58 protein-coding genes (2 of these 58 running past the window's edge) are annotated in these 57671 nt (G+C 44.3%); 4 read left to right on the forward strand and 54 right to left on the reverse strand.

The genetic code is table 11. The features are described 5' to 3' along the window. The 31 genes from fliI to smc all read right to left on the reverse strand — a co-directional run. Window positions 1-1040: the 5' portion of a flagellar protein export ATPase FliI gene (fliI, locus tag ACFODW_RS17430; protein WP_390308112.1), read on the reverse strand. 277 nt of this gene lie to the left of the window's left edge; 1040 of the gene's 1317 nt are visible here — the first part of the coding sequence; it begins with the start codon at window positions 1038-1040; its stop codon lies off the left edge, out of view. Then, complete coding sequence (fliH, locus tag ACFODW_RS17435) at window positions 1037-1783, reverse strand: flagellar assembly protein FliH (protein ID WP_390308114.1); 747 nt, start codon at window positions 1781-1783, stop codon at window positions 1037-1039. The genes fliI and fliH overlap by 4 nt, the downstream gene beginning before the upstream one ends. Then, window positions 1776-2783 carry a flagellar motor switch protein FliG gene (gene fliG / locus ACFODW_RS17440; RefSeq protein ID WP_390308116.1) on the reverse strand — a complete coding sequence of 336 codons (1008 nt, stop codon included), beginning with the start codon at window positions 2781-2783 and terminating at the stop codon, window positions 1776-1778. Before fliG ends, fliH begins: the two co-directional genes overlap by 8 nt. A gap of 12 nt (window positions 2784-2795) precedes the next feature. Continuing rightward, window positions 2796-4391 (reverse strand): flagellar basal-body MS-ring/collar protein FliF, encoded by a 1596-nt coding sequence (gene fliF / locus ACFODW_RS17445; protein WP_390308118.1) that lies wholly within the window; start codon window positions 4389-4391, stop codon window positions 2796-2798. Window positions 4392-4456: 65 nt separating this feature from the next. Next, window positions 4457-4759: a flagellar hook-basal body complex protein FliE gene (gene fliE / locus ACFODW_RS17450; RefSeq protein ID WP_390308119.1), complete on the reverse strand. Its 303-nt coding sequence runs from the start codon at window positions 4757-4759 to the stop codon at window positions 4457-4459. 22 nt (window positions 4760-4781) lie between these two features. Then, the gene (gene flgC / locus ACFODW_RS17455) at window positions 4782-5234 is read right to left on the reverse strand and encodes a flagellar basal body rod protein FlgC (RefSeq protein WP_390308120.1); all 453 of its coding nucleotides are present in this window, start codon (window positions 5232-5234) and stop codon (window positions 4782-4784) included. 1 nt (window position 5235) lies between these two features. Next, complete coding sequence (gene flgB, locus ACFODW_RS17460; protein ID WP_390308121.1) at window positions 5236-5631, reverse strand: flagellar basal body rod protein FlgB; 396 nt, start codon at window positions 5629-5631, stop codon at window positions 5236-5238. 557 nt (window positions 5632-6188) lie between these two features. Then, the gene (codY, locus tag ACFODW_RS17465; protein ID WP_390308122.1) at window positions 6189-6968 is read right to left on the reverse strand and encodes a GTP-sensing pleiotropic transcriptional regulator CodY; all 780 of its coding nucleotides are present in this window, start codon (window positions 6966-6968) and stop codon (window positions 6189-6191) included. A gap of 26 nt (window positions 6969-6994) precedes the next feature. Next, window positions 6995-8389 carry an HslU--HslV peptidase ATPase subunit gene (gene hslU, locus ACFODW_RS17470; protein WP_390308123.1) on the reverse strand — a complete coding sequence of 465 codons (1395 nt, stop codon included), beginning with the start codon at window positions 8387-8389 and terminating at the stop codon, window positions 6995-6997. Window positions 8390-8409: 20 nt separating this feature from the next. Continuing rightward, on the reverse strand, window positions 8410-8955 hold the full coding sequence (gene hslV, locus ACFODW_RS17475) for an ATP-dependent protease subunit HslV (protein WP_390308125.1): 546 nt from the start codon (window positions 8953-8955) through the stop codon (window positions 8410-8412). A gap of 30 nt (window positions 8956-8985) precedes the next feature. After that, on the reverse strand, window positions 8986-9918 hold the full coding sequence (gene xerC / locus ACFODW_RS17480; protein WP_390308126.1) for a tyrosine recombinase XerC: 933 nt from the start codon (window positions 9916-9918) through the stop codon (window positions 8986-8988). A gap of 298 nt (window positions 9919-10216) precedes the next feature. Beyond that, on the reverse strand, window positions 10217-10531 hold the full coding sequence (locus ACFODW_RS17485) for a hypothetical protein (RefSeq protein ID WP_390308128.1): 315 nt from the start codon (window positions 10529-10531) through the stop codon (window positions 10217-10219). A gap of 105 nt (window positions 10532-10636) precedes the next feature. After that, window positions 10637-12715 carry a type I DNA topoisomerase gene (topA, locus tag ACFODW_RS17490; RefSeq protein ID WP_390308129.1) on the reverse strand — a complete coding sequence of 693 codons (2079 nt, stop codon included), beginning with the start codon at window positions 12713-12715 and terminating at the stop codon, window positions 10637-10639. Between the two features lie 125 nt (window positions 12716-12840). Beyond that, a complete protein-coding gene (gene dprA / locus ACFODW_RS17495; RefSeq protein ID WP_390308131.1) occupies window positions 12841-13737 on the reverse strand; it encodes a DNA-processing protein DprA in 897 nt (298 codons plus the stop codon). Between the two features lie 75 nt (window positions 13738-13812). Then, window positions 13813-14715, reverse strand: coding sequence for a succinate--CoA ligase subunit alpha (sucD, locus tag ACFODW_RS17500; RefSeq protein WP_390308133.1), 903 nt, complete (start codon window positions 14713-14715; stop codon window positions 13813-13815). A gap of 61 nt (window positions 14716-14776) precedes the next feature. Further along, complete coding sequence (sucC, locus tag ACFODW_RS17505) at window positions 14777-15937, reverse strand: ADP-forming succinate--CoA ligase subunit beta (protein WP_390308134.1); 1161 nt, start codon at window positions 15935-15937, stop codon at window positions 14777-14779. A 93-nt stretch (window positions 15938-16030) separates the two neighbouring features. After that, window positions 16031-16312 carry an EscU/YscU/HrcU family type III secretion system export apparatus switch protein gene (locus ACFODW_RS17510; protein ID WP_390308136.1) on the reverse strand — a complete coding sequence of 94 codons (282 nt, stop codon included), beginning with the start codon at window positions 16310-16312 and terminating at the stop codon, window positions 16031-16033. Continuing rightward, the gene (locus ACFODW_RS17515) at window positions 16309-17631 is read right to left on the reverse strand and encodes a hypothetical protein (RefSeq protein WP_390308138.1); all 1323 of its coding nucleotides are present in this window, start codon (window positions 17629-17631) and stop codon (window positions 16309-16311) included. Before ACFODW_RS17515 ends, ACFODW_RS17510 begins: the two co-directional genes overlap by 4 nt. An 18-nt stretch (window positions 17632-17649) precedes the next feature. Then, window positions 17650-18420 (reverse strand): ribonuclease HII, encoded by a 771-nt coding sequence (locus ACFODW_RS17520; RefSeq protein WP_390308139.1) that lies wholly within the window; start codon window positions 18418-18420, stop codon window positions 17650-17652. Window positions 18421-18510: 90 nt separating this feature from the next. Continuing rightward, complete coding sequence (gene ylqF, locus ACFODW_RS17525) at window positions 18511-19353, reverse strand: ribosome biogenesis GTPase YlqF (protein ID WP_390308140.1); 843 nt, start codon at window positions 19351-19353, stop codon at window positions 18511-18513. A gap of 8 nt (window positions 19354-19361) precedes the next feature. After that, window positions 19362-19919: a signal peptidase I gene (gene lepB / locus ACFODW_RS17530; RefSeq protein WP_390308142.1), complete on the reverse strand. Its 558-nt coding sequence runs from the start codon at window positions 19917-19919 to the stop codon at window positions 19362-19364. 162 nt (window positions 19920-20081) lie between these two features. After that, window positions 20082-20426, reverse strand: coding sequence for a 50S ribosomal protein L19 (gene rplS / locus ACFODW_RS17535; RefSeq protein WP_390308144.1), 345 nt, complete (start codon window positions 20424-20426; stop codon window positions 20082-20084). A gap of 157 nt (window positions 20427-20583) precedes the next feature. After that, a complete protein-coding gene (trmD, locus tag ACFODW_RS17540; RefSeq protein ID WP_390308146.1) occupies window positions 20584-21321 on the reverse strand; it encodes a tRNA (guanosine(37)-N1)-methyltransferase TrmD in 738 nt (245 codons plus the stop codon). Next, the gene (rimM, locus tag ACFODW_RS17545; protein WP_390308148.1) at window positions 21321-21836 is read right to left on the reverse strand and encodes a ribosome maturation factor RimM; all 516 of its coding nucleotides are present in this window, start codon (window positions 21834-21836) and stop codon (window positions 21321-21323) included. The genes trmD and rimM overlap by 1 nt, the downstream gene beginning before the upstream one ends. A gap of 11 nt (window positions 21837-21847) precedes the next feature. Next, a complete protein-coding gene (locus tag ACFODW_RS17550) occupies window positions 21848-22237 on the reverse strand; it encodes a YlqD family protein (protein WP_390308149.1) in 390 nt (129 codons plus the stop codon). 84 nt (window positions 22238-22321) lie between these two features. Continuing rightward, window positions 22322-22549 carry a KH domain-containing protein gene (locus tag ACFODW_RS17555; RefSeq protein WP_390308150.1) on the reverse strand — a complete coding sequence of 76 codons (228 nt, stop codon included), beginning with the start codon at window positions 22547-22549 and terminating at the stop codon, window positions 22322-22324. A 17-nt stretch (window positions 22550-22566) separates the two neighbouring features. After that, complete coding sequence (rpsP, locus tag ACFODW_RS17560) at window positions 22567-22836, reverse strand: 30S ribosomal protein S16 (protein WP_390308151.1); 270 nt, start codon at window positions 22834-22836, stop codon at window positions 22567-22569. 77 nt (window positions 22837-22913) lie between these two features. Next, window positions 22914-24257: a signal recognition particle protein gene (gene ffh, locus ACFODW_RS17565; RefSeq protein WP_390308153.1), complete on the reverse strand. Its 1344-nt coding sequence runs from the start codon at window positions 24255-24257 to the stop codon at window positions 22914-22916. A gap of 13 nt (window positions 24258-24270) precedes the next feature. Next, a complete protein-coding gene (locus tag ACFODW_RS17570) occupies window positions 24271-24588 on the reverse strand; it encodes a putative DNA-binding protein (protein ID WP_390308154.1) in 318 nt (105 codons plus the stop codon). A gap of 81 nt (window positions 24589-24669) precedes the next feature. Then, on the reverse strand, window positions 24670-25668 hold the full coding sequence (gene ftsY / locus ACFODW_RS17575; RefSeq protein WP_390308155.1) for a signal recognition particle-docking protein FtsY: 999 nt from the start codon (window positions 25666-25668) through the stop codon (window positions 24670-24672). 12 nt (window positions 25669-25680) lie between these two features. Beyond that, on the reverse strand, window positions 25681-29247 hold the full coding sequence (gene smc, locus ACFODW_RS17580; protein WP_390308157.1) for a chromosome segregation protein SMC: 3567 nt from the start codon (window positions 29245-29247) through the stop codon (window positions 25681-25683). Window positions 29248-29388: 141 nt separating this feature from the next. On the opposite strand from smc, the gene ACFODW_RS17585 reads away from it, so the two are divergent. Next, entirely contained in the window at window positions 29389-29613 is a 225-nt protein-coding gene (locus ACFODW_RS17585; protein ID WP_390308159.1) for a DUF1128 domain-containing protein, read from the forward strand. A gap of 90 nt (window positions 29614-29703) precedes the next feature. On the opposite strand, the gene rnc is transcribed toward ACFODW_RS17585, so the two are convergent. From rnc to recG, 7 genes are all read right to left on the reverse strand, one after another. Further along, entirely contained in the window at window positions 29704-30387 is a 684-nt protein-coding gene (gene rnc, locus ACFODW_RS17590; RefSeq protein WP_390308160.1) for a ribonuclease III, read from the reverse strand. A 77-nt stretch (window positions 30388-30464) separates the two neighbouring features. Continuing rightward, a complete protein-coding gene (acpP, locus tag ACFODW_RS17595) occupies window positions 30465-30698 on the reverse strand; it encodes an acyl carrier protein (RefSeq protein ID WP_390308161.1) in 234 nt (77 codons plus the stop codon). Between the two features lie 37 nt (window positions 30699-30735). Then, the gene (gene fabG, locus ACFODW_RS17600; protein WP_390308162.1) at window positions 30736-31476 is read right to left on the reverse strand and encodes a 3-oxoacyl-[acyl-carrier-protein] reductase; all 741 of its coding nucleotides are present in this window, start codon (window positions 31474-31476) and stop codon (window positions 30736-30738) included. Continuing rightward, on the reverse strand, window positions 31476-32411 hold the full coding sequence (gene fabD, locus ACFODW_RS17605; protein WP_390308165.1) for an ACP S-malonyltransferase: 936 nt from the start codon (window positions 32409-32411) through the stop codon (window positions 31476-31478). The genes fabG and fabD overlap by 1 nt, the downstream gene beginning before the upstream one ends. Continuing rightward, window positions 32408-33418, reverse strand: a complete 1011-nt coding sequence (gene plsX, locus ACFODW_RS17610) for a phosphate acyltransferase PlsX (protein WP_390308167.1) — start codon at window positions 33416-33418, stop codon at window positions 32408-32410. Before plsX ends, fabD begins: the two co-directional genes overlap by 4 nt. Window positions 33419-33422: 4 nt before the next feature. Continuing rightward, complete coding sequence (gene fapR / locus ACFODW_RS17615; protein WP_390308168.1) at window positions 33423-33995, reverse strand: transcription factor FapR; 573 nt, start codon at window positions 33993-33995, stop codon at window positions 33423-33425. A gap of 216 nt (window positions 33996-34211) precedes the next feature. Further along, window positions 34212-36245, reverse strand: a complete 2034-nt coding sequence (gene recG, locus ACFODW_RS17620; RefSeq protein WP_390308425.1) for an ATP-dependent DNA helicase RecG — start codon at window positions 36243-36245, stop codon at window positions 34212-34214. A gap of 204 nt (window positions 36246-36449) precedes the next feature. Here recG and ACFODW_RS17625 point away from each other — a divergent pair, with 204 nt between their 5' ends. Further along, window positions 36450-37736: an NCS2 family permease gene (locus tag ACFODW_RS17625; protein ID WP_390308169.1), complete on the forward strand. Its 1287-nt coding sequence runs from the start codon at window positions 36450-36452 to the stop codon at window positions 37734-37736. Window positions 37737-38053: 317 nt separating this feature from the next. Here the strand turns inward: ACFODW_RS17625 and ACFODW_RS17630 are convergent, their stop codons facing one another. Beyond that, window positions 38054-39715 carry a DAK2 domain-containing protein gene (locus tag ACFODW_RS17630; RefSeq protein WP_390308171.1) on the reverse strand — a complete coding sequence of 554 codons (1662 nt, stop codon included), beginning with the start codon at window positions 39713-39715 and terminating at the stop codon, window positions 38054-38056. Between the two features lie 188 nt (window positions 39716-39903). Then, window positions 39904-40266: an Asp23/Gls24 family envelope stress response protein gene (locus ACFODW_RS17635; RefSeq protein ID WP_390308173.1), complete on the reverse strand. Its 363-nt coding sequence runs from the start codon at window positions 40264-40266 to the stop codon at window positions 39904-39906. 233 nt (window positions 40267-40499) lie between these two features. Between ACFODW_RS17635 and rpmB the strand changes: the two genes are divergently transcribed. After that, window positions 40500-40688 carry a 50S ribosomal protein L28 gene (gene rpmB, locus ACFODW_RS17640; protein WP_072886868.1) on the forward strand — a complete coding sequence of 63 codons (189 nt, stop codon included), beginning with the start codon at window positions 40500-40502 and terminating at the stop codon, window positions 40686-40688. Between the two features lie 129 nt (window positions 40689-40817). Here the strand turns inward: rpmB and spoVM are convergent, their stop codons facing one another. From spoVM to ACFODW_RS17710, 14 genes are all read right to left on the reverse strand, one after another. After that, window positions 40818-40901: a stage V sporulation protein SpoVM gene (spoVM, locus tag ACFODW_RS17645; RefSeq protein ID WP_390308426.1), complete on the reverse strand. Its 84-nt coding sequence runs from the start codon at window positions 40899-40901 to the stop codon at window positions 40818-40820. 31 nt (window positions 40902-40932) lie between these two features. Next, entirely contained in the window at window positions 40933-41637 is a 705-nt protein-coding gene (locus tag ACFODW_RS17650; RefSeq protein WP_390308174.1) for a thiamine diphosphokinase, read from the reverse strand. After that, a complete protein-coding gene (rpe, locus tag ACFODW_RS17655) occupies window positions 41594-42253 on the reverse strand; it encodes a ribulose-phosphate 3-epimerase (protein ID WP_390308176.1) in 660 nt (219 codons plus the stop codon). Before rpe ends, ACFODW_RS17650 begins: the two co-directional genes overlap by 44 nt. Window positions 42254-42255: 2 nt before the next feature. Then, window positions 42256-43137, reverse strand: coding sequence for a ribosome small subunit-dependent GTPase A (gene rsgA, locus ACFODW_RS17660; RefSeq protein WP_390308178.1), 882 nt, complete (start codon window positions 43135-43137; stop codon window positions 42256-42258). Then, window positions 43138-45153 carry a Stk1 family PASTA domain-containing Ser/Thr kinase gene (gene pknB / locus ACFODW_RS17665; RefSeq protein ID WP_390308180.1) on the reverse strand — a complete coding sequence of 672 codons (2016 nt, stop codon included), beginning with the start codon at window positions 45151-45153 and terminating at the stop codon, window positions 43138-43140. It lies immediately after the preceding gene. Continuing rightward, window positions 45153-45908 carry a Stp1/IreP family PP2C-type Ser/Thr phosphatase gene (locus tag ACFODW_RS17670; RefSeq protein WP_390308182.1) on the reverse strand — a complete coding sequence of 252 codons (756 nt, stop codon included), beginning with the start codon at window positions 45906-45908 and terminating at the stop codon, window positions 45153-45155. Before ACFODW_RS17670 ends, pknB begins: the two co-directional genes overlap by 1 nt. A 52-nt stretch (window positions 45909-45960) precedes the next feature. Continuing rightward, window positions 45961-47310, reverse strand: coding sequence for a 16S rRNA (cytosine(967)-C(5))-methyltransferase RsmB (gene rsmB / locus ACFODW_RS17675; protein ID WP_390308185.1), 1350 nt, complete (start codon window positions 47308-47310; stop codon window positions 45961-45963). Further along, complete coding sequence (gene fmt / locus ACFODW_RS17680; RefSeq protein WP_390308187.1) at window positions 47303-48250, reverse strand: methionyl-tRNA formyltransferase; 948 nt, start codon at window positions 48248-48250, stop codon at window positions 47303-47305. The genes rsmB and fmt overlap by 8 nt, the downstream gene beginning before the upstream one ends. Before the next feature lie 36 nt (window positions 48251-48286). Further along, on the reverse strand, window positions 48287-50695 hold the full coding sequence (gene priA / locus ACFODW_RS17685; RefSeq protein WP_390308190.1) for a primosomal protein N': 2409 nt from the start codon (window positions 50693-50695) through the stop codon (window positions 48287-48289). Then, window positions 50692-51900, reverse strand: coding sequence for a bifunctional phosphopantothenoylcysteine decarboxylase/phosphopantothenate--cysteine ligase CoaBC (coaBC, locus tag ACFODW_RS17690; protein ID WP_390308193.1), 1209 nt, complete (start codon window positions 51898-51900; stop codon window positions 50692-50694). Before coaBC ends, priA begins: the two co-directional genes overlap by 4 nt. A gap of 133 nt (window positions 51901-52033) precedes the next feature. Further along, window positions 52034-52231, reverse strand: a complete 198-nt coding sequence (gene rpoZ / locus ACFODW_RS17695; protein WP_390308195.1) for a DNA-directed RNA polymerase subunit omega — start codon at window positions 52229-52231, stop codon at window positions 52034-52036. Continuing rightward, complete coding sequence (gene gmk, locus ACFODW_RS17700) at window positions 52231-52848, reverse strand: guanylate kinase (protein WP_390308198.1); 618 nt, start codon at window positions 52846-52848, stop codon at window positions 52231-52233. Before gmk ends, rpoZ begins: the two co-directional genes overlap by 1 nt. A 26-nt stretch (window positions 52849-52874) precedes the next feature. After that, on the reverse strand, window positions 52875-53135 hold the full coding sequence (remA, locus tag ACFODW_RS17705; protein ID WP_390308200.1) for an extracellular matrix/biofilm regulator RemA: 261 nt from the start codon (window positions 53133-53135) through the stop codon (window positions 52875-52877). A 359-nt stretch (window positions 53136-53494) separates the two neighbouring features. Then, window positions 53495-56155, reverse strand: a complete 2661-nt coding sequence (locus ACFODW_RS17710; RefSeq protein ID WP_390308202.1) for a calcium-translocating P-type ATPase, SERCA-type — start codon at window positions 56153-56155, stop codon at window positions 53495-53497. Window positions 56156-56275: 120 nt separating this feature from the next. On the opposite strand from ACFODW_RS17710, the gene ACFODW_RS17715 reads away from it, so the two are divergent. After that, window positions 56276-57671: the 5' portion of an Rqc2 family fibronectin-binding protein gene (locus tag ACFODW_RS17715; protein ID WP_390308204.1), read on the forward strand. Its footprint extends 317 nt past the window's final position; the window shows 1396 of its 1713 coding nt (coding positions 1-1396); it begins with the start codon at window positions 56276-56278; the stop codon falls past the right edge of the window.

A 57671-nucleotide genomic window follows, 5' to 3' on the forward strand; every position in this document is an offset into this window, starting at 1 on the left:
TTTACTGCAGGAAATTGCCCTTGTTCTGCGAGTTTCCGGTCAAGAACAAAATGTCCGTCCAATATCCCCCTGACTGTATCGGCAATTGGTTCGTTTAGGTCATCCCCGTCGACCAATACGGTATAGAAAGCCGTTATGGTTCCTTGCTGGTCTGTCCCCGTTCGCTCCAGTAGTTTGGGCAGGGTGGCGAATACAGAAGGAGTATAACCTTTGGTGGTTGGCGGTTCTCCAGTGGCTAGGCCGATTTCCCTTTGAGCCATTGCCACCCTGGTTACCGAATCCATCATTAGATTGACCTCATAACCTAGTCCGCGAAAATATTCACTTACTGCAGTTGCTGTATAAGCCCCTTTTATCCGCATAAGTGCAGGCTGATCAGAAGTGGCTACAACTACAATAGATTTTCTCAATCCTTCTTCTCCGAGATCTTTCTCTATAAACTCACGCACTTCACGTCCTCGCTCACCGATCAGCGCTATTACATTAATATCTGCCCTGCTGTTTCTTGCGATCATACCGAGAAGCGTGCTTTTCCCTACTCCACTGCCCGCAAAAATGCCGACACGCTGGCCTTTGCCGACCGTGAGCAACGAATCTATGACCTTTACACCTACCTGAATGGGTTCCCGGATAGGAGGGCGTTTCATCGGGTTGGGTGGCGACTGGTCAGCGGGATAACTGGACATCCCTTTGGCAATATATGATCCATCCAAGGTTTTTCCCATAGGATCTATTGCCTTTCCGATCAATCCCTGGCCCACCTTTATCGTTAAAGGTTTTCCCGTGGATTCCACTAGACACCCGGGACCTATTGCCGCCACTTCTGAATAAGGCATGAGGATGATTTTTTCGTTATTAAAACCCACTACTTCAGCCAGAATGGAACTTTTATGGGTGGATGTATGGATATAGCAGACCTCTCCTATATTCGCCTCCGGACCTTGTGATTCTATCATCAGGCCAACAACCCTCAAAACCTTGCCATAACGCTTATACGTATCTGCCTGTTCTATCGCCTCTAGTAATTTACTTTTGTTCATTCTTTACTCTCCAAAGCTACTTCATTTAGTACCGCCCGTATCTCTTGCAGCTGGGTATCGACTCCTGCATCAATCTGGCCGAAAGGATATTTAATCAGACAGTCATTTTCCTTAAGATCTTCCTTCATATAAATTGACAGCTGGGTATCCTCGATCAGTATGGCTTCCAGTTCATGTTTCTGCTTAAGAACAGATTCATAGTTAACTGGGTGAAGATATAAAGATACAGATGGCTGTTCTTTCAATTCTTTTATTGCTTCTTTTACAATTGGTATAAAGGCTTGGGGCTCTTCTTGGAGTGTGGAGTTCACTATTTTCTCAGCGACCTGAACGGCCAATTCGAGTATCGACATATCACTTTTTTCAATAGTAGTGTGATATTGCTTTAGAGCCTCTTCTTCCATGGAATTTATCTGATCGATCATGGCCTGATACTGCTTAAACCCTGCTTCTTTTCCATCCAGGAAGCCGGATTGGAACCCCTCTTCTTTTGCCTGTTCTGTCCATTGCTTTTTTTCAGTTTTCCAACTTTCTCGGTCCATTTCAATCTCTGCCCTGACCGACCGTATTATTTCCTCTTTTTTCTTAAGCAAGTTGTCCAGTTCACTTCTGGCCTCTTGCAGCTTTTTCTCCAGCCCCCCTAATTCCTGACTGTGTTCTTCATCCGTAACTGACTGTTCTGCCCATGTATTAATTGGCTTCAGCTTGATAACTTTCTTCCCCGCAAACTCGTGATCAGACAATAATATCGTCCCCTCCACCACGGGCTATTACAATTTCTCCCACATCTTCCAGACGGCGAATGGTGCCTACAATGCGTGTTTGTGCCTCTTCTACATCTTTGAGGCGAACAGGGCCCATAAATTCCATCTCCTCCTGGAATGTATCAGCCATGCGCTGAGACATATTCTTGAAGACGACATCTTTCACTTCATCACTGGACACTTTAAGAGACAGCCGCAAATCTTCATTTTCCACTTCCCTGATCACACGCTGAATCGCTCTGTTATCAAGAATGACAATATCCTCAAATACGAACATACGCTTCTTGATTTCATCAGCAAGTTCAGGATCCTGTATGGCCAACGCATCCAATATGGTACGTTCTGTGCTTCTGTCCACTCCGTTCAGCACTTCTACTACAGCCTGTATACCGCCAGTCTGGGTGAAATCCTCCGTTAAGGATGCAGAAATATTCCGTTCAAGAACCTGTTCCACTTGGCTGATGATTTCCGGTGAGGTGGAATCCATTGTTGCTATCCGCTTGGCAATATCGGCTTGATCTTCATGAGGCAGCGCTGAAAGAATCTGAGCTGCCTGCTCTGCATCCAAATAGGATAAGATAAGTGCAATTGTCTGAGGATGCTCATTCTGTATGAAATTCAACAGTTGATGAGGGTCGGCTTTTCTTGCAAAGTCAAAGGGCCTTACTTGGAGCGTCGATGTCAGCCGCCCCATAATATCAGAGGCTTCTTCTGTACCAAAAGCCTTCTCAAGTACTGTCTTTGCATAACCAATTCCGCCCTGTGTAATATAATCCTGAGCTAGTGCTATTTGATGAAATTGATCCAGCACCTCCTCCTTCAGTTGAGAATCCACTTTCTTCACGGAAGAAATCTCCAAACTCAGCTTCTCAATTTCCTCTGCTGTCAGGTGTTTATAGATCTGTGCAGAAACATCGGGCCCCAGAGAGATTAATAGAATCGCTGCTTTCTGCCTGCCTGTCAATTTACTCTTTGCCATCCTTGCTTCCTCCTATTCTTCACCAATCCAGCTTCGTAGCAGCTTCGCAAAGTCTTCCGGTTTATCCTCGGCCATTTTTTCAAGCTGCTTCAACCGGGCAACTGCTTCAGAATCCTGCTTTATAGGAATATCAGGAATCTGCTCTTCTCTTTCTTCAGTAAATACTTCTTCTATATACTCATCATCTTCTTTAGGCCTGCGAAGAAGTAATATCGCCATTACAATAAGGATGATGAGCAGTACAGCACCCGTCACATAAACCCAGCCAGGAATTACAGGCGTGCCGGAAGCAGGATCCGCTGGGTTTTCCGAGAATTCCTGGAAAACAATAGAGAATTTCTCTTCCGGAACCACCTCGCCATAGCCTGCGTCAACCGATGTGGTTATGATGGAGTCCAGGATAGAAGAAATGCCGTCTTCCACTGCATTCTGTTCCTGTTGCGATAAGTATTCCATATTATTGCCGGCTGTTTCTTTTGTACTGTCTACAGCCACTTGAATGCCAAGGTCTCTTATTTTATAGGGGCTTTCTACAATCTCTTTCCTAATGCGGTTGAACTCGTTGTTAATAGTTTCCTTGTCCAATTCATACTCACCGTCACCGCCGTGTTCTTCGGCCGGGTAATTGGCAATATCTTCTTCCCCACTCCCGGCTATACCGCCTGCTGGAGGGTTACCCGTATAAGATTCTTGGATGGTCTCAATGCTGACTGGAAGTCCTTCCATGTTTTCAAGATCCACCGGTTCGACAAGTTCCTCTGTACGATTTTCTTGAGTGAAATCAATATCAGAGGTGACAGAAACTATCACATTTTCCGTTCCAACCATGCCGCCGAGCATCTGCTGGAGCCTTCGTTGGATATCCCTCTCTATATCCTGCTTCACGGTTTGTTGATAGGAATGGACGTCCTGGGATCCATTGGCTTGTGCTGTCTGGTTCCGGTCAAAATACTCGAAGTACTGATTCATGATTGCGATATTATCCGGTGGAAGGTTTGGAACAGCCTTGGATACCAAATGGTACAGCGATTCAATCTGATTGCCTTGAAATTGATAGCCCGGTTGGGTGTTCAATACAATAGATGCGCTTGCTTCCTCTGCAGTTTCACTGACAAACACCTGTTCCTCTGGCATATTAATCATTACTTCAGCACTGTTAATCCCCTCTATGCCAGCCATCAAATTTGCCAATTCCGTCTGCATTGCATCAAGCTTCATAATATTAAATTCGTTGTCTGTGATTCCCCAAGAAGTATTTTCACTGAAGAAAGAGTAATCAATACTCCCCGTATTCGGAATGCCCTGTCCCGCAAGATCCACCAGCAGACTGTCGACCCTTTCTTCAGGAACAGTAATACTTGTTCCCCCATTTTCAAGTTCATAAGGGATCCCTCGGGCATCCAATTCCGTCTTTATCTGTGCGACTTCCTGTATGGATAAGTCATTATATAAAGGAACAAGACGAGAATCGGTAGTAAAGAAGGCTATGGTTGCTATTAGTAGGATAAGGATAGCTGCCGACCCAATAAAAACCGATTTTTGGCTTTTTGTCCGGCTAGTCCAATATTGTTGAACCGAATCTTTCCATTTTGTCATTTTCTCTTTCATTTTTTCCCCGCCAAACTGAAAAATTTGTCGCTGCTGTCCCTGCTAGGAATAGATGTCACTCTCCCTTAGATGGACATACGCATAATTTCGTTATACGCATCTATTACTTTCTTCTGGACCTGGACAGTGGTTTCTAAAGCGATACTGGATTTTTGAGATGCTATCATTACATCGTGAAGGTTATTTACTTCACCCCGAGCAAGCGCTTCTGTTTTCTTGTCGGACTCCATCTGCAATTCATTTACACCTTCTATTGCTGACTTCAAAGTGTCAGCAAATTTGTTCTGCGCTTCTCCGGGTGAAACAGGGGTTCTATTTATCGGAGAATTGGATAGAGGCTGAGGTGTTGAACCAATTCTTATATCCATTCTTTGAAAACTCCTTATTTAGTTATTTGCCAATTTCCAATGCTTTCATCATCATGCTCTTAGTTGCATTCAATGAGGTAATATTCGCTTCATATGATCTTGTAGCACTCATCATATCTACCATTTCCTGTAACGGATCTACATTCGGCATTGCTACATAACCATCTTCATTGGCGTCAGGATGACTAGGGTTGTATTGAAGCTTGAATGGCTGCTCATCTTCCACGATAGCACTTACCTCTACTCCTCCGCCCTTATTGCTGTTCCCTGCCGCCTTTTGTAAAAATGAATCGAATCCTCCCTGCTGAGGCCTTACATTTACCATCTTTCTTCTGTAGGGTTCATATTCTCCTGCCTCATTCACCGTCGCCCGGGTGCTTTGTGCATTGGCAATATTACTGGAGACCACATCCATGCGGAGGCGCTGGGCGGTTAATGCGCTGGCGCTAATATTCATTCCATTGAATAATGACAATTTAATTACCTCCTCTTATAACCTTTTGCAGGCTGCTGAACTTGCCGTTGATCCGGTCGGTCAACCCTTGATAATATATCTGGTTCTTAGCGAGTTCCGCCATCTCTTTATCTAAATCTACATTATTTCCATTATGATTAAATAGAGTGCTCCGGTCAGTAAGAACCCGGTAAGATGAAGCTTCTCCCTCAGAAAATTGAAAGTGTTTGGGATGCGTCCGTTTGGCTCCATGAGAAGCCGCCAGTTCCGTCTCCAACATATCACTGAATACTGTCTTTTTCGCCTTATAATTGGGTGTATCGGCATTTGCGATGTTGCTGGCAATGGTTCGATTTTTTGTTGCAGCGTAATCAAGTGAACCTTCGAGTGTACGGATGGTCCCACCAAATAAGTCCATTAAAATCCCTCCTTAAAGCTTTTTGAAACAACCGTCATATACTGCTCTATGGCTACGAATATTGTAAGTTATTTCCTTTTTAAAGTCTATCTTTTTTCGACATTTTCCATTCTTGGAAAATTTTTCAGTTAAAATTACCTAGGTACTTTATACCGTAAAATTAAATTTTTTCAATAAAAACATCGCTAAAATTCAACAATGTCTACATCCTTTCCATTTTCCAATATAAAAAATGCATTTTCTATGAAAGAGACGCTGGTTAACTATACATGAACTGTATTCATCTGGTGACGGATATCTATGCACATAACTGGCTATTAACAACAACAGAAGACAGCTGAACCATGAACCTTAGAAGGGAGGGATAGTCCGAAACTTTATTCCTTAGCCAGGGGCATTTCGGGTTGCCAAAAAACATCTGAAACGATGGTGAATTATGGCAGGAAATCTGGCTGCATAAGGCCTCTTCTGCTAACCAAGCAGGTATTGCATTTTCTCTACATAAAAAAAGGCCAGAGATAGGACTCTGGCCTTTTTCAAGAAGTAAAATTATGCACTTATCTGGAGCGGAGTTTCTCGAGCTCTACTAGGAATTTATTGTTAAGGACCTTGATATATGTTCCCTTCATACCTAATGAACGGGATTCAATAACACCGGCACTTTCCAGTTTTCTCAAAGCATTCACAATGACGGATCTAGTAATTCCAACGCGGTCCGCGATCTTGCTTGCAACCAATAGCCCTTCGTTGCCATTAAGCTCTTCAAAGATATGGTCAATTGCTTCCAATTCACTGTAAGAAAGTGAACTGATAGCCATTTGCACTACCGCTTTGCTCCGTGCTTCCATTTCTATTTCTTCAGTTTTTTCATGCAGAATCTCCATACCTACTACAGTAGCACCGTATTCAGCGAGCAGCAGATCATCATCATTGAAACTTTCATTAATACGTCCGATGACCAGAGTCCCTAAACGTTCACCGCCACCGATGATTGGTACGATCGTCGTTAAGCCATTTTGGAAAAGCTCACGGTTTTCTTCAGGGAAAACGGTATGTGGGCTATCAATATCCAAATTGGCAGTAGTTTCATGGATATTGGATAGTCCTTGAATGTACTCCTCAGGAAAACGTCTTTCTTCCAGCATGTTTTTCATCCGCTCATTTTCAATCTCCTGATTGATAGCGTAACCTAGCAATTTACCTCTTCTGCTGACAATATAAACATTTCCTCTTATTACATCTCTCAGTGAACCTGACATATCATTGAAGTTCACCGACTTTCCTGTGGCTCCTTGTAGCATTGCATTGATTTTCCTAGCGCGTTGTAATAAATCCATTTTTATCCTCCATTCATTTCATTGAATTATAGTATAAATTGACTTAAGTCCTTATTTTTTACAATGTTGCTCAATTTTTCGTCTACATAAGCTGGGGTGATTTTTATTTCTTCCATATTAATGTCCGGAGCCTCAAACGATAGATCTTCCAATAATTTTTCCAAAATGGTATGAAGCCTTCGGGCACCAATATTATCGGTCTCTTGATTCACCTCGTAGGCAACCTCTGCTAATCTCTCTATAGCTTCGTCGGTAAAAATGACATTTATACCTTCCGTTTTCAGAAGACCCTGATATTGTTTCAGCAGCGCATTGGATGGTTCCTTTAAGATTCTCTGAAAATCTTCCACCGCTAATTTTTCAAGTTCGACACGGATGGGGAATCTACCCTGCAATTCCGGTATAAGGTCAGATGGTTTTGCCATATGGAAGGCACCGGCTGCAATAAAGAGCATATGATCTGTTTTTACAGGTCCATGTTTTGTTACAACTGTCGATCCCTCGACAATCGGGAGGATATCCCGTTGTACACCTTCCCTAGAAACACTCGCTGAACTTTCCTGCTTTACCGCAACTTTATCAATTTCGTCGATAAACAGGATGCCGGACTGTTCGGCCCGCTGAATTGCCTCTTGGGAAACCTCTTCCATATCGACCAATCTTCCAGCTTCCTGCTGTGTGAGAACCTTTCTCGCTTCAGAAACAGGAAGCTTTCGGCTCTTTTTCTTTTTAGGCATGAACTGACCGAATACATCCTGCATGTTCATGCCCATTTGTTCCATACCCGAGCCCTGTAGCATATCAAACATGGATGGCGGAACATCCTCGATTTCGACGGTGACCATATGGTCCTCCAGTTCGCCCAATGCAAGCTGGTGCTCCACCCGTTTCCGTTTATTGCGGATCTCGTCATCTTTTCCATCTGCCGTCCGGCCGTCCTCTTCTCCATCCTGGGCGGAGAACAGCATTTCAAAAGGGTTTTTAACGTTATGTTGTTTTTTTGCCTGCGGGACCAGCAACTCAACAAGCTTCTTATTCGCAGCTTCTTCCGCCTTCCCTTTGACCTCTTCCATCTTTTCTTCCTTCACCATCCGGACAGACATCTCGACGAGGTCCCGAACCATGGATTCCACATCACGGCCTACGTAACCGACTTCCGTAAATTTGGTCGCTTCCACTTTTACAAAAGGTGCACCTGCCATTTTCGCAAGCCTTCTCGCAATTTCTGTTTTCCCCACTCCGGTGGGACCGATCATCAGAATGTTTTTCGGAACGATTTCCTCTTTAATCGACTCTTCCAGCTGCATTCTGCGATATCGATTGCGTAGAGCTACTGCAACAGACTTCTTTGCCTTGTTCTGGCCGATAATATATTTATCCAATTGCTCCACTATTTGTTTCGGAGTATAGTTGATTCCCATACCTGAATCAGGCCTCCTTATCAATCAAGCACCTCTAGGGTTATATGGTCATTTGTAAACACACAGATCTCACCTGCTGTTTCCAATGCAGCACGCGCAATCTCCTTGGCGGAAAGTTCACTTGAATACCTCGTCAGAGCCCTTCCCGCACTTAAGGCAAAGTTCCCACCGGAGCCGATGGCAAGAATACCATCATCAGGCTCAATGACTTCTCCTGTACCTGACAGAAGAAACATCTTCTCTTTATTGAGAACAATCAGCATTGCCTCCAACTTACGGAGAACTTTATCGCTTCTCCATTCCTTGGCCAGCTCGACAGAGGCCCTGGTCAGCTTTCCGTTGTATGTCTCGAGCTTCGCTTCGAACTTCTCAAAAAGAGTGAACGCATCAGCCACCGAACCCGCAAATCCTGCAAGAACCTGACCATTGTACAGAGTCCTTACTTTCTTCGCTTTATGTTTCATTACCACGGAATTGCCCAATGTCACCTGTCCGTCTCCACTCATCGCACATTGACCTTTATGCCTGATAGCAAAAATAGTGGTTGCATGCATCTCATTTGCCAATCACATCACCCCTTCAACTCTTATTACCTTCTATGCACGAGGATGGCTGTTTAGATATACATCCCGCAAATGATTTTTAGATACGTGTGTATAAATCTGTGTAGATGACAGATTCTCATGCCCTAACAGCTCCTGGACAGTTCTCAGGTCTGCACCTTCATTCAGCATATGTGTTGCGAAGGTATGTCGGAGTTTATGCGGATGGACATGTATCGTTAAAGCTGCCTGGTCCACCAGCTTATTCAGTATCAGCCGTATTCCCCGATCGGTCAGCGGCCTTCCTCGGGCATTAAGAAAAACAGAATCGGATGTGCTTCCGGCCTTCTTCAGCAACTTTTCCCTTCCATCCCTTATGTAAGTATCCAAGGCAGCTGAAGCAAAACTGCCAAATGGAACATAGCGTTCCTTTCTGCCTTTTCCCTTAACAAACATGGTCCCAATTGTGAAATCCACATAGGAAAGTAGAAGGTCGCGACACTCGCTCACCCGCATCCCTGTGGCATAAAGCACTTCCAATATGGCCTGGTTTCTTTGACCCAACGGATCCTCCAAGTCACTGACCTCAAACAACTTCTCCAATTCCTCAAGGTAAAGGAAACCCGGAATTGGCTTATCTTGTTTCGGAAGACTTACATACTTGAACGGATTGCTGGCAACCAGATCTTCCCGCTGCAGAAAATCATAAAACCCTCTCAAAGAGGATATTTTCCTAGACACGGACCTCCTGCTTAACCGGCGATCATATAGTCTAGTAAGAAACAGCCGAACTACCCGGTAGTCCACCATCTTCAGATCATCTATTACCTCTTCAGCCAAAAACTTAAAGAACGTTTCCAGATCATTCTGATAATATTTCACAGTATAAGGCGAGGCATTTTTCTCTATTTGCAGGTACTCAACAAATAGATCGGATGCCTCCATGTAATTTTCCAAACGTTCCACCTCAATTAGCCAATAAATCATATCACACTAGTTATACTGGCGCAACAGATTTAACAAAATTGCAATAAAATTCTGAAACAACTTCAACCTTTTTAATTATACCATATAACTCCGCAAGTTGAACAAACTTTTCTAAATTTTCCTATAAATCATGAAAGAGTCAGAAAATCTTCTCAAGGTGTCAAGTAGGTTGCCTTACCAATGCGTAATTATATCTGTTTCAAAATGAATAGTCAACAAACTGCAATTCTACATGTTTGAAAAATTGATGTCTGTGAAAAATTTGTGAAAAGATACTAATAACGTTATTGCCAAGTAGTTAGTTTATTATTCCTAATTCATTAATTTTTTCTTTTGTCCTTGCTGTTCCCAACTCATATACTTTCCGGTATATTTCTACCATGTATTTGTCATAAGAGGCCCTTTCCTCATCTGCCCCCCATTCATCAAATGGCTTATGGACATAATTGGATGCATCCACCGCCCGCTTATTCCTTTTTATAAAAAGCTGCCTTAATTCTTCAACTTGACCTTCTGTTGCATAGATCTCAAATTCTATTCCGCTGTCAGGAACGGACACCTCGCGAACTTCTTCTGTATCCACTGTTACATAATAGTACTTTTTTTCAGCCAACATTATCCCCTCCTTTATCTAACTTGTTCCCCAATATCTATTAATAAAACCAAGTACATACGCTAAGGGAAAATAGAAAAGCCGCCCGGCATAGCGGGCAGCTTTTTAGCTTTGTGCACTTTCTTCATAATCACAATTAGTACATTGAATCTGTGTCTCTTTCTTCTTCCTTTTTTCTACAAGCAGAGAATCACATTTCGGGCATGGACGAGAAATAGGTTTATCCCACGAAACAAAGTCACAATCAGGAAACTGATCACAACCATAGAACGTACGGCGTTTCTTGGATTTCCGTTCTACAATGTTTCCTTCCTTGCACTTGGGGCATTTAACACCTATTTCTTTAAGAATAGGCTTGGTGTTTCTGCAGTCTGGGAAGTTCGAACATGCAAGAAACTTGCCATAACGGCCCATTTTATAGACCATTTCATGCCCGCATTCTTCACAATCTATTCCGGCAGGCTCGTCTTTGATTTCTACCTTTTCCATTTCCTTCTCTGCGGTCTCTAGACGTTTGCTGAAGCCTTGGTAAAAATTGTCAATAACCTTTATCCACTGACTCTTACCTTCTTCGATTGAATCCAGATCCTCTTCCATTTTCGCTGTGAACTCCACACTGATAATTTCTGGAAAGAACTCTTCAACCAGTCCGCTCACGATGGTTCCTAATTCTGTAGGAAGAAAACGCTTATTATCAATACTTACATATCCTCTGCGCTGGATAGTGTCCAATGTAGGAGCATAAGTGGAAGGGCGGCCAATTCCCAGTTCTTCCAAGGTTCGAACCAGCCTTGCTTCTGTATACCTTGGAGGTGGCTGGGTAAAATGCTGATTCGGCTTGATTTCCTCCGCTTTTACCGTCATCCCTTCTTCCAGTTCAGGAAGCAGCTTATCTTCTTCTTTTTTATTGTCATCGTTACCTTCTACGTAGACTTTCATAAACCCTTTGAATTTTATCTTGGAACCGGTAGCTCGGAATTCTACTCCGTTATTTGTCAAATGCACCGTCATGGTATCCATTACTGCAGGAGCCATTTGACTTGCTAAAAACCGTTCCCAAATCAACTTGTATAATCGGTATTGATCTCTGGAAAGATTGTCTTTTAATGATTTAGGATCCCTTAACGCTGACGTGGGGCGGATAGCCTCATGGGCATCCTGGGCGCCCTCGCTATTTTTAACTGCTTTATTTCCGCCAAGAAATTCTTTACCGTATTTCTCTTCAATATATGTTTTAGCTTCTTCTTTGGCGGTTTCAGAAATCCGGGTGGAGTCGGTACGCATATAAGTTATAAGACCAGTGGTTCCGCCTGCTTTCTTTCCTAAGTCTATTCCTTCATATAATTGCTGGGCAACCATCATGGTTTTTTTCGCCCGGAAATTCAACTTTCTTGCTGCTTCCTGCTGCAAGGAAGAGGTGATAAACGGCTGTGCCGGATTCCTCTTTCTCTCCCGCTTTTTGACTTTGTCCACCAAAAATCCATTTGAGTCCAACTGGCTGGTTATTTCCTTGACATCAGCCTCTGTTTTCAGTTCCTTTTTCTTCCCATTCACACCGTAGAATGTACCTTTGAACGGTTCTTTGTCTTTAAGGAAGTCGGCATCGATGGACCAGTATTCTTCCGGCTTAAAGTTTTCAATTTCCTTTTCCCGGTCAATAATCATTTTCAGGGCTACCGATTGTACACGTCCGGCACTTAATCCCTTTTTCACTTTCTTCCATAATAGTGGGCTGATATTATATCCCACCAGCCGATCAAGAATTCTTCTGGCCTGCTGTGCATCAACAAGTCCTTCATCTATCGAGCGGGGATGTTTAAATGATTCCTTGACGGCATCCTTTGTAATTTCATTGAAAACGACCCGGCATTTAGAATTCTCATCAATATTAAGTATATGGGCCAGATGCCATGCAATTGCTTCCCCTTCTCTATCGGGGTCGGCAGCAAGGTAGATTTTTTTAGCTTTTTTTGCCGCGGATCGGAGTTCCTTCAGGATATCTCCCTTCCCGCGGATTGTTATATATTTTGGTTTATATTCATTTTCAACATCAACAGCCATTTGGCTTTTCGGCAGGTCCCGAATATGCCCCATCGATGCTTTTACTTTATATTTTTTTCCTAAATATCGTTCAATCGTTTTCGCCTTTGCCGGCGACTCAACGATTACCAGATAATCTGACATGATCTTTCCTCCCAAAATGAGGTTGCAATAAAAAATTATAAATCGTCACTAATACTAAATAGATACGAAGCTTTTGTCAAACATATGTGAAAAAATGCCCAACTATGATAGCGCTTTCCATATACTTATAGATTGGAAAGATTCTTTCCAAGAGTTTCCCAATCTTCCAGTATGTCATTCGGCTCCATCACCAATTTAGCTCCATCTTGGATCATTCTATTACATCCACTGGATTGAGGATGCAATGGGGACCCTGGCATCGCGTATACTTCCCTGCCCTGATCTAAAGCCTGTCCCACGGTGATCAATGTTCCGCTTCTCTCCGTTGCTTCTATTACCAATGTTCCATAACTTAAACCGCTAATAATCCGGTTTCTTTCGGGGAAGTGAAACTTACTTGGTGGAGTATGCGGGGGATACTCTGATAATAAGAGACCTTTCTCTGCTATTTGTTTAAAAAGAATTTCATTTTGCCTTGGATAGATATGGAGAAAGCCGCTGCCGAGTACAGCAATTGTTTTCCCTCCATTATAAAGTGCCAATCTGTGGGCATAACTGTCGATGCCTTTGGCCATCCCGCTGACAATCAGACAGTCCTTTTCCAACAGTGGGGGGATAATGAACTTCATTTTGGCTGCTGCTTCTTCCGTTGGATTTCTTGTTCCGATGATGCTTAAGGAAGGGTGATGCTTAAGCAGCTCAACATTTCCCAAGGCGTACAATACGAGTGGCTGGTCTTTTATTGGTTTTATCATAGGGGGATAGATTTCGTCAACTATTGTGATGATTTGATAGTGCCGGTCGTCACTCTCTACTTGCTGCCATAGTTGTTCATTATGGTAGTCCCTATGAAGTTGTGCAGCTCTTGGTTGAGTTAGGGGAAATGTATTGGATATTTCTTGAGGAGATAGTGTTGGAAGAAGATTTAATGAAGGATCTTTTTTTAATATCATTCGGATAGTTTTTCTGGTAATGCCTTTGCAGCGATGCAGCACTATTAATTTTTTACGAAATTGTTTCAAGTAATTCACCTTCCTAAGATAAGTATAATAAACCGGACCCTATTATCAGGCCCGGTTTTCATCAGTAATTACGTATTAATGAGTTTTGCATTTTTCTTTTAATCCTTTTTCTTCAAGCACACCAATCATCGTTTCACCAATGACTGCCGGGGTTTCAGCAACCTTAATGCCACATTCGTTCATAACACGGATTTTCTCTTCAGCAGTACCTTTTCCGCCGGAGATGATGGCACCCGCATGACCCATCCGCTTTCCAGGAGGTGCAGTAGTACCTCCGATAAACCCGACGACAGGTTTGGACATATTGGCCTTCACCCATTCTGCGGCTTCCTCTTCTGCTGTTCCACCAATTTCACCAATCATCACAACTGCTTCCGTCTCAGGATCCTCATTAAAAGCCTTCAATACATCGATAAAGTTGGTGCCGTTTACAGGATCCCCTCCAATACCGACTGCAGTTGTTTGGCCATACCCTTCTTCAGAGAGTTGATGTACTGCTTCGTATGTGAGGGTGCCGGAACGGGAGACTACCCCAATATGCCCTTTTTTATGAATGTAACCAGGCATAATCCCGATTTTAGTTTCATCTGCTGTGATCACACCTGGACAGTTAGGACCGACAAGTCTTGTTTTCTTGCCTTCCAGGTAACGTTTCACTTTCACCATATCCATTACTGGTATATGCTCCGTGATACAGATGACGAGTTCAATTTCAGCATCGGCAGCCTCAATGATTGCATCAGCTGCAAATGGAGCCGGCACATAGATGACGGATGCAGTTGCACCTGTCTCATCCACCGCATCTTTTACAGTATTAAAGACAGGCACCCCTTCCACTTCTGTCCCGCCTTTTTTAGGGGTTACACCGCCAACTATTTTAGTGCCGTAGTCCAGCATTTGCTTCGTATGGAATTTGGCAGTACCGCCAGTTATCCCCTGGACAATTACTTTCGTATCTTTATTGATATATATACTCATTTCCGTCCGTCCTTTCTATATGAACTGTACAGTTTATCGATAATATTTCATAGAATAGATATTATTTCACCATAGAAACGATCTTCTCGGCGCCATCAGCCATCGAGCCTGCAGCTGTAATATTCAAACCAGACTCGTCAAGTATCTTCTTGCCCATCTCCACATTCGTACCTTCCAGACGTACAACAAGCGGGATATCCAGGCCAACCTGTTTAGTTGCTTCCACAACACCTTCAGCAATTACATCACATTTCATAATGCCGCCGAAAATATTGACAAAGATCCCTTTCACGTTGGAATCTGACAGAATGATCTTGAAAGCTTCTGTTACTTTCTCAGCAGTCGCACCGCCCCCAACGTCCAGGAAGTTTGCGGGCTCTCCACCGGAATGCTTAATGATATCCATCGTAGACATAGCAAGCCCTGCACCATTGACCATACAGCCGATATTTCCATCGAGTGCCACATAACTTAGGTCATACTTGGATGCTTCTATCTCTTTTTCATCCTCTTCATCCAGATCGCGTAATTCCTGGACGTCTTTTTGACGGAACAATGCATTATCATCAAAGTTCAACTTGGCATCCAGCGCCAGTACTTCCCCATCGCCTGTTGTTACCAATGGGTTGATTTCCGCTATAGAACAGTCTTTTTCTACAAACGCCGTGTATAGACCAGTCATAAATTTGACAGCTTGTCCCAGCAGTTCATCCGGAATATTGATGTTGAATGCGAGTCTGCGAGCCTGATAAGGTAATAGGCCGACCACAGGATCGATCACTTCTTGGAATATCTTCTCAGGCGTTTCTGCAGCTACTTCCTCAATTTCTGTACCACCTTCTTCAGAGGCCATCATTACTACACGGGAAGTTGCTCGATCAAGTACAACACCGACATAGTACTCTTTCTTTATGTCGCTTCCCTCTTCAATTAGCAAGCGCTTAACTTCTTTGCCCTCAGGCCCAGTCTGGTGGGTCACAAGCGTCTTTCCCAGAATCTCATCCGCGTATGTACGAACCTCATCCAGGTTCTTCGCAATTTTGACACCGCCGGCCTTACCGCGTCCACCGGCATGAATCTGTGCTTTTACTACTGTGACGGCACTGCCGAGCTTTTCGGCTGCTTCCACGGCTTCATCCACACTATGTGCAACGTATCCATTGGGAACGTTTACACCAAATTCTCGCAAAATATCTTTGCCTTGATATTCATGAATATTCATCTTAAATCCTCCTATCAATGTTCATGCATTCCTATTGTATAAAAAAACTGCATATTTCACAACTTATTGAAAAAATAAATTGTCATAAATCTGTCAGGATTCTTTTTTTCGGCTCATTTCCTGATCTGTTCGATATATAAAAGCGAAAACTTCTGCTACTGCCTGGTACAATTCCTCTGGAACCGTCTCATTGATATTCAACTCGGACAATAATCCGACAAGCGTGCTATCTTCCACTACCGGTACATTGTTCTCTTTGGCTTTTTGGATGATATTTTCAGCTGTCAGCCCTTTTCCCACCGCCGATACGGAAGGTGCATGGTCTTTTGATTGATTATAACGGAGAGCGGCAGCCTGCTTCCTGTAATCTTTCATATACGGTAATCTACTCCTCTATAGGGGTTTATTTGTTCCTTCTGCCTATTTTCCTCTTCTTTTGCCAGTGGTTTGAAAGAAACTGAATCAAGCTGATATTCAACACCTGCCAGACCGCTCTTCAATATAGGCCGGAGCGCCTCAGTTAAGTTTTCCAGCTGTTCATAATTATCGTTGTAGACAACCATCAACAGCCTCCTCTTTTGGATATGTATATCAATCATGGTCTGCTTTAAATGTTCCAATTCTAGTTGAAAGAGAACTCTGCAATGGTCAGGGTCTATCTCGCCATCCTTTTTCCTCCTTCCCTCAAAATGAAGGTTTATATCATTCTTTAATCCCAGTTTTTCCGCCGGTACTTGCAGTTGGGAATGGATAAAAGGGCCATTTTCTACTACAGACTCCAGTTGCATACCAGTAATGTAGTGCAGAAGCTGTTGCAGACTATCCTTCCTCATGCCGGTATTTTGGCCGCTTTGCTGTATGGACAATAGCATCGATTTAATTGATTCCGTATCCCTGCCCTGGGCCAGTGAATATTCATAATCCAGCCCAATAGCTTTTATGGTTTGCTGTAGATGGCTGATGAACTGTTCTTTAATGGCAGCAGAAAGAAAAGGTTTCCCTGTATCTGGTGATGGATTGATGTTATGCGATAGCTCCCGCCCGGTTAGAGAAGGTTGGTTTACCTGCCGGGATCCTTTAGTGGCACTCCCTGTCAAATGACTTAGAGCCAGGTAAAGTTGTCGCAAACTTTTTTCCTCTCCAATTTCGCGTAATACGGACTGCAAGAGACTGTTTAAGCTGCCCTGTGTTCTTTTACCGAGCAAAGCAGAGAACACTGCTTCACTGACAGGAATGCCCTTTTCCAGCATTCCCCGAAGGACTTCCGCTGCCTTCGGGGAACCATTTGCTTTATCCAACAGAGAAAGCGCTTCTTTCAGCTGGCTTTCCGTAAATGGGATTCTCTTATGTATCATACTAGCTAGGAAGTCTACGGCCTGATTGGATGCTTTTACCCCCATTTTGTTCAGTAAAGACAAGGTATTAGCCTTTTCATCCCTTCCCAGCCTGTCCCCTATAACTTTAAAATGGATATGTTCTTCTGCTGCCTTTACTTGGAAATGATAGCTTGCTCCTAATGTCAGTGGTATTTCCAATTGTGCAACCACCGACTGTTTTCCCAATTGAATTTGGGCCATCTGGTTGGGAATCAATTGGCGGACCTGGCCGCGGACTATCTGACCGGTTCTGAGATTCTTCAGCGGGTTTTCCACTGCATGGGGGGAACTGACCAGGTTTGTCTGATGGATATTCAATCGGCTGACCTCCTTGTTTTATTCTATAACATTTCTAACGGGGGCAAAGGATTTTCGATGATAGGGAGAACTGCCGTTCCGTCTCAGGCTTTCCATATGGCTCTTGGTCCCATATCCCATATTGGAGGCGAAGTCATACATCGGATATTCCTGATGAAGCTCTTTCATCCTTTCATCTCTTGTCACTTTTGCTAGTATACTGGCAGCTGCAATGGAGATACTTTTGCTATCCCCTTTAATGATGGATTCTGAACTGCAGGGCAGACCGTCTAACTCTAATGCATCGATTAAAAGATGATCAGGTTTTGGGTCAAGTTTGGATACCGCTTCAAGCATGGCCTGCTTTCCTGCTTCGTGGATATTAATTTCATCGATTCTTTCGTTATTGATAATAGAAATGCCATAACTTACTGCCTGTTCTTTGATCATCCCGCAAAACCGTTTTCTCGATGTTTCGCTTAATTGCTTGGAATCATTCAATCCAAGCAATTTAAAATCCGCTGGGAGAATTACGGCTGCCGCCACAACCGGACCAGCAAGAGGGCCTCTTCCGGCTTCATCGATTCCTGCTATGTACGTTTTTCCAGCCAGGCGAGCCTCTCTTTCAAATATTCCCATCTCACGAAAGTTATCCTCCAGCTGTTTCTTCATCCTTTTTTCTTTCTCATAGGCCTTCACCAGGCTTTGAACACCTTTTCTTTCATCTTTTTTGAGTTCATTGACATCCTGCTCATCCAACTCTCCACTCTTTAATAACTCCTTCAATACACGTATCGGTTGTTTCTCCATATCGCACCTGTCTTTCTCTATATCGGTTGATTTATATGTATAATCAAGAAAAATAAAACAGGCACCCATCAAAGATGCATGCCTGCAAGTTTATACGGTTTCCAATGTTACTCTTCCGAGCCTGCCCGTCCGGAGGTCTCTCAGCACAATGTCCGCCACTTTATCAAAATTCACATTGCCGCCGCTTTCCAGGGCACCCCTCTGCCTGCCGATAGAGGTAAAGATCTCCCACATATCCTCCATGTCCTCTTCGATCTGATACCTTTCCTGAAGTGAACCGGGATAGGAGTCCTGCATATAATTTATAACAAAAGCAGTGATATCCTGAAGGGAAAGCAACTGATCCTTGATCGTCCCGATAGCGGCAAGCCGATAACCTACCTGTTCATCTTCAAACTTCGTCCACAGAATTCCCGGGGTGTCAAGCAGCTCAAAATCCTTTTTGACTTTAATCCATAGCTGCTGTTTAGTAACTCCAGGCTTATCCCCTGTTTTTGCAATTTTTTTCTTTGCCAGCCGGTTGATCAGCGTTGATTTTCCCACGTTGGGAATCCCCACAATCATGGCCCTGGCTGGCCGGGGCTGAATACCTTTTCTCTTCAGTTTTTCCATTTTTTCCTGGCCCATTTCCTTCGCCAGCTGTATTACTCGCTGAACGTCGGCTTTTTGATTGACATCTACCGCGATAGCGGGTATGCCTTGACTCTCGAAGCTGGCAATCCACCGATCTGTCTGCTGAGGGTCCGCCAGATCTTTTTTCATCATTATTATCATCTTCGGTTTATTTTGCAGTACTTGCTGCAGCATTGGATTCTGTGAAGACAATGGAGTTCTGGCGTCAACCAGCTCCATTACAAAATCAACGAGTTTTAATTTTTCTTCCACTTCCCGCCTGGCTTTTGCCATATGGCCAGGAAACCATTGTATAGCCATGTTTCACCCTACTCTCCGACTAGTTGTATTCGCTCCGGAGGCCAATAGATCAAGCTTGCTTCGCCGACGATTTCCTCCATGGGAATTACTCCGAGCATGCGGCTGTCAGTAGAATTGCCTCGGTTGTCCCCTAAAACGAATAAATGGCCTTCCGGGACAGTTTCATGATTACCTGGGAGGTTTTCCAAGGTAAAGTCGGTTGTATGCTGCTGATACCCTTTCCCTTCCATGAACGGTTCCTCTACTGGCTCTCCATCTATATATAATACATTGTCCTCGTATGCGACATGTTCCCCCGGCAGCCCGATGACACGCTTGATGAAATCCTGCTGGGCTGAGGCATGGAATACTACAATATCAAACCGTTCTGGTTCGCTCACCTGGTAAATAAATTTATTGACGATCATTTGATCCCCATTCTCCAATGTTGGCAGCATGGATGGTCCATCTACCACGATCGGGGCAAAGAAGAACATCCGAACTATAAATGCCAGACCGAATGCTATCAGTAATGCCTTTACCCAGTCAAACCAGTCGCTCTTCCCATTCTTTTCTTTGTTTGCCATGTGTTCCCCTCCGGCACCTGCATATTCTCTCTCTCATATATTGTAATCCAGCAATCTGTCTTCATTCAACTTTTTTCATTCTGTCTAAGTATACAAAAAGGAGCTTGTGCATATGTATGAACAAGCTCCTTCCCTTCCGCAATTTTTATCAAATTACATGGATTAGCGACGTTCTTTAATACGAGCTGCTTTTCCGCGAAGATTACGCAGATAGTACAGTTTCGCACGACGTACACGACCACGGCGGGTTACTTCAATCTTATCAATCCGAGGCGAGTGCAATGGGAAAGTACGCTCCACACCAACACCGTAAGAAATTTTTCTCACTGTGAATGTTTCACTGATCCCACCGTTCTGGCGTTTGATGACAACACCTTCAAACACCTGGATACGTTCGCGGGTACCCTCTACAACTTTCACGTGAACCTTCAAGGTATCACCAGGACGAAAGTCAGGATGGTCCGTACGAAGCTGATCTTTTGTGATGTCTGCAATAAGATTTTGCATTTGTTTCACTCCTTCCAAACCAATGCTCATGCTTCTCTAGGGAACAGCGGAACATCGTTTATACGGCTCAGGAACCTTGCCTAAGCACAACAATTAATATACCATAATCAAACAGGAAGTTCAACTGCTTCCCATTATAAAAATTAGCAAGCAATGTTTATACTTCTTCTCTTTTGATTTCCTCCAACAGCAGCTTATCCTCTTTAGATAATTCAAGCTTCCCAAGCAGATCTTTTCTGCGTCTGTAGGTTCTTCTCAATGACTCCTTTTTCCTCCAGGAAGCGATCTTTGCATGGTCTCCCGACATAAGAATATCCGGCACTTTCATCCCTCGGAAATCTGCTGGCCTTGTGTATTGTGGATGTTCCAGCAGTCCGGTGGAAAAGGAGTCCTCGGGTGCAGAAGCATTATTGCCGAGCACATCCGGAAGCAGCCGGACGACACTATCGACAATTACCATGGCACCTAGTTCTCCTCCGGTGAGTACATAATCGCCGATAGATATCTCATCTGTGACAAGATGTTTACGAATTCTTTCATCATATCCTTCATAATGTCCACAAATGATGACCAGATGTTCTTCCGCAGCCAACTCCTCTGCTTTCGTTTGACTGTATGGTTCTCCTTGAGGGCACATGAGCACCACCCGAGGTTTTGTGCCGCTTTCTCTAGTGACATCCTCCACAGCATCGAACACCGGTTGCGGAGTCAGTACCATTCCAGCGCCTCCACCATATGGGTAGTCATCAACTTTTTGGTGTTTATTTGTCGTATAGTCCCGAAAGTTCACCAGATTATATTGATACTTTCCCTTTTCATGTGCCCTTTTAAGAATGGAAGAATCAAATACACCGGAAATCATCTCAGGAAAAAGGGTCAAAATATCGATTTGCATCAGTCCAGCAGTCCTTCCATTGGCTCGATAGTCACTTTCTTCGCTTCCACGTCCACATCCTTGACGACTTCTTCAATATATGGCAGAAGGATTTCTTTCCCTTTCGGTTGTTTCACAACCCAAACGTCATTTGCCCCTGGTGAGAGAATTTCCTTAATGACCCCGAGCATATCACCTGAACTGGTGTAGACTTCACAGCCGATAATTTCATGGTAGTAAAATTCGTTTTCTTCCAGCTCTGTCAGCTGATCCTCCGAAATCTTGAGGTTCTTGCCTTTGAATTGCTCCACATCATTTATATTTTCATAACCCTCAAACCGTATGAGGTCAAATCCCTTATGTTGGCGATGGGCAGCAATTGTCAATACTTGGGGCTGAGCATCGTTTTCATCTGCAATGTATACTTTCTTCCCTGTATCAAACCTGTCTTCAAAGTCACTGATGCGCAAAACTTTCACATCACCGCGAATACCATGTGTATTTACAATCTTTCCGATCTTAAACATATTAGCCATATTATCACCTGCTAGTTGTCAATTCGTTGGACGTAGCCATCCTTGATTATGATGGCCTGGTCCTGTGTAATTTCTTCCCAATGCGTTCCCACTTCCACCTCAACAAGAGCTTCAACTTCCGTCTCGGTTATTTCGCTGCCCATCTCCAGCATGTCCAGCTGGTCTATTTTAAAATCAATCATCTTCATTTTATCTTTTCTGTCATCTATTTCCTTTTGAAAACGCTGATGTACCTCTTGCTTGGACACCCCTGGTTTATTCTGCAGCTTCCTCTGTTCAAACCTGAGCTGTTGACACTCTTGTTCAAGCCGCATTTTTGCCTTTTGAAAGTTCTCATAGATTTTCCCTTTGCTTTTCTCTGTGACAATTTGTTTGACAGGAACCTTTTTTATTATTTTCACGGCATTTCCTCACTCTCACAGCATGTCTGGAGTAAACAGAAGAATTATGTGTAAAAGGGAAAGAGGCCAATATCCCCTTTCCCTTTACATAATATCCAAATAAATACGTTTGTTTCCATTGGCTTTGGCAGCATAGACAACCGTACGGATTGCCTTGGCTACCCTCCCATTTTTACCGATCACCTTACCTGCATCTTCTGGGTGAACCTGAAGATGATAGACAACCCTTGTATCTTCTTCTCTTTCCGATACAGCGATATCCTGGGGATGATCGACCAATGGCCTTACAATCGTCTCAATTAGGGCTTTCACGAAATCACACCACTTTACTATTGGTTTTTCTGTTCGTGGAATTTCTTCATAATGCCTTCTTTTGAAAATAGATTGCGGACTGTATCACTTGGCTTCGCACCTTTTGTCATCCAATCAAGTGCTTTTTCTTCATCTATTTTAACTTCAATTGGATTAACTACCGGGTTATATGTTCCGATCTGTTCAATGGAACGTCCGTCACGTGGAGCACGTGAATCAGCAACTACAATGCGGTAGAAAGGATTTCTTTTGGAACCCATACGCTTTAAACGAATTTTTACTGCCATGTCTTGCACCTCCAATAAATGTTTATCACAAGTTTAGATTCTAACAGAAACTTTTCTGTCTGTAAAGTGTTTTTCCATTACATGAATGGGAAGTTCATTCCCTTGCCTTTTTTTCCTTTTTGCATGTTGGTCATCTGCTTCATCATTTTCTTCATTTCCTCAAACTGTTTCAACAGACGGTTGACTTGAGAGACAGAAGTCCCCGACCCTCTGGCAATCCGTTTTTTACGGCTGGCATTCATCAACCCTGGATCCTGGCGCTCCGCCTTGGTCATGGATTGGATGATTGCCTCTACATGAGCAATCTGCTTCTCATCAAGCTGGGCATTTTTCAGCCCTTTCATTTTATTGGCGCCCGGAATCATAGACATCAGCTCATCCAACGGCCCCATATTCTTGACTTGGCCCATCTGTTCAAGGAAATCATCAAATGTAAAGGACATATTACGCATTTTTTCCTCGAGGTCCTTCGCCTGCTTTTCATCCACATTAGTCTGTGCCTTCTCAATTAAAGAAAGGACATCTCCCATTCCGAGAATACGGGAAGCCATACGTTCCGGATGAAAAGGCTCCAGCTGATCCAGCTTTTCGCCCATACCGGCAAATTTGATCGGCTTGTCCGTAACAGCCTTGATGGAGAGCGCAGCACCGCCTCGTGTATCCCCATCCAACTTAGTGAGTACAACGCCGGAAATATCGAGCTGTTCATTGAAGCTTTCAGCGACATTGACAGCATCCTGGCCGGTCATGGCGTCCACTACAAGGAATATTTCCTGTGGACCGACAGCAGACTTGATTTCCTGAAGTTCATCCATAAGGTCATTATCCACGTGCAGCCGGCCGGCAGTATCAATGATCACATAATCATGATGTTCCTCTTTTGCCTTTGCAACTGCCTGCTTCGCAATTTCTACCGGATTGGCATCCGTTCCCATCGAGAATACAGGCATCTCCAATTGATTGCCTAATGTCTCTAACTGGTTGATAGCAGCCGGGCGATACACATCCGCTGCAACCAATAGCGGGGAACGGTTATGTTTTTTCCTCAGGTGGTTGGCAAGCTTCCCGGTAGTGGTGGTCTTACCCGCACCTTGCAGTCCGGCCATCATAATAACTGTCGGCGGCCTGTCGGCGACGGCTATTTTGCTCTGTTCTCCGCCCATCAGCTCTGTAAGTTCTTCCTTCACCACTTTGATTACCTGCTGGCCAGGTGTAAGACTTTCCATTACTTCCTGACCGACAGCTCGTTCTTTGATGCGTTTGATCAAATCTTTGACGACTTTAAAGTTTACATCAGCTTCCAGCAAGGCCAGACGGACTTCCCGGGTCATTTCCTTTACATCCTGCTCTGATACCTTTCCTTTGCCTGTGATTTTTTTTATCGTTCCTTGTAATCGTTCGGCAAGTCCTTCAAAAGCCATAGAAGGTGCCCCCCTAATCTAATTCTTGTAATTGATTGATAATCTCCCGAATATCATCATCCTGTATTCTATTTTCCAGCTTGGAAATAAGCATGGAACGCTTATTGAACTTATCATAAAGATGGAGTTTATCTTCATATGTCTCCAGCATTGCTTCCGTTCTACGGATATTATCATATACAGCTTGACGGGAAACCTGGAATAACTCGGAAATTTCGCCAAGTGAATAATCTTCCAGATAATACATCTCCATATAATTTCGCTGTTTGGGTGTAAGCAGTGCCTGATAGAAATCGAATAAATAATTGATGCGTGTCGTCTTTTCCAGCAATCCTTCCACCCCTTGTTAAGTGAATTACCTTTACATTTTCATGATAACGGAGGAATTGCAGCCTTGTCAAGCTGCCCTCCCCTATTCTCCTTCTTCTTCGAGCATATCAGCAAACAATCCGTAGACGAATGCGTGTGCATCAAAACCACGCATGTCTTCCACCTGCTCACCAAGGCCGACAAATTTCACTGGTATATTCAACTCATTACGGATTGCCAGAACAATCCCGCCTTTGGCCGTCCCATCAAGCTTGGTCAATACAATTCCCGATACTTCCACTGCTTCTGAAAAGGTTTTCGCCTGCAACAAGGCATTCTGTCCTGTCGTTGCGTCCAACACAAGCAGCACTTCATGCGGGGCACCGGGGATTTCCCGCTCAATCACCCGTTTAACTTTCGAAAGTTCGTTCATCAGATTGACTTTGTTTTGCAGACGACCTGCCGTATCACAAATCAAGACATCCGCGTCTCTGGATTTAGCTGCCTTGATGCCATCATAAATAACTGCTGCAGGGTCGCTTCCGGCTCCCTGCTTAATAACATCGACTCCTGCGCGTTCTCCCCAGACATCAAGCTGTTCAATTGCACCTGCACGGAAAGTGTCGCCAGCTGCCAGCACGACTTTTTTTCCTTCTCCCTTAAGCTTATGAGCCAATTTTCCAATCGAAGTGGTTTTACCGACCCCATTTACGCCGACCACCAAAACTACGGACAGCTCCCCGTTCTGGAGGTTTAATGTCGCCGGTTCTTCCTCCTCCTCTCCATAATAGATTTCTACCAATTTCTCAGAAATGACATCCTTCATATCTTTCGTATCTTTAATGTTCTGGCGTTTCACTTCCATTTCCAGTTCCTCAATAAGATCCATTACTGTAGTGACTCCCACATCTGCAGAAATAAGGACTTCTTCCAATTCTTCGAAGAATTCCTCATCCACTTTACGGTAGCGGGCAATCAAATCATTGATTTTGCCAGTAAAGGAATTGCGTGTTTTCTTCATCCCCTCTTTATATTTCGTGGAAGTCTCTTCCTTTTCCTCTGTCTGGGTAAATCTGCTTTTTAATTTATCCATGAATTTCATACATGTTCCTCCTTATGATTCGATAAGCTCCTTTGTTTCCTCAAGCCGGACAGATACGAGACGGGAGACACCTGATTCCTGCATCGTCACCCCGTACAGAACATCAGCCTCTTCCATGGTCCCTTTTCGGTGGGTGATGACGATGAACTGGGTCTTTTCGCTGTAAAACTTCAGGTATTTTGCAAACCGAGCTACATTAGCCTCATCCAATGCGGCCTCCACCTCATCAAGCACACAAAATGGAACAGGACGCACACGCAGTATGGAAAACAGCAGGGCGATTGCTGTCAATGCGCGCTCCCCGCCGGAGAGGAGACCAAGATGCTGCAGTTTTTTTCCGGGTGGCTGGGCAACGATATCTACACCCGTTTCCAGGATGTTCGTCGGATCTGTCAATTTCAATTGTGCATGACCTCCCCCGAATAACTGCCTGAATACTTCAGAGAACTCCTCCTTTATCTGAGAAAACGTTCCCTCGAACAGTTTTTTCATCTCTTCATCCATTTCCGCTATTACAGTATGGAGAGTATCCTTAGCTTCAGTAAGATCATCCCGTTGCTCAGTAAGGAATTCATACCGTTCCCGTATCCGCTCATATTCATCAATGGCTCCCAAATTTACTGTACCCAGCTGCTCAATATGCTGCTTCATCTGTTCGACAAGTTTTTGAACAGTCTCTACCTCATCTGTCTGCGGATAGGAACTGCTGGCTTTTTCAAAGGTTATGGTATACTCTGTCTCCAAGCGTGTCAGCCGGTTCTCCATATCTACATCCAGTCTGTTGACATGCACTTCCTTCTGCTGAATGGAAGATGTTATATCCTGATGTATCTCTTCTTCTTTTTTTATGCTCATTTCGTGAGCTTCTATTTCCTTGTTAAGCCGGTGTCGTTCCGCCCTCAAATGCTCAATTTTCTCCGACAATTGATATTTTTGTTCTTTTTGCGTTTGAATGGACTTCTCCAATTCTTCTTCTGTAAGATCGGATTCATTCAAATCATCCAAGTTACGTAGTTCCTGTGCGTATTTGTCATACCGAGCCTCCATCTCTTCCAGTTGCCGCTCGAGTGTCTCGGTCTTTTCCAGCTGGTTTTTCCGTCTTTCTTCCTGTTCTGCTAATTCCACTTGCTTGTCATGGATCTCCTGTTGCATATGTTCCTTGTTTTCCTGGAAACTAGCCTCCTGCTCGGTCAACCGGCTGATTTCCTCTTCCAGGACAGCTAACTTATCTGCGAGGACTGTTAGCTCCTTTTCCAAGTATTCTTCACGATCACGCAGCTGTTTAGTATCCTGTTCAAATTGCTGTTTATCCTGATCATAAATGGCAAGGTTTCCATCCAGAGAATTTTTCTTTCCTTCCAGCTCTTTATAGGAGGATTCCAACTTATTCAATGATTGCCTAGCAATCGATAAATTTTCCTCTTCTCTATCCAGTTTTTTTTCCAATTCCCCTATTTCCCGTTTCTTTTTTTGCACTTTCCATTCAAATTCTTCAATCTTACTTTGATAATCCACCAGTTTATATGTAGCTTCTTCCAAATCTTTTTCCCGTGAAAACAGGGACTGGTTTGTTTTTTTCTTTGCTCCACCGGTCATGGACCCGCCTGGGTTTACCACGTCCCCTTCCAGTGTAACTACCCGATACTTCCCCCTGACCTTACCAGCTATATCATTAGCATCTTTCAGGGTCCTGGCTATTACAACATGTCCCATTAAATGATTGGCCACTTTTCTATAAGTTTCATCCATAGTCACCAAATCTGCTGCTATACCAATAAAACCCGGGTGCGTTTGCGCGGAGGCAAGCATGTCCTTCGAAACAAATCGTTCTTGTATGGAAGCTAGTGGAAGGAAGGTTGCGCGTCCTTGATTCATTTTCTTCAGCCAGTTGATTGCATTTCTTGCAGCATGATTATCTGTGACCACGATATGCTGAGCCTGCCCGCCGAGTACAGTTTCTATTGCAGTTATATAATCTTTTGGAACATCAGTCAGTTCGATGACCGCACCATGGATTCCTGCGAGTTTTGCATCTTCACGTGCTTTAAGAACTGCTTTGACCCCTTGGAAAAATCCCTGAAAGTCCTCTTTCATCTCCTCCAGCATTTCTTTACGGGATTTTAATTTTTCAATATATTGATAACCTTGATAGAGTTTAGTCTGTGATTCCTGGAAATCTTTCCTCCCGGTATCCAGTTCTTTTTTAAGCCGGCCGATCTCCTGGCTCTTTCCTTTTTCCAGTTTTGCCTGGTCTTGCCATTCTTTCCGGGCTTCCTCCAACCTTTCCTCCAAATCCTCGCGGGAAGAAAGCAGTCCTTTAAACTTCTCCGCTTGCATCGATCTCTTGCCGGATATTTGCTCGATCTGCTGTTTTACTGATTGTTTTTCATTACGCTTAGCAGCTTGTGTATTGAGCAGCTCAATATAATCGGACTTGAGATCTTCTATCTGTTCCGCGATGCTTTCCTTTCCTGCCTTCAGCTGCCCTTTCAACTCCTGGATTTTATTCTTGGTTTTTTGTCTCGCAGTATCCAGATCCGCCAGCTTTTTATTTTCTTTTACGACTTGGTCATGCAGTTCACCTATGCGTTCTGCCGTCTGCTGCCGATTCGCTTCCAACTCGGTTTTCCGCTCTCCAAAATGCTTCGTGCGCTCATCCATCAGCCGCTTCTGGCCTTCAAACTTTTCGAGGTTCTGTGTAGCCTCCAACAGCTTGGCATGCAGAGAATCAATATCATCATCGAGTTGCTGGAGGCGGTTCCTTTCCTCTTCAATCTTCTCATTCTTCTTTTGGATTGACTTTTTCAGCCTTTGTTCCTCTTCCGTTTCCTGTTCAAGCTCCTTGGAAAGTTTTTTCCATGCTTGATGAAGCCCTGAAATCTCTGTCACCAAGAGAGTGATTTCTCTGTCCTTCAATTTCTCTTTCAATTCCAGATACTTTCGTGCCGATACTGCCTGTTGTTCTAGCGGGCCAATCTGCTGTTCTATTTCATGTATGATATCTTCCACGCGATGCAGATTCTCTTGGGTTTCGGCCAATTTATATTCGGCCTTCTTTTTCCGCTGCTTATATTTCAGGACGCCTGCTGCTTCTTCAAATATGGTTCGCCTCTCTTCCGGCTTGGAACTGAGAATTTCTTCCACCTTCCCCTGGCTGATGATGGAAAATGCTTCACGGCCCAATCCTGAATCCATAAAGAGATCAACGATATCCTTCAATCTGCAGGACTGTCTATTGATATAGAATTCACTTTCTCCGGATCTATAGACTCTTCTTGTTACACTTACTTCTTCATAATCAAGCGAAAGGGACTGATCATGATTATCAAGAACTAACGTAACTTCAGCGAAATTCAGCGCCTTTCTTGTATCACTGCCTTGGAAAATGATGTCTTCCATCCTGGAGCCCCTAAGGGATTTAACCGACTGTTCGCCAAGCACCCATCTAATGGCGTCGGTTATATTACTTTTTCCGCTGCCATTGGGCCCTACGACTGCTGTGACACCAGGTACAAAGTCGACATTTATTTTTTCAGCGAAAGACTTGAAGCCTACGCTTTCCAGCTGTTTTAAATACATATACATTTCTCCTATTTATTGACAAAAAAAACCACCGTATAACAGCCATTTTCTCATTCAATTCTAAAAATAATTTGGCTTTTTTCCGCATTTATTTTATCATAAAGTCAGATACAAAAGAAGTGCAGAGGGAGTGCTCAAATGACTTTGGAAAATGCATCGAGGGAAAATATGAAGATTATACTTGATGGACTCGCAGACAAATTAAATGTGGTTAACCGTACATTGATGGATCCGGATGATTACGATCTCGGCAAATATGATGAATTGAAATTCATGTACGATATGGTTCAGCAGAAAGGCAGCCTCAGCGCCGCTGAAACCCAGGCCTTCATTGAAGAGCTGCGTACCGTCCGAAAAAATTAAACGATCTAACCTAACGCTTGCAAATGGATAAAACTTAAGCTTTTGTGTTTTTACTTAAAAAGCTGGCATTTCAAAGAATGCCAGCTTTTTTCAGTTATGGTATTTATCAAGAGCTTTTTTAGCTGCACGTTGTTCGGCTTCTTTCTTGGTTCTCCCGATACCTTCTCCGGAAACCTTCTCATCGATGAACACTTGTGCTACAAATTCCTTATTATGGGACGGCCCCACTTCTTTTACAATCTTGTATTCCACCGCCAGGTTCTTATATTGTTGGATCAGTTCCTGCAACTGACTCTTATAATCCATCGCATGCGAAAAAGCACCCGTATTGATTTTAGGGAAAACATGTTCTTCCAGGAACTTAAGAGATATATTAAAACCTTGGTCGAGATATAGAGCTCCAAGGAATGCTTCAAATACATCGGCTAATAACGCCGGCCTTTCTCTCCCGCCTGTCTGTTCTTCCCCTTTGCCAAGGAGTATATGAGAACCAAAACCCAGCTCCTGGGCAAAGTTCATCAGAGAAGGCTCACAGACAATAGCTGCACGCAGCTTTGTCATTTCCCCTTCCGGCATATTTGAATTCTTTCGGAACAGATACTGGGAAACACCTAGTTCAAGGACAGCATCCCCTAAAAACTCAAGTCTCTCATTATCCTCATAATTCTCCTGTCGATGCTCATTCACATAAGATGAATGGGTAAAAGCTTGTCTGAGTAACTGATGGTCATTAAAAGTGATACCTAACTGCTCCTCCAATTTCTGAGCGTCCATCGGCGTCACCTCCGATTCTCAAATATACGGAAAGCCCCGCTTATGCGAGACTTTCAATTGTTTTATGAGGCTTTCAACTATTGTAAACTATTTATGTAGTTTACAGCATCGCCAACTGTATTTATTTTTTCAGCTTCCTCATCAGCAATTTCCATATCAAATTCGTCTTCAAGTTCCATCACCAATTCAACAACGTCCAAGGAATCTGCCTCCAAGTCATCTTTGAAGGACGCTTCCATTGTTACTTGGGATTCTTCTACATCAAGACGATCCACAATGATTGCTTTTACTCTATCAAAAACGTCTGCCATCTGCACTCACCCCCTTTCAAGTCAGCTTTTTTTAAGGCTACATCACCATACCCCCGTCGATATGGATCGTCTGCCCGGTGATATACTCTGCATCATCCGACACAAGAAAACGGACGACATCGGCAACATTCTGGGGTGTGCCCAGTCTGCGCAGAGGGATCATCGGCAGCATTTCCTCTTTTTGATCCTCCGACAGCTTATCCGTCATATCAGTGGTAATGAATCCAGGGGCCACTGCATTAACGAGAATATTCCTGGAGGCCAATTCTTTGGCTGTTGACTTCGTAAATCCGATGACTCCAGCTTTGGCCGCAACATAATTCGCCTGCCCAGGGTTGCCGCTCACACCGACAATGGAGGCAACATTTACGATCTTTCCAGCTTTCTGTTTCATCATTTGCCTTGTTACAGCTTTCGTACAGACAAACACACCTTTTAAATTTGTATTAATAACTTGGTCAAACTCATCCTCTTTCATTCGCATCAGAAGATTATCTCTGGTAATACCGGCATTGTTGATCAAGATATCCAAACTGCCGAACTCCTTTGTCACCTGCTTGACCATTTCTTTTACTTCCGATTCATCCGCCACATCTGCCTGAATTGTCAGCGCACGGCCCCCGAGATTTTCTACTTCCTGAGCTACTTCCTGAGCTTTAGCTTCATTGCCTGCATAATTGATGGCCACATTCGCTCCCTTGCCGGCCAGTTCGAGCGCAATAGCGCGGCCGATTCCACGGGACGCCCCTGTAACCAGTGCATTCTTACCGTTCAACATTAAGATTCCTCCTTGTACCATTTAAGGAATTTATCGAGAGAATCTGCATCCTGCACAGCAAAGGTAGGAGTTCTACGGCTGATTTTCCGCACAAGGCCGCTGAGTACTTTACCATTGCCCACCTCGACAAATGCCTCGGCACCTTTGTCTATCATATGCCGGATTGATTCTTCAAACCGCACCGGTGAATAGAGCTGTTTTATCAATAATTCCTTTATTTCCTGTTGATCTGTTACCGGCTGGGCGGATACATTAGCAAACACTGGAATATTAGCATCCTTGATTTGCACATTTTCCAGGTACTCAGCAAATTCTTCATTAGCCGGCTTCATCAACCGGGAATGGAATGGACCGCTGACATTCAGGGGCAGAACACGCTTGGCTCCCTTTTCTTTCAATACTGCAGCAGCCTGGTCAATCCCCTCCACAGATCCGGAAATAACTATCTGGCCAGGGCAGTTTAAATTAGCGAGATCGGCTGTGTCTTCAACTTCATTCAACCCTTCTTCCACTTCTTCCTTGGACAATCCTAATACAGCCGCCATGGTTCCTTTGCCTTTTGGAAATGCCTGCTCCATCAGCCGTCCTCGAGTTTGAACAAGAGGCAGAGCCTCTTCCAGTGTCAATGCTCCTGCTGCAACCAATGCACTATACTCTCCAAGACTGTGTCCGACCGTCATTATAGGCTGCACTTCTTCTTTCAGTAGAAGTGTATGGACAGCTATACTGGACAGCAATAGAGCCGGCTGGGCGTTCTCCGTTTCGGTCAATGTAGCTTCAGGCCCTTCAAACATCAGGCTGGAAAGATCCATACCTAGAGATTCGTTGGCTTCCTGGTAAAGTTCTTTGATAGACGGATATGTATCATAAAAATCCTTCCCCATTCCCACAGCCTGGGAGCCTTGTCCAGGAAACATAAATGCTACCTTTTTCATTCGTTCGTCTCCTCCTTCTCCTGTCGGATTGATTCCATGGTAGTTTTGATAGTGTCAGCCACCTTATATTCAACCATATGGCCTGCTTGCCTGATGGCATTAAATACAGCCCTGCGGTCAGATGAGCCATGGGCTTTGATGACGGGAGCTGCCAACCCGAACAGACCTGCTCCTCCATACTCGGAATAATCCAGCTTCTGCTGCAGTCCTTTCAGGTCTTTCTTGACCATCCCGGCTGCAATTTTTGTTTTGGTGGATGACATGAATGTCTCTTTAAGCATGGAAAACATGGTCAGAGCTGTCCCTTCAATGGTCTTGAGTGCGACATTGCCACTGAAACCATCAGTCACCACGACATCAGCTACACCTGAGAGAATATCCCGCGCTTCTACATTACCAGTGAAGTTGACAGGGGCTTCCTTCAATAAATCGAAGGCCTTTTTGGTAAGTTCATTCCCTTTCCCGTCCTCTGTGCCGACATTCAGCAGTCCTACAGTTGGATTGAAGATCCCCCGCACTTGTTCAGAATAGATGGACCCCATGATTGCATACTGAAGCAGGTGGTCGGGCTTTGCATCCACATTAGCCCCAACATCCAACAAAAGAAATCCCTTGCCGTCGACTGTAGGCAGGGTCGGACTCAATGCGGGGCGGTCTATTCCAGGGATCCTGCCGACGACAAACAGCCCCGAGCTCATTAAAGCACCTGTGTTTCCTGCAGAAATGCAAGCATCTGCTCTTCCCTCTTTAACTTCTTTGGCCATCAGCACCAGGGAAGCATTCTTTTTTCTGCGTACCGCCCTGACAGGCTCATCTTCCCCTGTGATGACTTCTTCTGTATGTATGATATCAATATTTTTAGTCTCCGTTAAATACTTCTTGATCTGCTCCTCGTTACCTATCAGGGTGATGGATAAGTTGTCCATTTTAGAAACAGCTTCCATTGCCCCGTGCACAATCTCTTCCGGGGCGTGGTCGCCACCCATGGCGTCTATAGCCATTCTCATAATGTTATTCCCCTTTTTGTTCATTTGACTGATACATGTAAAAGTATCCGCTGAATACTTTCTCGTTTTCTACAAAACTGTTTACATGCACAATAGTGAGGCCTTTCTCATTGATTCCCTCGACAGCAGCCTTGGCAACAACCCGTTCACCCAACTTTACCTGTCGAGTGAATTTCAATTCCGACTTGGCCGTCAATGCCAGTTCATCGTTGATGACTGCCACAGCAAGTGAATTGGCCTGCGCGAACAAATGATGGCCTCTCGCAATATTATTTCTCGAAAAAACATGCTCCGGCCTGATATCTAAAATGGAAATGGCCCGATGGTCAAGTTCCAGATCGATGATTTCACCAATGACCTCTTCGAGTGGCAAAGCTTTTACCGTCTCATTCCACCGATTGCTGGCAACATGTTTGATCCTCTCCCTCAGTTCAGGAATCGAAAGCTCCATCCGGTCCAAGCGGATGGTCTGTATACTTACTTCAAACAAATCGGCCAGTTGTTCGTCGGTGATGAACGGCGTCTCTTCAATTGTCTCCTTCAGCAACTTTTGACGTTCTATTTTGGATTTTTTCATGACTGACCCCATTTTAAACTATTCAAATTCAGGACCGCTTCCATCGGCATATATATCAGGCAGAGCGGTATAAAGAAGGGTCGGACAGCTATTTTTACACCAGAAGATGCTGTCTGATTCCTTCCCTATATCTCCCAAACTGAATATGGCTACCATTTTATGACTTGGTACTAACAGTAATATATAATATGCCTTTTAATTATGCAAGCATTCCAATTAATCCAGTTTGTCCGTAAAGGAGAAATGACGTTCCAGCCAATTTCTAAGTGGCTGGAAGTCGGCATCGTTCTCCAGCAGGTTCCCTTCAATGATCTCCTCTGCATCTTTGCGTGCAGTCTCGAGCGCACGGTAATCATGAACCATATCGGCCACTTTAAATTCAGGCACACCACTCTGCTTCTTACCAAAGAAATCTCCCGGCCCTCTGAGTTTCAAGTCCTCTTCAGAGAGCTCAAATCCATTCGTGGTTTCCGTCATGATTCTCATCCGCTCTTTTCCTGTCTCTCCCTTTGGATCCGCTATAAGAATACAATAACTTTGCTTGTCGCCCCTGCCGACACGCCCTCTCAACTGATGGAGCTGAGACAACCCGAAACGCTCTGCATCATAAATAACCATAATTGTTGCATTTGGAACATTCACTCCTACCTCTACTACGGTGGTAGAAACGAGGACTTGTATTTCGTTTGCTGCGAACTGTTTCATAATGTCATCTTTTTCCTCAGACCTCAGCCGTCCGTGCATTAAGCCTACATTAATTTCAGGGGGATAGTATTCTGCCAGCTGATGATAGAGATCCACCGCATTTTGGATATCCAATTTATCGGATTCTTCGATCAAGGGGCAGATAACATATGCCTGTTCACCCTGCCTAATATGTTTTTCCACAAAATCCAGGATTCTGTCCAGCATATTATCTTTTACCCAGTACGTCTCGATTTCTTTCCTTCCCACAGGCATTTCGTCAATAACCGATACATCCATATCGCCAAAGGCTGTTATAGCCAAAGTTCTTGGAATGGGAGTTGCTGTCATAAACAAAACGTCCGGGTCAAGCCCTTTATCTTTTAGTATTCTCCTTTGTTCCACACCAAACCTATGTTGTTCATCGACAATCACAAACCCTAAATCATGGAAGAATACGTCATCCTGGATAAGGGCATGGGTGCCGACAACAATGTCCGCTTCCTGATTGATCACTTGGTCGAGTATTTCTCTCCGTTTTTTCCCTTTCACTGAACCCGTAAGCAGTACAATATTCGCTCTGTTCCCAAACAGCTCTTTCAGCGATTCAACATGCTGCTCGGCAAGAATCTCAGTAGGAACCATTAAAGCCCCCTGCTTTCCTGCAGTAATGGAGGCATATAGGCATATAGCAGCCACCGCCGTTTTCCCTGACCCCACATCTCCCTGTAACAAACGGTTCATCCTATAGGGGGACTTCATATCGTTCAATATTTGCCGTAATGATTTTTGTTGGGCATCTGTTAAAGAAAATGGGAAACTTTCCATAAAGCTGGTAACTTCCTCTTTGTCATATAGTTGGGCATTACCTGTAGTAGATTCCCTCTGTATTTTCCTGAGAAGTTGCATCTTCAGCTGGAAAAGCAGAAACTCTTCATAGATAAACCTTCTGCGTGCATGCTTAAGTGCCACTCTGCTCTGGGGAAAATGCATCGTGTACAAAGCTTTCTCTCTAGAGGGCAGTTTGTAAGAATGTAAATACCTTTCCGGCAGCAGCTCTTCGATAGATTGGGAAAAGTCTTTAAAACCATTCTTAATTGCCTTTTTCAGCTTATAACTGGTCAAGTCCCCCTTTACGGAATAAACAGGCTGAATATCCTGCTGGCTCTGTGCCGCCCCTTTTTTATAGTTGCTTACCGTGATCTGCAGCCGATGTGCGTCCCACTTACCGGTAAGGGTTACGGTATCTCCACGTGCTAATTGCTTTTTTGCAAATGACCGATTGAACATGACAGCCTTCACAGCTACATTCTCCACCTCCACCGTGAAAGTGAGTCTGGACTTTTTTCTCCCATAAAAAGCAAGGGAAGGTTCATGGATGACCCTCCCCTCGATGGTAACTTTATCCTCATGAATCAATTCACTCAGCGGCTTTATTTCATACTGGTCATATCGGTAAGGGAAATAGTTAAGCAGATCTTCCACCGTGTAAATATCCACAGCTGCCAGTTCATCAGCAAGCTTTTCCCCTACTCCTTTCACTTCTGTTACAGTTTCCACCGACATCTTCATCACTCTCTCTATCCTGGTAGTCCAATAACTCATTACAGACTGCCTGGGCAATGCAATAACTGGAAAGCCCAGGTTATGTATATTCAACTTATCTATTGTAAATTATAACAAATAATCGTATAATAATCATTTGTGGATTGTATAACATTTTATACAATTGGGCGGGAGAGGGACAACAATATATAATGAGGAGATTACATGCCTTACAGCAAGAAGAACAACGATCTTCAGCCTGAAGGAAATCTTAAAGACGAATTAATGGCCGGCCTCGTCGGTTATCTGACAATGGTCTATATTGTTGTCGTCAACGGATCAATTCTAAGTGAAGCAGGCATTTCATTGGAAGCTGGAATGATGGCCACCATCCTTGCCAGTTTTGTGGGGACTTTGGTAATGGGGCTGGTCGCCAAGTTGCCATTGCTGTTGATTCCGGGAATGGGTATCAATGCATTATTTGCCTACTCTATTGTGGAAGGCAGTGGTCTTACCTATCAGGAGGGATTGGCGGTCGTTCTGATCGCGGCAGTCATTTTCATGATTACTGCTTTCAGCCGTTTAGGTGTTCTGCTGCGGGATGCCATCCCTGATACCTTGAAGCATGGGATCACAGCCGGCTTGGGGCTTTTTCTAATCCTCATCGGTTTGGAAAAAAGTGGATTGGTCATCAGTGGCACCAGCACTGTCGTTGCGATTGGAGATTTCACTTCTCCATCCGTCATTGCAGGCATTCTCACACTATTTCTGGCAATATTTCTATTCATTCGAAATGTACCTGCCAACTTTCTCATCACTATGATTGCGGGTACCGCTATTGCCTATTTGTTTGGCACGGTGGATACGTCTTCAGGGACCATGTTAGAGATAAATCCAGAAGAGCTGTTGTTCATCCCTTCCTTTACAGCGGTAGACGAATTAGCATTCTGGCTGTCTATTTTCCCATTGGCAATTATTCTGATATTCGAGAACATGGGTATTCTCCATGGGCAGCTGGAAATGCTCGATAAGCATGGGCAGTACAAGCGTGCTTACCAGGTTACTTCTTTCTCTACCCTGACATGCGCTTTCTTTGGCACTTCTCCAACAGTTTCCGCTGCAGAGAATGCGGCAGTTATCGCATCCAAAGGGAAGACAGGCAAAGCAGCCATAACAGCTGCACTCTTATTCTTGGGGACCATCTTTATTATCCCATGGATATCGATTATACCGGACACAGCGATCAGCCCGATTTTGATTATCGTCGGGATTCTCATGGCCCAGAGCCTACGACATATCCCAATGGATAATTTGCCTGAAGCGCTGCCTGGTTTTTTGATTGTCGTACTGATTCCATTCACCTACAGTATTGCAGATGGAATGGCCTTCGGATTTATTGCCTATCCGATAGTGAAGCTGGCACAAGGTCGTTATAAAGACCTGTCACCAACCCTTGTAATTATATCCATGTTATTTGTACTGGATTTAGTCATGAAAATAACCGGCTTATAAAGTCCAATTCCGGTTACACAACTAAAAATCCAGTCAAAAAACCGTGTTTATAGTAAGGAAGTATATAAAAAATCCGAACTGATTCGTATTCTAACAGAAGAATTTGAATCAAGTTCGGATTTTTCTTTTGATCCTTTACAGCCCGCATTCGAACCCCTGCATCCATGCAGCTTGCCCATATGAACGGTATGTTCGTGAATCTCCGGAGGCTGAGCGGCCAAGACCCCAACCTCCGAGAGACTGCTAAACAACTACCCGCAAGGCGAGGGCACAGTCCGTAACTCACCAGCCGGGCGTGTATACCTTCATTCAGGGCATTACTCCACTGAGAAGATATATGAGTAAATAGGCTGGCCGCCCTTGTGATGCTCAACCTCTATATCTTCATAATTCTCTTCAATAAATTTCACAAGTTCTTCAGCCTCAGTATCATCTGCATCCTCTCCCTGAAGAATGGTAAGAATCTCATCATCATCACCGATCATTTGCTCAAGGAGTGATTTGACCGTTGCAAGCTTATCAATATTGGACGATTTGATTTCCCCGTCCAGGATACCCATGAAGTTTCCGTTCTCAATTGTCATTCCGTCAATTTGAGTATCCCGTACAGCGTAGGTTACCTGTCCAGTCTTCACTTGTTTTCTAGCTTCATCCATTGCTGCTTTATTGGCAGTAATATCCGCATCCGGATGAAATGCGAGCATAGCGCTGATACCCTGCGGAATAGTCTTCGTTGGAACCACTGCAACTTCCGATTCAGCAAGGTCTGCTGCCTGGTCGGCTGCCATCAGGATATTTTTATTATTCGGAAGAACCAATACTTTCTTTGCGTTAGCCTGTTGTATTGCTTCGGTAATGTCCTGGGTACTCGGATTCATGGTCTGGCCGCCTTCAATAACTACTGTAGCGCCCAAGCTTTCCAAAAGCTCCTTCAAGCCGCTTCCCATGGCAACCGTCACAATTCCATATTCCGCCTGTTCTTTTTTCTGTTCTTCTTGATTCCGCTTTCCAACAATTGCTGTGTGTTGTTCCCGCATATTCTCTATTTTCAAGTTTATCAGGCTGCCGTACTGCTGACCGAGAGTAAGTACAGTACCCGGATATTCAGCGTGCACGTGCACCTTTACCACTTCATCATCGGAGACCACCAGCAGTGAATCCCCATGTTCACTAAGTTCATTGCGGAACTCCTCTTCCTTGAATGGATTTTCCGCCAACTTTTCCTCCTCCAGCTTTACCATGAATTCCGTACAGTAGCCGAACTCGATTTCCGATGTGTCCATAAAATCCTGGCTAATTTTATGATGTTCAGCACTTACCATGTCTTCCATATCAATATTACTGTCAGCTGCAGGAAGCTCTTCCCCTTTTAATACAGCTAGGAAGCCTTCATAGATTGTCACAAGCCCTTGGCCGCCCGAATCAACTACGCCTACCTCTTTGAGGACAGGGAGAAGCTCGGGTGTTCTTTTCAGTGAAGCCTTCGCGGCAGCTACCACCGCCTCCATAAAAGCGATTACATCCTTTTCCGTCCCGGCAGATTCAGCAGCTTTTTCTGCAGCATCTTTCGCAACTGTCAGTATTGTGCCCTCTACTGGTTTGATAACAGCTTTATAAGCTGTTGTAACCCCACTTTCGAAAGCTTCCGCAAGATCTTCCGTCGTCAATGCCTGCTTCTTGTCCATCCCTTTAGAAAACCCACGGAAAATCTGCGATAGAATTACACCGGAATTCCCCCTGGCTCCCATCAACAAGCCCTTTGCAAAAGAATTGGCAACCACGGAAATATCATTGCTGTTGAGTTTTTTTACTTCGTTTGCTCCTGAAGTCATTGATAAATTCATGTTTGTCCCCGTATCCCCGTCTGGTACCGGGAAGACATTTAATGCATCAATTTTTTGGGCATTATTTGACAAGTGGTATGCTCCTGAGAGCACCATCTGTGTAAATGTACTGCCATCTAATCGTTGAAGCGTCACTGCATTTCCTCCTTTGATCACAAAAAAGCGTCGTCGCCTGTCTATGTTGTATGTACTCTAAATGGCCTTTTCAGGACATGGTAAGATTACAGCCCTTACCGCCAGACAGTAAGAAACCAATTTCTACTTCAGTACGGGCAGAAATAGATCAATGGCGGCTAACTATTGCCATGGTAAATCACAAAAGACTAATCCTTTGCCACTCTTACTCCTTGAATATATATATTTACGGAATCAATCTCCAGGCCTAGCGATTGATTCAGGGTATACTTCACTTGAGACTGCATATTATGGGCCACTTCCGAGATCTTCGTGCCATAGCTTACGATTATATACATATCGATATGGAGGTGGTTGTTCTCCTGACGCACCACTACCCCTTTAGAGTAATTTTCTTTTCTTAGTATTTCAGCTATTCCATCACGTATCTGACTTTTGGATGCCATCCCAACAATACCATAGCACTCTACAGCTGCACCGCCGGCAATGGTTGCGATTACCTCATTAGTAATGGTCACTTGGCCATCATTTGTATTCAATTCAATGGACATTATAATCCTCCTTGAACTCGACTTTATATAGACATATTCTACTACAGGGGGACTGATTTTAAAAGCAGGGACCAATCCCTGTAATTGAATCCCTTATTACAATGGACGATAACCCTTTTTCTGTCAAGCCATTTAACTTTATACCTTATTAAAAATAAATTGCAATCTGCCATTACATGTGATAAATTATATAAGTATCAAAAATGACACATGTATGAGTAGGAGGGATTATCATGGCCAGAAAATGTGTTGTTACCGGTCGTAAAACCCGCAGCGGAAATCAGCGTTCCCACGCTATGAATTCCAATAAGCGTAACTGGAAAGCTAATGTTCAAAAAGTGCGTATTATGGTAGATGGAAAACCAAAACGTGTTTATGTTTCTGCACGTGCCCTGAAATCAGGTAAAGTAGAGCGCGTATAATATAGGCATTAGTCTATTTCATAGAAAAAGCACCCTTTTCAATAAGGGTGCTTTTTCTATATCCTCCTCTTGGCTAGAGCAGGGAAAAAATAAGCTTCTGCCAATTATGACAAAAGCCTGATCAATTTTTTACTTATCTTTCTTCAACGTGCCGATGACAACTTTTACAAATCCACCGATAAATCTAGGGAGTTTAATCGTATAAAATTTCATGAGTGCACCCTCCTCTAATAACAAAGCAAACCTAGAAAGGAATCGTGTCACGACTCTTTACTAGTAATAGTATGCCTTCGTCAAAAGAAAAAGTACCATATTTTGAAATAAGCTCATTGGATATACATAGCGTCGATCCCCAGGAAATATCCTCCTTTACCAGTGGATATTTAAACCCGGACAGCGATAGGCCGCTGACTTCCCTTGAATAAGGAATAAAGGAAATCAGCGGAAAATCCGGGTTGCTTTCTACCTGATAGCTGCCGGGAAGTGTCATTTCCAGCAGGTTTGAACTGTCCGCAACAATTCCCCGAATTCCTTTATGAATGACAGAGTATAAGAGCTGGATATTCACCAATTCATGATCAAGTCTTCCACCCGTTACGCCAAATAGATAAATGGTGTGAGGCTGGAGATCAAATGCCTTTAGCAGGGCGATTTCCAAGTCCGTTTCGTCTTTCTCGGAAGGATATCCTTCATAGCTTGCCGCTGCCTGCTTGATAAGACTCATTTGCTGGTCATCGACAGAATCAAAATCACCAACTGCAAAGTCGACAGGCATCTGTTGTTCTACCAGCGTCATAGCTCCACGGTCTGCACCTATCCAAACATCTACATGCTCAGTAAATTTTGCCAAATCAGCACATAAAGCTGGTGGTCCATTTCCTACTATGCCTACAACTGTCATTTCTCTATTCCCTTTCAGCGGCTTCACGTATTTCTCTGATCGCCTCATGTCGGTTGCTCCGATTGAAGATGGCACTTCCGGCAACCAGTACGTCAGCACCAGCTTGGGCACACTTTCTGGCAGTATGAACGTTCACACCGCCATCCACCTCAATTTCAAATGACAGATTTTTATCCTGCCGCCATTTGGCCAACTGTTCAATTTTTCCAACCATACTGTTAATAAAAGACTGTCCTCCGAACCCGGGGTTGACGGTCATGATAAGCACAAGATCCACTTCCTCCAAAATCGGCAGCAGCATTTCAACGGGTGTTGCCGGATTGATGACAACCCCTGCCTTGGCTCCGTGATCCTTAATCTGCTGGATCGACCGATGAAGATGTACTGCAGCCTCCTGATGAATCGTGATGATGGAAGCACCAGCCTCCGCAAACGCCGAGATATATGCATCTGGATTCTGGATCATCAGATGTACGTCCAACGGTAGATCTGTTACCGGCTTGATGGCTTCCACCACCAAAGGGCCAATTGTTATGTTAGGAACAAAGTGACCGTCCATGACATCTACATGGATATAGTCAGCCCCTCCCTTTTCCACGTTTTTTATCTCTTCCCCAAGCTTGGAAAAATCTGCAGATAATATTGATGGCGCTATTTTTGTCATGTCTAATACCTCGGCTTTCTAGATTGTATTTCTTCCAAGAATTGCAGGTAATGCTCATACCTGTACGATTTTATTTCTCCCGTTTCCACAGCTTGTTTCACTGCGCATTTCGGTTCTTTGTGATGCCGGCATCCACGGAATTTGCATAGTCTCTTTCTCTCCCGCATTTCAGGGAAACAATCCGCTAATTCGTCCGCTTCCACTTCATTAAAATCAAGGGCACTGAAGCCAGGTGTATCAGCTACAAGCCCACCCTTAATCTCAACCAGTTCGACATGCCGTGTCGTATGCTTGCCCCTGCCTAGACTCCTTGAAATCTCACCGGTTTCTAAAAGGAGGGAGGGATGCAGCGCATTGAGCAGGGAAGATTTTCCTACTCCCGACTGTCCGGCAAAAACAGTAACTTTTTTATCAAAGTAATGGTCCAACACCGGCAGGTTTTCACTGTCCTTTGAGGATAACATTTCCACATCATAGCCGATTTCCCGATAGTTTTTGCTGTACTGCTCTATCTCCCTCTTCTCTGCTTCGGTAACAGCATCCATTTTTGTAACGAAAATGACTGGAGTGATCTCCTTCGCTTCTATTAGGACAAGAAACCTGTCCAAAAGCATAGGGCTGAAGTCTGGGCGGACGGCGGAGGCAATGATGATGACCTGATCGATATTAGCGATCGGCGGCCGGACGAGCTCATTTTCGCGATCTTTTATATCCATGATATATCCTTCGCCTGCCTCATTTTCATCAAAAGATACAAAGTCACCGACCAGAGGGGTGATTTTCCTATTGCGGAAAACGCCCCGTCCCCTGCATTGGTAGACTTCTCCCCCGGACTGTACATAGTAGAATCCGCTTAACGCTTTTATAATTCTTCCTTCCGCCATTCAACCACCCTCTTCATACGTAACAACTTCATTTGTAACGACTTCATCGTCCCGCATTATCATATACTCCGCTTCATCATCAGGGGCAATCGTCAAATCAAATGTGAATTCCTTGTCTTCTGTTATGGTTTCTTCATAAAAAACTTCTGACAGGTTATTATTAAGGTCATCAACATAGATCCTTACCATCTGCCCTTCCTGCTCTTCTCCGTCCTCTCCAGCCGATTCATCTTCAGTTGGAACATACTCAACCATGGACGTAATGGATTGGGTGACAGGTGGCAGTTCTTCCGGCCCGGTGGAAATATACACCTGGACAGTAGATCCTTCCTCAAGCTCTGTACTTGATTCCGGTTCTTGCCGGACAACCTGTCCTTCAGGTACATTATCCGAAGATTCCTCGATCACTTCCATTTTCAAATTTTCATCTTCAAGCTCTTTCCTCGCTTGTTCCTCCGTCATCCCCCGGAGATTGTTCAGCTCGATTAGCTCCGGTCCTGTACTGACTTCAAAGATGACCCGTGCTTCACTCGGAACGACTTCACTGTCCGGCATAGGCTGTATCTGAGTGATGATTTCTCCTTTTGGCCGGTCTGAAGGCTCCCCGTAACTTCTTATATCGGTATAGCCCCTTTGACTGAGAATGCGTTCCACCTGATCGAAATCCCTGCCGACATAATCATCAAATGTAAATTTCTCTTTGCCCTGGCTTACAAAGACAGTAACAACCGTTCCCTCTTTAACGGTCCTTCCTGCTCGAGGTGCTGTCCGTTCCACATGATCTTCTTCTATTTCATCCGAATAAACCTGCTCCTCTTCAACCTCAAGATTCAAGGCGGCCAGCTCTTCAGCTGCCTCGGCATAATCCAGATCAATCACATCCGGCACCGTAACATCTTTCGGCTGAGCGAGCACATATGTTGTGGCTCCAGCGGCAATGAAAATAAGAATCACGGCGGTGAGCCATAGCCAAGTTTTTCTTCGCTTTTTTCTCGGTTCCTTTACTTTCTTTTTTGCTTTTCCGTTCGACTGGCGGTTTTCATCATCGGCAAAGCTTTTGGTGCTCCCGCCAGTATGGTGGATCATCGTTTCCTGATCAGCATCAGATCTAATCTGATCATCTGTAATTACAGGAATAGCTTTTGTTTCTTCACCCGCTTCCTGTGGTGGGGTATATACTTCCTCATTCAGCCTGTCAGGATCGAGTGCATGTGCGACAGCTTCTTCCAAATCATATACAGTATTGTAACGATGAAAAGGATCCTTCGCTGTTGCTTGAAGAACTATATTTTCCACACTTTGCGGAATTTCAGGATTATATTTTCTTACTGATGGTGTATCACTCTGCAGATGTTTCAGGGCAATGGAAACAGGCGATTGGCCAGAAAATGGCAGCCTTCCTGTCAGCAATTCATAAAAGACGATTCCAATCGAGTAAATGTCCGATTTTTTGGTCGCCATACCGCCCCTGGCTTGTTCCGGTGATAAATAATGCACCGATCCCAAGATAGAATTTGTCTGTGTGAGAGAAGTAGCACTAAGGGCAATGGCAATGCCAAAATCTGTCACTTTGATTTGTCCATAGCTGTCTATCAAAATGTTTTGCGGCTTAATGTCACGGTGGACAATACCATTTTCATGTGCATGCGCTATTGCCGCAGTCAGCTGGTTCATAATATCCAATGCTTCACGAACATCAATTGGTCCATATCGTTGTATGTATTCCTTAAGGGTCATTCCATCCACATATTCCATGACCATATATAAAATATGATCATCCTCACCTACATCATAGATGTTTACAATGTTTGGGTGGGCCAAACTCGCAGCGGCATGCGCCTCCCGATGGAACCGGGCTATGAACTCCTCATCGTTGGCATACTCCAGACGAAGAACTTTGACGGCTGCTTCCCTATCAAGGATGATATCCTTTGCCAGATAAACATCTGCCATTCCTCCTCCGCCTATCGATTCTTTGATTTCATAGCGGTCATTAAGCAAGCGTCCGTTCAGCATCAGCCCTCACCTGCTTTCACCGGCGTATCCTGCTGAAGAAATATTAAAGAAATATTATCTTCCCCACCTCTGTCATTTGATAGATCAATCAATTGCTGGCCGATTTCATCTAAACCGCTGCCGCTTTTAAATTGTTCAGCTATTTCCTCATCCATTACTTTATCAGTAAGACCATCGGTGCAAAGAAGGAATATACTTCCGGATTCAAAGCTGAGTGTCTTGATATCTGCCGACACCTCTGCCTCAGTCCCAAGTGCCTTCAAAACAACATTCTTTCTTGGATGGTTTTGGGCCTCGTCCTTGGTAATTTGCCCCGACTGAACTAGAGCGTTTACTAGGGAATGATCCTCCGTAATCTGTTGAAAATTCCCTTCATATATCCTATAGCACCGGCTATCGCCAATATGGGCGATAGTAACAAATTCTTCTGCAAAGACGGTAATGACGATCGTAGTTCCCATCCCATGGCATTCTTCAATCTCCTGTGAACGGGTATAAATGGCATGGTTTATTTCATCAACAGTTTGTGTAAGCCACTCTTCCGTCTTTTCCGGTTCGTGGAAAGTACCGCTCTTCAACCACTTTTCTTCCAACAAAGATGTAGCCATGCGGCTCGCTACATCTCCCGCCCTATGGCCGCCCATACCATCAGCAATCACAGCCAAACACTGTCCGGCAGTATTATAAAAAACCCCACCAGCATCTTCATTATGGCTTCTGACCCGCCCTGTATCTGTTAGGAATTTGCCTTTCATCCAATCCCCCCTATATAACAGCCGGCTCCTACCTAAGAATAGGCTGTTATGCTTAGCTTTTACGTCTTAATCTGGATAGGAAAAACCCATCCGTCTGAAAAGAGTGTGGGAATAACTGCAAACCATACTCTGTAATACCTGCAGACCCTTTTATCGCGTCAGGCAGCTCATCAAAAAAAGAATCATCTACTTGAAAATTTTGGTGATTTTCCAGGAACTTTTCCACCACTTGTTCATTTTCTTCCATATCAACTGTACATGTACTATATACAAGCAGGCCATCCTGTTTGAGTAGTGGCGCTAGATGGTCGAGGATATCGTATTGAATCTGGGACAGCCGCTTAATATCAGCTTCCTCTTTGCCATATTTTATTTCCGGCTTGCCTCTGACTACCCCAAGGCCAGAACAAGGAGCATCTACCAGAATTCTGTCAAAGCTCTCCTCTTCATGCTGTTCACGAAGTTTTCTTGCATCTGCCTGGTTGGCATGGATAATGGACAATTCAAGCGCCTCTGATTTTTCATCAATCAGTTTTACCTTTTTCTTATGCAAATCATACGCATGAACACTGCCTTGATTGTTCATTTTTTCAGCAATATGGGTGGCCTTCCCTCCAGGTGCACTGCAGGCATCAAGCACCTTCATTCCCGGCTCAGGCCGAAGCATTTCCGCTACAAGCATCGAACTTTGATCCTGGATAGTCAGATAGCCTTCCTTATAGAGGCTGCTCTTCAGGACATTGCCTTCTTCGATAATAATGCCCTGTCTTGAAAACTCGGAAGGCCTCGTTTTCAGCCCTTCTTCATTCAGTCTGTCTACTGCTTCGTCCCGGGAGATCCTCATTGGCTGAACACGGACGGAATGGGTTTTCCTAGCAAGGTTTGCCTCACACATCTCTTTTGCAGTGTCGACGCCATAAAAGGAAACCCACCTTTTCACCAGCCATTCGGGGTGGCTGGTTTCCACTGCGAGGCGCTTAGTCTCATCCTTTATGGAAGCTGTTTCCCTTACCCCTTTGCGTTGGACACTGCGCAGCACACCGTTTACAAATGAGGCAATCCCTTTATGCCCCCGCTGTTTGGCAATCTCTACTGCCTCATGGATGATGGCATGGTCAGGAATCTTATCCAGGAAAACCATTTGATAAACGCTCATCCTCAGCAGCATTCTTACCCAAGGATCCATCTTCTTCTTTTCATTTACAAAATCCTCCAAATAGAAATCCAATGTATACTTCCGCTGGATGGTTCCGTAGACAACTTCCGTCAGGAGACTTTCATCCTTAGCGTTAATTTTACCGGATTTTAGTTCGTGATCAATAAGCAGATGGCTGAAACCTTTATCTTGATCAATTCTAATCAGTACATCCAAGATGCTGTTCCTAAGTTGGTAATCACTCATATGAATCTCCCAATATGACTCCTGTTTGAATTCTCTCTGAAGAACCAAGCAGGTAATTTTTTACCGGCATACGCTTTTTTCCGGCCGGTTGTATTTCCGTGATTCTGATGCCTTTCCCGTTTCCGGCTGCGACAGTAAACGACGCTTCATCTTTATTAACAATTTCCCCCGGTCTGCCTTCATAATTACTGTTATCCTTCTCTCCCCACCATATTTTCATGTTTTCTCCTTCATAGGTAGTGGAGGCTACAGGCCATGGGTGCAGACCGCGTATTTGGTTGTAGATTGCGTCATGCGGCCGGGTCCAGTCGATTCTTTCCTGTTCCCGCTTAATATTAGCTGCAAATGTAGCTTCTTCATCATCCTGCTTGATGGGAGCAATTTCACCAGCGAACAGCTTTGGCAGGGTGTCTCTCAATAATTTAGAACCAGCTTCTGAAAGCTTATCATGCAGTGAACCAACGTGTTCTGTTTCCTCTATCGGCACCTTCACTTGTTTAAGTATATCTCCTGCATCCAGCTTCTCCACCATATACATAATAGTAATACCAGTTTCTGTCTTTCCTTGCATAATGGCATAATGGATAGGTGCCCCTCCACGAAGTTCAGGAAGCAGGGAGGCATGGACATTGATACAGCCATATTCAGGTCCTTCCAGCAATGCTTTTGGGAGTATTTGGCCATAAGCGGCAGTTACAATCAAGTCAGGACGGTAAGAGAGGATTTCCTCGTACTCCTCTCTTACCTTTTCCGGCTGGTAAACAGGGATGTTATGCTTCTCTGCCTCTACCTTTACAGGCGAAGGGGTCAGCGTCCGCTTCCTTCCCTTTGGCCTGTCCGGCTGCGTGACGGCGAGTACCACCTCATATTTTGTGTCTAACAGTTCCTGTAATACTGGCACGGAAAAGTCGGGGGTTCCCATAAAAACAATTCGTTTCATCTTATACCTTCTTTCTGTATCGCGATGCGTCGTCTCTTACATCAAATGATATGGCTGCATATCAATGGTAATCTGTAAGTCATCTTTCTTTATATTATCCGAAAAGGAATCCAATATTTTTTCCATATATTCTCTTATTTGCGGCTCATTTTTGTATTTTACCATGCATTGATACCGATATCTATCTTTGATTCTGGGAATGGCGGACGGTGTCGGCCCTAGAACAGTCGTACCTGGATTCACTGCTTTCATTAGAAGTTGAACAATTTTCTGTGTGGCCTGTACCGCCTTTACCTGATTCGTATGCGAGACAGTCAACAGCGCTAGAAACACATACGGTGGATACTGGAATGTTTTACGGACATTCATTTCCTGCATAAAGAAATCTTGGTAATTATAAGTAGAAGCAAGCTCAATGCTGTAATGATCCGGCGTATAAGTCTGAACAACCACTTCACCACTCAACTCATGCCTGCCTGCCCTTCCGCTTACCTGGGTGAGAAGTTGGAAGGTTTTTTCAGCCGAACGGAAATCAGGAAGGTGTAGCATGGAATCAGCTGTGAGTACACCTACAAGCGTTACATTTTCGAAATCAAGCCCTTTGGCGATCATTTGTGTACCAAGCAGTATGTCGGCTTCTTTGTTTGCGAATTTTGTCAGCAGTTTTTCATGTGATCCTTTCCTCCTGGTCGTATCTACATCCATTCGAATGATAGAAGCCTCTGGCAAGAGTTGGGTGAGCGCCTCTTCGACTTTTTGGGTACCGGTACCGAAATATCGGATTAGATCACTTTCACATTCTGGACAGTTGACAGGCATTGGCTCTTCATAGGAACAGTAATGGCATTTCAGCCTGCTGCTGTTTTTATGAAACGTCAGGGCAATATCACAATGCGGACATTCTTTAACATGTCCACAGTCCCGGCACATCACAAATGTGGAGTATCCCCTTCTGTTCAGCATCAATACTACCTGCTCTCCTTTACGGATACATTCTTCCATTTTTTCTTTGAGAGTCCGGGAGAACATGGTCCGGTTGCCTGCATGCAGTTCGTCCCGCATGTCGACGATTTTCACCTCGGGCATTGCCTGCTCATTTGTCCGCTTCTTCAATGTCAGCATTTGATAAACACCTTTCTTGCCCCTTGCGTAGGATTCCAGTGTAGGCGTTGCGCTCCCCAAAACTACCGGACAATGATGTGTCTTTCCTCGTTGGATTGCTACGTCCCGCGCATGGTACCTTGGCTGGTCCTCCTGTTTGTATGTTGTTTCATGCTCTTCATCGATGATAATGATACCAAGGTTTTCAAAAGGAGCGAATATTGCGGACCTGGCACCGACCACTACTTGTACTTCATTTCGATGGATACGCCGCCATTCATCATATTTTTCACCTGCCGACAAGGCGCTGTGCATAACAGCTACATTCGAACCAAACCTGCCTTTAAAACGCTTGACCATTTGGGGAGTCAACGAGATTTCCGGAACAAGAACAATAGCTTCCTCCCCTTTATCCAGCACATTCTGTATCGCCTGCAAGTAAATCTCTGTCTTTCCGCTGCCTGTCACACCGTGCAGTAAAAACACCTCATGTTCCGTGTCTGCTATTTTCTGATTGATAGGCTGGATGGCCGCCTTTTGCTCTACTGTCAGTTCAAGCGGCCTTGTCTGAGCGAAGGCATCATCATTGTAAGGATTCCGGTAAGCTTCCACCCGGTATGACTCCAGCAGTCCCTTGTCCTCCAAGGCTTTCAGTGTGCTGCCCATTGTCTGGACCTTTTTGAGCAGGAACTGCTTTTCTACCGGTTCCGGAGCTTCAATAAAATGCTGAAGCAATTTCCTCTGCTTCCGCGCATTTCCTGACAGGTCATGATAGGCTTCCTCCAGTAAATAAGAATCCCGACGAGGACGAATCATGGTGACATATTTCTTCGTTTCCTTGGATTTCACCAGGTATTCAACCGCAATATCGCCATCCTGAATTGCCTGCTGCACTGTCCGGTAGGTTACAGAAGAACCATCCATTTCCTCATAAGGAATGACGTCTCGGCCGGCAAACAAACTCTCAAGCTTCTCGTCGAGTTCCCCATCAGATAAACGTATCAGCTCTTTTTTATATTGGGCCCTCAGCACCTGGGGGAGCATCGCCTGTAGAGCAGTTATATAGAAGCTTATGGTGTTTTTAGCCAGCCATTTGCCTAAGTCAAGCAACTCTTCCGTCAGTACCGGTGTCAAGTCAAGAACATCGTGGACATCTTTTACTCGGTCAAATTCTGTCTCTTCCGCTTCGCCTACCACGAATCCCATCACTTTCCTCGGACCGAAGGGAACAACTACACGCATGCCTACCCTGAGCATATCCTTGAACTTTTCTGGCACCCGATAGTCAAATGTCTGATTGATCGTACTTGCTGGTACATCTACAATTACTTTCGCTATCTTCACTCTTCTTCATCCTTCAAATTCCGTTCGATTAATTTCAGGATTTCTTCAGCGATAACCTGCTTATTTGCAAGGGGGATTTCCTGCTGTTCATGATGCTTGTTTACAAAGGTGACGATGTTTGTCTCCCCATGGAACCCAGCCCCCTCTGCCGAGACGTTATTGATGACCACGGCATCCAAGTTTTTAGTTTTCAGCTTTTTCCATCCGTTTTCCAAAGGGTTGGAAGTTTCAGCGGCGAAACCTACCAAATATTGTCCAGTTTTTTCTTCGCCCAGTGATTTAAGTATGTCTTTGGTCCGCTCCATCTCCATCGTCAGGTTTCCATCTTGTTTCTTCATCTTCTCATCATAAACATGCTTTGGACGATAGTCAGCGACAGCAGCAGCCTTGATCACTATATCGCTTTGAAGGAAATGTTCGTGCATAGCATGGTACATCTCTTCAGCGGTAGTTACATCCACACGGTTGATGGCACTATTAGAAAGCTCCAATTCTGTTGGGCCAGCGACAAGTGTAACATCTGCCCCCATCTTTCCAGCCTCTTCTGCGAGTGCAAAACCCATTCTTCCCGAAGATCGATTAGTGAAGAAGCGTACAGGGTCCACCTTTTCCCTAGTCGGCCCGGCAGATATAAGTACCTTCCGGCCGGATAATAACAGATTTCTGGACTGATGAAGTTCTATGGTCTGGATAATTTCCTCCGGCTCTTCCAGACGCCCCTTTCCTATCCATCCGCAGGCCAGATACCCGGCACCGGGTTCGATGAAGTGGTATCCCCATTCCTCAAGCAGTTTCATATTTCTCATTACTGCGGGATGTGCATACATATTCACATTCATTGCCGGAGCAATATAAACATCCGCCTTTGAGGCCAGCACGGTAGTGGAAAGCATATCATCCGCAATTCCCCCTGCTATTTTCCCAATGATATTAGCTGTAGCTGGAGCAAGCAGAATGATATCCGCCCAATCCGCTGCATCAATATGGGCAATTTTTTCGGGGTCTCTTTCAACAAATGTATCTATATAAACGGGGTTCCTGGACAGAGCCTGAAACGTCAGGGGAGCAACAAATTCCTGTGCGCTCTCCGTCATCATCACTTTCACACTGGCGCCTTTCTGTGTCAGCTTGCTAGCCAAAGAACATGCTTTATAGGCGGCAATTCCTCCAGAAACTCCCAACAGGATGTTTTTACCTTCTATCATAGTTAAACCCCTCTCCCATTAAATCAATTTAACATTGCTAGTTCATAAAGGCTGGAACCTAATTATACGATAATTGCTGCTTAACAATAAATAAAATCCCCCGCAACCCAATTGGCGGGGGATCTGACATTGATTACCTTTCAACAGCAGTCAGTTTCTCCTCCAGAATCTCTTCCAGGGCCATACCGACATACTTATGGGATTTCGGATTATCTACTAATGTCTTTTTCGTTTCACTGATTTGCCTGGCACGCTTTGCAGATAGGGTGACCAGTGTATATTTGGAATTGATTTTTTCCTGCAGTGAATCGATGGATGGTTCAAGCATCATTATAACTCAGCCTCCAATAATTTTTTATATTGTTTTGCAATACGTTCCCTTTTCAGGTGCTCGCTCTGAATGATTGCCTGTACTTTCTCAACAGCCTGGTCTACGTCGTCGTTGACCACTACATAATCATAAGCATCCATTAATTCAATTTCCTTCCGCGCTTCTTTCAACCTGTTCAAGACTAAATCACTTGTTTCTGTGCCTCGGTTGATGATCCGGTTCTTCAGCTCTTCCAGACTCGGCGGGAACAAAAATATGAATACTCCTTCAGGGAAGTTTTCCTTTACCTGCAGGGCTCCCTGTACTTCAATTTCCAAGAATACATCTTTTCCTGCAGCCAAGGTCTCTTCTACATATGCTCGTGGGGTGCCATAATAATTGTCTACATACTGTGCATATTCCAGCAGCTGATTATCTTTGATCAGTTCCTCGAATTGCTCTTTGGTTTTATAGAAATAGTCAACCCCATCCGTTTCTCCCGGGCGTTTCTCCCTTGTAGTCATGGAAATGGAGTATTTCAGGTCCGGATCTTTCTCAAACAGTGCTTTTCTCACTGTTCCCTTGCCGACTCCAGAAGGGCCGGATAATATAAACAGAATGCCTTTTTCTTCTATCAAAACGCTTCCTCCTAGTTCATTGGATGCTATTCGTCTGCCATCTCTTCATGAGTCAGGACCCTCTGTCCTACTGTCTCCGGCTGTACCGCGGAAAGAACTACATAATCACTGTCCGTAATGATCACTGCTCTTGTACGTCTTCCGTAAGTGGCGTCCACCAATTTATTATTATCTCTTGCAACGGTTATAATCCTTTTGATCGGTGCTGATTCCGGCGAAACAATGGATATGATCCTATTTGCGGAAACAACATTTCCGAAACCGATATTGATCAGACGTAAACTCAAACGTTTTCCCCCTCTATTACTTTCTCTGCTGTTGCTATTTTGCCTGAATTATTGCTGGGACTGATATATCTATAATACTCAATTATAAGGAATTAACCAATAAAAACTCAAGTATAATCAAGCCTTTAATCCTACTTACTCACAAATGCTCCATTTCTCTTATCCAAACTGATATGTTATATGTATAATGACACTCTGGCTTTTTCAGCCATGAAACTAATGTACCTGGCTCTCTAGCTATCATTATATCCCCGCATCCCTTCTATTATAACGGTAAAACAAGAAAAATGAAAACCCGTACCGCTTAATTTTGAATTAAACGACACGGGTTTTTCTTGATTTTATCCAAATTTATAGTGTCATCTGCGCTTTGTGTTGAACCCGAATAGAACGCTTGGCAAGGAACCGAACACGAGTATCAGCATCCAATCACGCAGACTTAGTGCTGTAGTATGGAAAATTGGCTGAAGCGGTTCCCAGTAGATGACTACTAGAAGGAGCAGCAGCGAGGAAAGCACAGCCATTACCAGATACATATTTTCAAAGGGATTTCTTGCAAATACCGAGTGTTCACTGCGACAGTCAAATACATGGATAAGCTGCGACATTACCAAGGTAGTGAATGCCACTGTCTGCGCATAGATAAGGTTATCCGGATTATCCTGGTATGCAAGCATAAAGGTAATCAAGGTGACCGTCCCTATTAGAAAACCCCGGGTGACGATCCGATAGCCAAGCCCATTGGCAAATACGCCCTCCTTAGGATCTCTCGGCTTCCTCCGCATGCTGTCCCCTTCCGCCTTGTCCATTCCAAGTGCCATGGCAGGAAGCCCGTCTGTCACCAAGTTCACCCATAATATTTGGACAGGAACCAATGGCAGCGGGAGTGCCAGCAACATAGCAAACAGCATAACAAGGATCTCTCCGACATTGGAAGCAAGTATATACCGAATGAATTTCCGGATATTTTCGTAAATATTCCTGCCTTCCTTTATGGCGGACTTAATCGTAGCAAAATTATCATCCATCAATATCAAGGAGGATGCCTCTTTTGTTACGTCTGTTCCGCTTCTTCCCATACTGATCCCTATGTCACTTGCTTTTATGGCGGGAGCATCATTTACACCGTCCCCCGTCATCGCCACTACATGCCCTCGTTGCTGGAAGGCCTTTACAATCTTCAGTTTGTGCTCTGGAGTAACCCTGGCGAATACATACGTATCATCAATAATGTCTTCCAATTCAGATACGGACATCTGATTTAATTGGCGCCCTTCCAACACCTTTCCATTTTCTGGGAGAATATTCAGGTTCTCAGCAATCGCCCGTGCAGTTTTTACATGGTCCCCCGTTATCATGACTGTTTTTATCCCTGCTTGGCGACACTCTTCTATGGCAGGTTTTACTTCTTTTCTTGGCGGGTCGATCATACCGTACAGCCCGAAAAATGTCAGGTCATTCTCCAGCAAAGGAGCATCAAGAGAATCCTCTTTGGACAGCGGCTTCATACCTATTGCCAGGGTACGCATGGCCTTGTTGGCCATATGATTGATTGCCTGTTCAATTCTCCCTTTGTCCTGCTCCTTCATTACCTGCCTGCCATGCTCTTGGACGTGAAAAGAGCATCTCGGGAGGAGGACCTCCGGCGCCCCTTTAGTAACCAAAAATCTCATCTGATTATCATCTTCAACTACCACACTCATCCGCTTACGATCCGAATCAAATGGCAATTCTTTTACTACCCGGTATCTTTCCCCTTCCGAAGCAGAGATGCCCATTTTCCGGGCGGCGATCAGTAAAGCACCATCAGTAGGATCGCCATCAACCAGATATTTTCCCTTCTTTACTTGAAGCGAAGAATTGTTACAAAGCATTCCATACAACAGCATGGATTCCAAATTCGGATGCTCCTCGTTTACTTTCCTCTCCCCTAGAAAGTAATCTCCGCGAGTATCATAGCCATCCCCGGTTACATACAGGTGGTTACCATTTACGTAGATTTCCTTCACTGTCATCTTATTTTCTGTCATTGTTCCCGTCTTATCGGAACAGATTACCGATGCGCACCCTAACGTTTCAACTGCAGACAGCTTGCGTACAATCGCTTTTCTTCTGATCATGCGTTGTACACCGAGGGCTAATGCTACAGTAACTATTGCCGGAAGCCCTTCTGGAATGGCAGCTACTGCCAAGGAAACACCGGCTAGGAACATATGATAGATTTGATGCCCCTGTATCACGCCAAGTATAACAACTAAGGCTGTGAGTATCAGTGACACAAAAATCAGTATTTTCCCCAGTTCCGCCAGTTTTCTTTCCAATGGGGTCGGCAATTTCTTCGTATTTACCATAAGCGAAGCAATTTGTCCCATCACTGTGTCCATGCCTGTACCGACAACAATGCCGATTCCGCTGCCCCTTGTTACCATTGTCCCCATGAACCCCATATTTGCCTGATCTTGCGGATCCAGTTCATCAGCTGTGATGGCTGTAGCGTGTTTGGTCACGGGAAGTGATTCCCCGGTAAGTGCCGATTCTTCCGTCTCGAGACTGCTGGACTGGACTATCCTTAAATCAGCAGGCACTCTGTCACCGCTTTGCAAGCGAACAATATCGCCAATGACAATATCCCGTGAGCTTATCTTTTCCCAATGGCCATTCCTTAGCACATGAGCCATTGGAGCAGACAACTCTTTTAATTTCTCCAGCGATTTCTCTGCTTTCTGCTCTTGAAAGAAGCCAATCACGCCATTGACCAAAACGATTACCATAATCGCAATGGCATCGATATATTCACCCAAAAGGCCGGCAATTAAGGTTGCAGCAAGTAATACCAAGACCATGAAATCCTGAAATTGCTTCAAAAAAATCAGCCAGCGGGATGTCTGCTTCTGTGCTTCTAGTACATTCTCTCCATATTGCTTACGCCGCTGCTCCACTTGTTTATCCGTCAATCCTCTATTGGCAGTAACATGCAGCTTTTGCTCGATTCGTTCTACGTCCAATTGATACCATTTCATATTTGACTCCTCCAAACCAGCCAGCATAATCCTGGGATTTTCTTCATCATGCTCTGTAATATGATATGTATGCAGACCTGTCCCTAAAAATGCTATAATTGCGAGAGGGGTGATGAACGTATGCCATTTGACGGTATTGTTACACGTGCAGTAACAGAAGAATTGAAGGAGGAAATTCTCCCGGGAAAGATTACAAAAATCCATCAGCCAACAGAGACAGAGCTGGTTTTCACCGTAAGAAGCAGAGGAAAAAAGCGGACCTTGCTGTTTTCCATCCATCCTACGTATGCTCGTTTCCATCTGACGGATGATGTCTATCAAAACCCCAAAGAGCCTCCAATGTTTTGTATGGTTCTCAGAAAGCATTTATCAGGAGCCATCATAGAAGAAATCGAACAATATGGAATGGAAAGGATTATTACTTTTTCCGTAAGGACCAGAAATGAGATTGGAGACATTTCCTATAAATCGCTGGTCATGGAGTTAATGGGCAAGCATAGCAATGTCATGCTGGTAGATAAAGATAAAGGCCAGATCGTGGACAGTCTGAAACACATCTCCATGGCACAGAACCGCCATCGGACCATTCTTCCCGGACACGAATATAAGCTCCCCCCTATGCAGGATAAATGGAATCCACTTGAAATGGACAGCGGACAGCTGACACGCAAGCTGGATTTTAATGCCGGAAAGCTGGAGAAGCAAATTGTCGGTACGCTTGTCGGCTTCTCTCCCTTTATAGCCAGGGAACTTACCAATCGGGCTGGCCTTGGAAGTACACAGAACTATGTGGAAGAATTCAAACAGATGCAGGATCAGATGAATCGGCACCAATATGAACCAGCCATTTATCGTAACGGCAAAGAAGACTTTCATGTGCTCCCTATTTTGTCCAGGGATGGAGAAAAGGAAACTTTCTCTTCTGTGAACCGGATGCTGGATAGTTTCTATTCCAGGAAAGCAGAGCGGGACCGTGTCAAACAACAAGCAAAGGATCTCTACCGTTTTATTAAAAACGAAAAAGACAAGAACCACCGGAAACTGAAAAAACATAAACAGACATTGAAGAAAGCCGAAGATGCCGACCGCTATCAAAAACTTGGAGAGCTGTTGACGGCCCATCTTCACTTAGTAAAAAACGGCGACTCTTCGGTAAAAGTAGTAGACTACTATGACCCGGAACAAAAGGAACTGACGATTGAATTGAATCCGAATAAAACACCAAGCGAAAATGCCCAGACCTACTATAAGACCTATCAGAAGTTGAAAAATTCAAAACGGGCAGTGGAAGTGGAAATGGATAAAGCACAGGAAGAATTAGAATACCTTGACCAGCTGATGCAGCAGATTGATGTCGCAAGTACGGAAGATATTGAGGAAATACGGGAAGAACTGCGGGAGGAAGGGTATCTCAGTAAACAAAAAAACCGGTCGAAGAATAAAAATAAACCGAAGAAACCTAACCCGGAAAAATATGAATCCACGGATGGAACAGCCATACTTGTAGGGAAGAATA

The organism is Virgibacillus sediminis, from assembly GCF_042643265.1.
Lineage (GTDB): Bacteria > Bacillota > Bacilli > Bacillales > Amphibacillaceae > Virgibacillus_O > Virgibacillus_O sediminis.

What these genes read in the sequence shown, in the direction of transcription:
- fliG (WP_390308116.1), bottom strand. Translation starts at nt 2,783, where the DNA reads ATGGCAAAGAGTAAATTGACAGGCAGGCAGAAAGCAGCGATTCTATTA.
- fliF (WP_390308118.1), bottom strand. Translation starts at nt 4,391, where the DNA reads ATGAAAGAGAAAATGACAAAATGGAAAGATTCGGTTCAACAATATTGG.
- fliE (WP_390308119.1), bottom strand. Translation starts at nt 4,759, where the DNA reads ATGGATATAAGAATTGGTTCAACACCTCAGCCTCTATCCAATTCTCCG.
- flgB (WP_390308121.1), bottom strand. Translation starts at nt 5,631, where the DNA reads ATGGACTTATTTGGTGGGACCATCCGTACACTCGAAGGTTCACTTGAT.
- codY (WP_390308122.1), bottom strand. Translation starts at nt 6,968, where the DNA reads ATGGATTTATTACAACGCGCTAGGAAAATCAATGCAATGCTACAAGGA.
- hslU (WP_390308123.1), bottom strand. Translation starts at nt 8,389, where the DNA reads ATGGGAATCAACTATACTCCGAAACAAATAGTGGAGCAATTGGATAAA.
- xerC (WP_390308126.1), bottom strand. Translation starts at nt 9,918, where the DNA reads ATGATTTATTGGCTAATTGAGGTGGAACGTTTGGAAAATTACATGGAG.
- topA (WP_390308129.1), bottom strand. Translation starts at nt 12,715, where the DNA reads ATGTCAGATTATCTGGTAATCGTTGAGTCGCCGGCAAAGGCGAAAACG.
- sucD (WP_390308133.1), bottom strand. Translation starts at nt 14,715, where the DNA reads ATGAGTATATATATCAATAAAGATACGAAAGTAATTGTCCAGGGGATA.
- sucC (WP_390308134.1), bottom strand. Translation starts at nt 15,937, where the DNA reads ATGAATATTCATGAATATCAAGGCAAAGATATTTTGCGAGAATTTGGT.
- ACFODW_RS17510 (WP_390308136.1), bottom strand. Translation starts at nt 16,312, where the DNA reads ATGAAAGATTACAGGAAGCAGGCTGCCGCTCTCCGTTATAATCAATCA.
- ACFODW_RS17520 (WP_390308139.1), bottom strand. Translation starts at nt 18,420, where the DNA reads ATGGAGAAACAACCGATACGTGTATTGAAGGAGTTATTAAAGAGTGGA.
- ylqF (WP_390308140.1), bottom strand. Translation starts at nt 19,353, where the DNA reads ATGGCTATACAATGGTTTCCTGGCCATATGGCAAAAGCCAGGCGGGAA.
- lepB (WP_390308142.1), bottom strand. Translation starts at nt 19,919, where the DNA reads ATGGCAAACAAAGAAAAGAATGGGAAGAGCGACTGGTTTGACTGGGTA.
- rplS (WP_390308144.1), bottom strand. Translation starts at nt 20,426, where the DNA reads ATGCAAAATCTTATTGCAGACATCACAAAAGATCAGCTTCGTACGGAC.
- trmD (WP_390308146.1), bottom strand. Translation starts at nt 21,321, where the DNA reads ATGCAAATCGATATTTTGACCCTTTTTCCTGAGATGATTTCCGGTGTA.
- rimM (WP_390308148.1), bottom strand. Translation starts at nt 21,836, where the DNA reads ATGGCTAATATGTTTAAGATCGGAAAGATTGTAAATACACATGGTATT.
- rpsP (WP_390308151.1), bottom strand. Translation starts at nt 22,836, where the DNA reads ATGGCAGTAAAAATTCGTTTAAAGCGTATGGGTTCCAAAAGAAATCCT.
- ffh (WP_390308153.1), bottom strand. Translation starts at nt 24,257, where the DNA reads ATGGCTTTTGAAGGACTTGCCGAACGATTACAAGGAACGATAAAAAAA.
- ftsY (WP_390308155.1), bottom strand. Translation starts at nt 25,668, where the DNA reads ATGAAATTCATGGATAAATTAAAAAGCAGATTTACCCAGACAGAGGAA.
- smc (WP_390308157.1), bottom strand. Translation starts at nt 29,247, where the DNA reads ATGTATTTAAAACAGCTGGAAAGCGTAGGCTTCAAGTCTTTCGCTGAA.
- ACFODW_RS17585 (WP_390308159.1), top strand. Translation starts at nt 29,389, where the DNA reads ATGACTTTGGAAAATGCATCGAGGGAAAATATGAAGATTATACTTGAT.
- rnc (WP_390308160.1), bottom strand. Translation starts at nt 30,387, where the DNA reads ATGGACGCTCAGAAATTGGAGGAGCAGTTAGGTATCACTTTTAATGAC.
- acpP (WP_390308161.1), bottom strand. Translation starts at nt 30,698, where the DNA reads ATGGCAGACGTTTTTGATAGAGTAAAAGCAATCATTGTGGATCGTCTT.
- fabG (WP_390308162.1), bottom strand. Translation starts at nt 31,476, where the DNA reads ATGTTGAACGGTAAGAATGCACTGGTTACAGGGGCGTCCCGTGGAATC.
- fabD (WP_390308165.1), bottom strand. Translation starts at nt 32,411, where the DNA reads ATGAAAAAGGTAGCATTTATGTTTCCTGGACAAGGCTCCCAGGCTGTG.
- plsX (WP_390308167.1), bottom strand. Translation starts at nt 33,418, where the DNA reads ATGAGAATGGCTATAGACGCCATGGGTGGCGACCACGCCCCGGAAGAG.
- fapR (WP_390308168.1), bottom strand. Translation starts at nt 33,995, where the DNA reads ATGAAAAAATCCAAAATAGAACGTCAAAAGTTGCTGAAGGAGACAATT.
- recG (WP_390308425.1), bottom strand. Translation starts at nt 36,245, where the DNA reads ATGTCGGTGGAAACTGTAACAGAAGTGAAAGGAGTAGGGGAAAAGCTT.
- ACFODW_RS17625 (WP_390308169.1), top strand. Translation starts at nt 36,450, where the DNA reads ATGCCTTACAGCAAGAAGAACAACGATCTTCAGCCTGAAGGAAATCTT.
- ACFODW_RS17635 (WP_390308173.1), bottom strand. Translation starts at nt 40,266, where the DNA reads ATGTCCATTGAATTGAATACAAATGATGGCCAAGTGACCATTACTAAT.
- rpmB (WP_072886868.1), top strand. Translation starts at nt 40,500, where the DNA reads ATGGCCAGAAAATGTGTTGTTACCGGTCGTAAAACCCGCAGCGGAAAT.
- spoVM (WP_390308426.1), bottom strand. Translation starts at nt 40,901, where the DNA reads ATGAAATTTTATACGATTAAACTCCCTAGATTTATCGGTGGATTTGTA.
- ACFODW_RS17650 (WP_390308174.1), bottom strand. Translation starts at nt 41,637, where the DNA reads ATGAGGCGATCAGAGAAATACGTGAAGCCGCTGAAAGGGAATAGAGAA.
- rpe (WP_390308176.1), bottom strand. Translation starts at nt 42,253, where the DNA reads ATGACAAAAATAGCGCCATCAATATTATCTGCAGATTTTTCCAAGCTT.
- rsgA (WP_390308178.1), bottom strand. Translation starts at nt 43,137, where the DNA reads ATGGCGGAAGGAAGAATTATAAAAGCGTTAAGCGGATTCTACTATGTA.
- pknB (WP_390308180.1), bottom strand. Translation starts at nt 45,153, where the DNA reads ATGCTGAACGGACGCTTGCTTAATGACCGCTATGAAATCAAAGAATCG.
- ACFODW_RS17670 (WP_390308182.1), bottom strand. Translation starts at nt 45,908, where the DNA reads ATGAAAGGCAAATTCCTAACAGATACAGGGCGGGTCAGAAGCCATAAT.
- rsmB (WP_390308185.1), bottom strand. Translation starts at nt 47,310, where the DNA reads ATGAGTGATTACCAACTTAGGAACAGCATCTTGGATGTACTGATTAGA.
- fmt (WP_390308187.1), bottom strand. Translation starts at nt 48,250, where the DNA reads ATGAAACGAATTGTTTTTATGGGAACCCCCGACTTTTCCGTGCCAGTA.
- coaBC (WP_390308193.1), bottom strand. Translation starts at nt 51,900, where the DNA reads ATGATAGAAGGTAAAAACATCCTGTTGGGAGTTTCTGGAGGAATTGCC.
- rpoZ (WP_390308195.1), bottom strand. Translation starts at nt 52,231, where the DNA reads ATGATGCTTGAACCATCCATCGATTCACTGCAGGAAAAAATCAATTCC.
- ACFODW_RS17710 (WP_390308202.1), bottom strand. Translation starts at nt 56,155, where the DNA reads ATGAAATGGTATCAATTGGACGTAGAACGAATCGAGCAAAAGCTGCAT.